The organism is Pseudomonas sp. MF6751 (genome assembly GCF_016613265.1).
Classification (GTDB): domain Bacteria; phylum Pseudomonadota; class Gammaproteobacteria; order Pseudomonadales; family Pseudomonadaceae; genus Aquipseudomonas; species Aquipseudomonas fluorescens_BV.
The window spans coordinates 114190-160454 of sequence record NZ_JAENSV010000010.1; the positions used below are offsets into that span (position 1 = coordinate 114190).

The 46265-nt window shown below is 59.1% G+C and carries 46 protein-coding genes and 1 pseudogene (1 of these 47 running past the window's edge); 29 read left to right on the plus strand and 18 right to left on the minus strand.

Annotation, left to right across the window (positions count from 1 at the left end; genetic code table 11):
* The 3 genes in view from JJD66_RS11530 to JJD66_RS11540 are tightly spaced (at most 5 nt apart) and all read left to right on the plus strand, a layout consistent with a single transcriptional unit that may run on beyond the window.
* A protein-coding gene (locus tag JJD66_RS11530) for a phage tail tape measure protein (protein ID WP_234452211.1) crosses the window boundary here: on the plus strand, positions 1 to 133 show its 3' portion. The gene continues 3548 nt to the left of window position 1, outside the view; only the last 133 of its 3681 coding nucleotides appear in the window; the start codon falls outside the window, past its left edge; the stop codon is at positions 131 to 133.
* A 5-nt stretch (positions 134 to 138) separates the two neighbouring features.
* Positions 139 to 579, plus strand: coding sequence for a phage tail protein (locus JJD66_RS11535; RefSeq protein ID WP_065932297.1), 441 nt, complete (start codon positions 139 to 141; stop codon positions 577 to 579).
* The gene (locus JJD66_RS11540) at positions 576 to 1835 is read left to right on the plus strand and encodes a phage late control D family protein (protein WP_200648184.1); all 1260 of its coding nucleotides are present in this window, start codon (positions 576 to 578) and stop codon (positions 1833 to 1835) included. The genes JJD66_RS11535 and JJD66_RS11540 overlap by 4 nt, the downstream gene beginning before the upstream one ends.
* A 15-nt stretch (positions 1836 to 1850) precedes the next feature.
* Here JJD66_RS11540 and JJD66_RS11545 read toward each other — a convergent pair whose 3' ends face one another.
* The 3 genes and pseudogenes from JJD66_RS11545 to JJD66_RS11555 all read right to left on the minus strand — a co-directional run bounded on the left by JJD66_RS11545 (position 1851) and on the right by JJD66_RS11555 (position 4818).
* On the minus strand, positions 1851 to 3098 hold the full coding sequence (locus JJD66_RS11545; RefSeq protein ID WP_200648185.1) for a hypothetical protein: 1248 nt from the start codon (positions 3096 to 3098) through the stop codon (positions 1851 to 1853).
* Positions 3076 to 4119: pseudogene (locus tag JJD66_RS11550) on the minus strand (nucleoid-associated protein). The gene JJD66_RS11545 and the pseudogene JJD66_RS11550 overlap by 23 nt, the downstream one beginning before the upstream one ends.
* Positions 4120 to 4347: 228 nt before the next feature.
* Positions 4348 to 4818, minus strand: coding sequence for a helix-turn-helix domain-containing protein (locus tag JJD66_RS11555; protein ID WP_014717545.1), 471 nt, complete (start codon positions 4816 to 4818; stop codon positions 4348 to 4350).
* A gap of 38 nt (positions 4819 to 4856) precedes the next feature.
* On the opposite strand from JJD66_RS11555, the gene JJD66_RS11560 reads away from it, so the two are divergent.
* From JJD66_RS11560 to JJD66_RS11610, 11 genes are all read left to right on the plus strand, one after another.
* On the plus strand, positions 4857 to 5105 hold the full coding sequence (locus tag JJD66_RS11560; protein WP_044483570.1) for a phage-associated protein, BcepMu gp16 family: 249 nt from the start codon (positions 4857 to 4859) through the stop codon (positions 5103 to 5105).
* A gap of 40 nt (positions 5106 to 5145) precedes the next feature.
* Positions 5146 to 5616 carry a YmfL family putative regulatory protein gene (locus JJD66_RS11565; RefSeq protein WP_200648186.1) on the plus strand — a complete coding sequence of 157 codons (471 nt, stop codon included), beginning with the start codon at positions 5146 to 5148 and terminating at the stop codon, positions 5614 to 5616.
* Positions 5616 to 5918 (plus strand): ogr/Delta-like zinc finger family protein, encoded by a 303-nt coding sequence (locus JJD66_RS11570; protein WP_200648187.1) that lies wholly within the window; start codon positions 5616 to 5618, stop codon positions 5916 to 5918. The genes JJD66_RS11565 and JJD66_RS11570 overlap by 1 nt, the downstream gene beginning before the upstream one ends.
* Complete coding sequence (locus tag JJD66_RS11575; protein WP_200648188.1) at positions 5915 to 6289, plus strand: hypothetical protein; 375 nt, start codon at positions 5915 to 5917, stop codon at positions 6287 to 6289. Before JJD66_RS11570 ends, JJD66_RS11575 begins: the two co-directional genes overlap by 4 nt.
* Before the next feature lie 70 nt (positions 6290 to 6359).
* On the plus strand, positions 6360 to 6605 hold the full coding sequence (locus tag JJD66_RS11580) for a hypothetical protein (protein WP_200648189.1): 246 nt from the start codon (positions 6360 to 6362) through the stop codon (positions 6603 to 6605).
* A gap of 11 nt (positions 6606 to 6616) precedes the next feature.
* On the plus strand, positions 6617 to 9415 hold the full coding sequence (locus tag JJD66_RS11585) for a toprim domain-containing protein (RefSeq protein ID WP_200648203.1): 2799 nt from the start codon (positions 6617 to 6619) through the stop codon (positions 9413 to 9415).
* Positions 9416 to 9476: 61 nt separating this feature from the next.
* Positions 9477 to 9788, plus strand: a complete 312-nt coding sequence (locus JJD66_RS11590; protein WP_200648190.1) for a hypothetical protein — start codon at positions 9477 to 9479, stop codon at positions 9786 to 9788.
* A gap of 58 nt (positions 9789 to 9846) precedes the next feature.
* Positions 9847 to 10110: a hypothetical protein gene (locus tag JJD66_RS11595; protein ID WP_200648191.1), complete on the plus strand. Its 264-nt coding sequence runs from the start codon at positions 9847 to 9849 to the stop codon at positions 10108 to 10110.
* 284 nt (positions 10111 to 10394) lie between these two features.
* On the plus strand, positions 10395 to 12389 hold the full coding sequence (locus JJD66_RS11600) for a DNA cytosine methyltransferase (protein WP_200648192.1): 1995 nt from the start codon (positions 10395 to 10397) through the stop codon (positions 12387 to 12389).
* Entirely contained in the window at positions 12382 to 13008 is a 627-nt protein-coding gene (locus tag JJD66_RS11605) for a hypothetical protein (RefSeq protein ID WP_200648193.1), read from the plus strand. Before JJD66_RS11600 ends, JJD66_RS11605 begins: the two co-directional genes overlap by 8 nt.
* Before the next feature lie 229 nt (positions 13009 to 13237).
* Positions 13238 to 13513, plus strand: a complete 276-nt coding sequence (locus tag JJD66_RS11610; protein ID WP_122484411.1) for a pyocin activator PrtN family protein — start codon at positions 13238 to 13240, stop codon at positions 13511 to 13513.
* Here JJD66_RS11610 and JJD66_RS11615 read toward each other — a convergent pair.
* Complete coding sequence (locus JJD66_RS11615; protein WP_200648194.1) at positions 13488 to 14639, minus strand: site-specific integrase; 1152 nt, start codon at positions 14637 to 14639, stop codon at positions 13488 to 13490. The genes JJD66_RS11610 and JJD66_RS11615 overlap by 26 nt on opposite strands.
* Positions 14640 to 14742: 103 nt before the next feature.
* On the opposite strand from JJD66_RS11615, the gene dusA reads away from it, so the two are divergent.
* Positions 14743 to 15753 carry a tRNA dihydrouridine(20/20a) synthase DusA gene (gene dusA / locus JJD66_RS11620; RefSeq protein WP_200648195.1) on the plus strand — a complete coding sequence of 337 codons (1011 nt, stop codon included), beginning with the start codon at positions 14743 to 14745 and terminating at the stop codon, positions 15751 to 15753.
* Between the two features lie 125 nt (positions 15754 to 15878).
* Here the strand turns inward: dusA and JJD66_RS11625 are convergent, their stop codons facing one another.
* On the minus strand, positions 15879 to 16625 hold the full coding sequence (locus JJD66_RS11625; RefSeq protein ID WP_200648196.1) for a hypothetical protein: 747 nt from the start codon (positions 16623 to 16625) through the stop codon (positions 15879 to 15881).
* A 414-nt stretch (positions 16626 to 17039) separates the two neighbouring features.
* On the opposite strand from JJD66_RS11625, the gene tal reads away from it, so the two are divergent.
* Positions 17040 to 17966: a transaldolase gene (gene tal / locus JJD66_RS11630; protein ID WP_003189693.1), complete on the plus strand. Its 927-nt coding sequence runs from the start codon at positions 17040 to 17042 to the stop codon at positions 17964 to 17966.
* 199 nt (positions 17967 to 18165) lie between these two features.
* Here tal and rssC read toward each other — a convergent pair whose 3' ends face one another.
* Together rssC and rssB are read right to left on the minus strand one after the other, a co-directional pair.
* Positions 18166 to 18648, minus strand: a complete 483-nt coding sequence (gene rssC / locus JJD66_RS11635) for an anti-sigma factor antagonist RssC (RefSeq protein WP_003172602.1) — start codon at positions 18646 to 18648, stop codon at positions 18166 to 18168.
* Positions 18648 to 19829, minus strand: coding sequence for a two-component system response regulator RssB (gene rssB, locus JJD66_RS11640; protein WP_054899086.1), 1182 nt, complete (start codon positions 19827 to 19829; stop codon positions 18648 to 18650). The genes rssC and rssB overlap by 1 nt, the downstream gene beginning before the upstream one ends.
* 276 nt (positions 19830 to 20105) lie before the next feature.
* Between rssB and JJD66_RS11645 the strand changes: the two genes are divergently transcribed.
* Entirely contained in the window at positions 20106 to 20402 is a 297-nt protein-coding gene (locus JJD66_RS11645) for a PilZ domain-containing protein (RefSeq protein ID WP_105226181.1), read from the plus strand.
* A 62-nt stretch (positions 20403 to 20464) separates the two neighbouring features.
* Here the strand turns inward: JJD66_RS11645 and JJD66_RS11650 are convergent, their stop codons facing one another.
* Positions 20465 to 21154: an MlaA family lipoprotein gene (locus tag JJD66_RS11650; RefSeq protein WP_003189688.1), complete on the minus strand. Its 690-nt coding sequence runs from the start codon at positions 21152 to 21154 to the stop codon at positions 20465 to 20467.
* 195 nt (positions 21155 to 21349) lie between these two features.
* Between JJD66_RS11650 and JJD66_RS11655 the strand changes: the two genes are divergently transcribed.
* A complete protein-coding gene (locus tag JJD66_RS11655) occupies positions 21350 to 21958 on the plus strand; it encodes an HAD family phosphatase (protein WP_200648197.1) in 609 nt (202 codons plus the stop codon).
* A gap of 111 nt (positions 21959 to 22069) precedes the next feature.
* Positions 22070 to 22336 (plus strand): DUF4404 family protein, encoded by a 267-nt coding sequence (locus tag JJD66_RS11660; RefSeq protein ID WP_057975699.1) that lies wholly within the window; start codon positions 22070 to 22072, stop codon positions 22334 to 22336.
* Positions 22337 to 22471: 135 nt separating this feature from the next.
* Here the strand turns inward: JJD66_RS11660 and queF are convergent, their stop codons facing one another.
* Both queF and copI read right to left on the minus strand, forming a co-directional pair.
* Entirely contained in the window at positions 22472 to 23302 is an 831-nt protein-coding gene (gene queF / locus JJD66_RS11665; protein WP_198714787.1) for an NADPH-dependent 7-cyano-7-deazaguanine reductase QueF, read from the minus strand.
* A 66-nt stretch (positions 23303 to 23368) separates the two neighbouring features.
* Positions 23369 to 23890 carry a copper-resistant cuproprotein CopI gene (gene copI, locus JJD66_RS11670; RefSeq protein WP_105226178.1) on the minus strand — a complete coding sequence of 174 codons (522 nt, stop codon included), beginning with the start codon at positions 23888 to 23890 and terminating at the stop codon, positions 23369 to 23371.
* 156 nt (positions 23891 to 24046) lie between these two features.
* Between copI and JJD66_RS11675 the strand changes: the two genes are divergently transcribed.
* Together JJD66_RS11675 and JJD66_RS11680 are read left to right on the plus strand one after the other, a co-directional pair.
* On the plus strand, positions 24047 to 24727 hold the full coding sequence (locus JJD66_RS11675) for a heavy metal response regulator transcription factor (protein WP_020302902.1): 681 nt from the start codon (positions 24047 to 24049) through the stop codon (positions 24725 to 24727).
* Positions 24724 to 26070 (plus strand): heavy metal sensor histidine kinase, encoded by a 1347-nt coding sequence (locus JJD66_RS11680; RefSeq protein ID WP_200648198.1) that lies wholly within the window; start codon positions 24724 to 24726, stop codon positions 26068 to 26070. The genes JJD66_RS11675 and JJD66_RS11680 overlap by 4 nt, the downstream gene beginning before the upstream one ends.
* Positions 26071 to 26697: 627 nt before the next feature.
* On the opposite strand, the gene JJD66_RS11685 is transcribed toward JJD66_RS11680, so the two are convergent.
* From JJD66_RS11685 to JJD66_RS11695, 3 genes are read right to left on the minus strand one after another with little or no spacing between them, the layout of a single operon-like run.
* On the minus strand, positions 26698 to 27942 hold the full coding sequence (locus JJD66_RS11685) for a lipoprotein-releasing ABC transporter permease subunit (protein WP_014717521.1): 1245 nt from the start codon (positions 27940 to 27942) through the stop codon (positions 26698 to 26700).
* A gap of 60 nt (positions 27943 to 28002) precedes the next feature.
* Positions 28003 to 28686, minus strand: a complete 684-nt coding sequence (lolD, locus tag JJD66_RS11690) for a lipoprotein-releasing ABC transporter ATP-binding protein LolD (protein WP_019818240.1) — start codon at positions 28684 to 28686, stop codon at positions 28003 to 28005.
* Positions 28687 to 28693: 7 nt separating this feature from the next.
* Positions 28694 to 29944, minus strand: coding sequence for a lipoprotein-releasing ABC transporter permease subunit (locus JJD66_RS11695; RefSeq protein ID WP_034126653.1), 1251 nt, complete (start codon positions 29942 to 29944; stop codon positions 28694 to 28696).
* Positions 29945 to 30038: 94 nt separating this feature from the next.
* On the opposite strand from JJD66_RS11695, the gene JJD66_RS11700 reads away from it, so the two are divergent.
* On the plus strand, positions 30039 to 30617 hold the full coding sequence (locus JJD66_RS11700) for a PilZ domain-containing protein (protein WP_054899069.1): 579 nt from the start codon (positions 30039 to 30041) through the stop codon (positions 30615 to 30617).
* 44 nt (positions 30618 to 30661) lie between these two features.
* Positions 30662 to 31384, plus strand: a complete 723-nt coding sequence (locus JJD66_RS11705) for a glycerophosphodiester phosphodiesterase (protein WP_014717518.1) — start codon at positions 30662 to 30664, stop codon at positions 31382 to 31384.
* Between the two features lie 42 nt (positions 31385 to 31426).
* Here the strand turns inward: JJD66_RS11705 and sthA are convergent, their stop codons facing one another.
* On the minus strand, positions 31427 to 32821 hold the full coding sequence (sthA, locus tag JJD66_RS11710; protein WP_003189670.1) for a Si-specific NAD(P)(+) transhydrogenase: 1395 nt from the start codon (positions 32819 to 32821) through the stop codon (positions 31427 to 31429).
* A gap of 214 nt (positions 32822 to 33035) precedes the next feature.
* Between sthA and JJD66_RS11715 the strand changes: the two genes are divergently transcribed.
* On the plus strand, positions 33036 to 33569 hold the full coding sequence (locus JJD66_RS11715; protein WP_200648199.1) for a chalcone isomerase family protein: 534 nt from the start codon (positions 33036 to 33038) through the stop codon (positions 33567 to 33569).
* A gap of 171 nt (positions 33570 to 33740) precedes the next feature.
* Here the strand turns inward: JJD66_RS11715 and JJD66_RS11720 are convergent, their stop codons facing one another.
* Positions 33741 to 35204, minus strand: a complete 1464-nt coding sequence (locus tag JJD66_RS11720; RefSeq protein ID WP_032873405.1) for a glyceraldehyde-3-phosphate dehydrogenase — start codon at positions 35202 to 35204, stop codon at positions 33741 to 33743.
* 340 nt (positions 35205 to 35544) lie between these two features.
* On the opposite strand from JJD66_RS11720, the gene mfd reads away from it, so the two are divergent.
* The 3 genes from mfd to JJD66_RS11735 are packed head-to-tail and all read left to right on the plus strand — an operon-like array spanning position 35545 to position 42271.
* Complete coding sequence (gene mfd / locus JJD66_RS11725) at positions 35545 to 38994, plus strand: transcription-repair coupling factor (RefSeq protein WP_057975694.1); 3450 nt, start codon at positions 35545 to 35547, stop codon at positions 38992 to 38994.
* A 10-nt stretch (positions 38995 to 39004) separates the two neighbouring features.
* On the plus strand, positions 39005 to 39571 hold the full coding sequence (locus tag JJD66_RS11730; RefSeq protein WP_200648200.1) for a CsiV family protein: 567 nt from the start codon (positions 39005 to 39007) through the stop codon (positions 39569 to 39571).
* A gap of 9 nt (positions 39572 to 39580) precedes the next feature.
* On the plus strand, positions 39581 to 42271 hold the full coding sequence (locus JJD66_RS11735; RefSeq protein WP_105226174.1) for a DEAD/DEAH box helicase: 2691 nt from the start codon (positions 39581 to 39583) through the stop codon (positions 42269 to 42271).
* Between the two features lie 101 nt (positions 42272 to 42372).
* Here the strand turns inward: JJD66_RS11735 and nagZ are convergent, their stop codons facing one another.
* Together nagZ and JJD66_RS11745 are read right to left on the minus strand one after the other, a co-directional pair.
* Positions 42373 to 43383: a beta-N-acetylhexosaminidase gene (gene nagZ, locus JJD66_RS11740; RefSeq protein ID WP_019818244.1), complete on the minus strand. Its 1011-nt coding sequence runs from the start codon at positions 43381 to 43383 to the stop codon at positions 42373 to 42375.
* A gap of 135 nt (positions 43384 to 43518) precedes the next feature.
* Positions 43519 to 44226 carry a TetR/AcrR family transcriptional regulator gene (locus tag JJD66_RS11745; RefSeq protein ID WP_034126647.1) on the minus strand — a complete coding sequence of 236 codons (708 nt, stop codon included), beginning with the start codon at positions 44224 to 44226 and terminating at the stop codon, positions 43519 to 43521.
* A gap of 263 nt (positions 44227 to 44489) precedes the next feature.
* On the opposite strand from JJD66_RS11745, the gene lexA reads away from it, so the two are divergent.
* Both lexA and sulA read left to right on the plus strand, forming a co-directional pair.
* Positions 44490 to 45098, plus strand: a complete 609-nt coding sequence (gene lexA, locus JJD66_RS11750) for a transcriptional repressor LexA (protein ID WP_003172575.1) — start codon at positions 44490 to 44492, stop codon at positions 45096 to 45098.
* Between the two features lie 10 nt (positions 45099 to 45108).
* Positions 45109 to 45582, plus strand: coding sequence for an SOS-induced cell division inhibitor SulA (gene sulA / locus JJD66_RS11755; RefSeq protein ID WP_005786162.1), 474 nt, complete (start codon positions 45109 to 45111; stop codon positions 45580 to 45582).
* Between the two features lie 37 nt (positions 45583 to 45619).
* On the opposite strand, the gene JJD66_RS11760 is transcribed toward sulA, so the two are convergent.
* Positions 45620 to 45853 carry a hypothetical protein gene (locus JJD66_RS11760; protein WP_003189656.1) on the minus strand — a complete coding sequence of 78 codons (234 nt, stop codon included), beginning with the start codon at positions 45851 to 45853 and terminating at the stop codon, positions 45620 to 45622.
* Positions 45854 to 46265: the final 412 nt, after the last annotated feature.

The window sequence follows — 46265 nt, forward strand, 5'->3', positions numbered from 1 at the left end:
CTACCAAATCACCATCGCAGCGGCCCCTGGCATGGACATGCAAGCCATGGAGAAAAGTCTGCGCGCCATGCTCAACAAGATTGAAAACGAGAAACGCGCCCGTCAACGCAGCAAGTTATCGGACCGGGATTAATCACCATGATGCTCAGCCTCGGCATGTTCGTGTTCAGCCTATCAACTCTCGCTTACCAGGAGCTGCAGCGCCAAACCAATTGGCGACATGCCAGCAACAGCCGCGTCGGGGCGTCACCCGCACTGCAGTTTGTCGGGCGTGGGGACGACACCATCACCCTCCCCGGCATCATCCTCCCGGAACTGGCTGGCAGCGTGCTCAGCTTGGACGCTCTGCGTTTGATGGCGAACACCGGCAAGGCCTGGCCGATGGTCGAAGGTACTGGCCGGATTTATGGGTTGTGGGTGATCGAAAGCCTGAGCGAGACCAAAACTGTATTTTTCAGAGACGGCACGCCACAGCGCATCGAGTTCACCCTTACGCTCAAGCGTACCGACGATGACCGTATCGACCTGCTCGGCGCCGCGACCAGTACCGGGCTCAGCATTCTGCGGGGGCTGTTGTGATAGAGGCCGCGCTGTCCAAAGTCACCGGTTACCTGGTGGACACGGCGGAACGCTTCGTTCGGGATGCCGCCTACCCTGTCCCTGCCTTCCGTCTCACGGTGGACGGCAACGATATCGCCATGAAGGTGAGCCCGCGGCTGATGAACCTCGAGCTCACAGACAACCGTGGCGTCGAGGCCGACCAGCTCACTATTACGCTGAGCGACCATGACGGTCTGCTGTCGATACCGCCCAAGGGCGCGGTGCTACGTTTATGGTTGGGGTGGAGCGACACTGGCCTGGTCGACAAAGGCACCTACACCGTCGACGAGACGGAACACACCGGCACGCCGGATGTGCTCAGCATTCGCGCTCGATCGGCAGATCTGCGTAAAGGGCTGAAGACCAAACGCGAGCGCAGCTGGAGCAATACCACGCTGGGCAAGGTCATCGGCGACATCGCCATGGGAAACAACCTCACGTCGACTGTGGCCGGTGCACTCGGTGCGCTGCCGATCTTGCAGCTTGACCAGGCCAACGAATCGGATGCCAACCTGATTACCCGCTTGGGCGAAGAATTCGACGCGGTGGCCAGCGTGAAGGCCGGGTGTCTGCTGTGCATCCCCGCCGGCGGCGGCAAGACGGCGAGCGGGCTTCCCCTGCCCCACATTACCCTCACCCGTGCCGACGGCGACCAGCACCGCTACTTGCAGGCAGATCGCGACAGCTACGACGGTGTGCGCGCATATTTTTACGACGTGCACAGCGCCAAGAAACAGGAGGCGATTGCCGGCGGGGGAGACAATCTCAAAGACCTTCGCCACACCTACAGCGACCAGCAGTCTGCGCTCAGGGCCGCGAGAGCTGAATTCCGGCGCCTGCAGCGCGGCAGCGCCACGCTCAGCTACACGCTCGCGATGGGCCGACCGGATCTGATCCCCGAACTGACCTATACGCTCCAGGGCGTTAAGGATGAGATCGACGAGATCATCTGGTACGGCGGCAATGTGCAGCACAGCCTAAGCCCGGATGGCGGCTATACCGTCAGCCTGGAGCTGGAGAGCAAGTTGCCGGAGGAAAACGTTGAAGATCTGGCGGAAGAGAGCAAGGGCGATTACACGGGGATCATCGCGTATTACCGCGACCAGAAAACCGGAAAGGAAAAGGCGATTACGGCAGGGGATCAGACGAAGCCGAGGAGGTTGCGGTGGTTGTACGCCAGTGAGCAGACGGCGAAACGCGCTGTCAATCGCGAACAAAGCAAGGTGGATAATTAAATGTTACTCACCAGCTTACTTGTCGCCACCTTCTCTTAAGGAAGGATCACAAAAAAGTGAAACAGCTCTCAACACGACATAAGATAAGATACCGATGGATGTCCAAGTAATCGCACCCCATGGTACAGCTCCCTTATCAGAAAAATAAAAGAACATAACGAGAGCCACACCAAAGGATATAAGAACTACAAGACCAACGACTTCCAACAACATCGATTGATACCTGTACCGAACACGCAGCAACTTATAAGGCGCATCAAATTTTAGTTTGACTGCATTATGCTTACCTTTGATCAAATCCCACTCTGCGGTCATTTCAAAAAAAACAGTAGCTAAGGTATTTTTTTGATTCAATATCAAAAACAACATAAAAACTGCAAAAACAAGCGACCCCACCAAAATAAAAAAATTCTTCAAAGAGAATCCGTCAACCACTTCCATCTGACCGCAAACAACTATCAACGCAACTGGAACCGCTAAAAGCTGGTTCTGTATATCGGAAAAAACTTTGTTGATTTTTGCCAGCGCCTCAAATTTACTCTTTTCAACTTCAGCCTTTATCTTCTGAAAAGAAAACTCCGAAACGTACAGTTGATAACTGGACGATACACGCCTCGCAAACTCTTCAAACCGAGACATAATCAACCCAACATGAAATCGTCCCTCACCAACCTCCTTTTTCATCTCCAAAAGTATAGACTTAACAATAGTACGCTTCTGCTCCACGTGCGTTTCTGTCTTTATATAATCTTTTGCAAAAGCTGAGACACCGCTCAAGCAAGACATCTCCTCAGGACTATACTCAAGAAACAACTCAATCTTTTCCCCATGGAAAAAAATCAATTTAGCAGCACCTTTAGGGACAACGTGATCAGCTAACGGGGGAGAAAATAATCCCACCAAGGTAACAGCATCTACATACGAACATACTTCTGGAGGGGCAGCCTCATAGTCACCTTCATATAAATAGTTGATATCAGCCAGATAAAATTTGGCAGGGATAGACTGACGGCGCTGGCTGGTAGAAAGCAAATCATCTAATGAAAAAGCAAAAAAAGCGTTTTGCTCCAAAGGAGGCATAAAGAGCACCTCTCTGTTCTCAGCAGACGAGCTTTGGAGCATCTCGAGCCTTTCCAACTTTGTAACGGCTTCTTCGAATACTTCGCAGGGAAGAGTCCCCCTCAAGCGACCGTTCTCAAGGGTGCGGTTCTCCAGTAGCTTGTAAACTTCGATAGCTAACTCAATCTTCGTCGTTGGCAGCATTTTGAGCACCGAGAGCCTTATCCATTTCAGCAAGCAGGTCTGCTGGTGGATTCATTATAACTAAACCCTGCAACTCCGGATCATAATAAACAGTTTCATTCCGAAGATCATTAACATCAAAGCTTACACTAACACTACCAAACCGCCTACTAACTCTCATTAGTTTTTTGTAAGTGGCTGGATTTGGCGAAAAAACTTCACTTACCTCATACTCGTTATCCCTTATGAAATTAATGAATGATTCTGGAGCTTGATCATTAATAATTGCAGACAACGCAACCAAATTTACTGGCTCATCATTCGCTTTCTTTTAAACACAATGAGCATATAACCGATCAGTAGCAACTTGTCTTTTGAGTGGCTCCCAGCCCTCGCTTTCGAAGTAATCATTGAGAGCCGTGACTGTTACTTCTGTATTATGTCGAGCATCAGTATATTCAGTACAAGCCAAGGCTACCCGGAAGTACTTGGTAACATCGGCGTCAGCAGCTCGCCTTTTTATAAATGAAAGATATGGCTGCTCATTATTCTGCCATTTTTGAATATCAATACGCGCTGCTTCATACAAATGACTAACGTCAAATGACAAGGAATCATTCAGATCTAGAGTCGCCTCATCAATGCCTACGCCCTCCTTAAGCTTCAACATTGCTATAAGAAGCCAATCTCTGCCCTGATTATGGTATCGAACAAAAAGCGGCCAGGTCGTAGTAGCCATCCACTGTTCTTGCATAGGAACAGAGATCAACGAACACACCCCACGACTAAACTTGACGAGATCTATCTCCTGATCGACATATCTTTTCATTAGAATAGGAAACTGATGAATTAAAGCATCATCACCAAATGTCCCATAGCCGTTACTGAGTCGAGTGTAAAGGGTTAGCACTTCCCCTCCCAAAGTATCGAGGCGCGCATCAATAGGCAGCACCACTTCACGGGGCTTTATTGTTACCGCACCTTCACCATTAGTTTCACGAGCCTTGAGAACCCCATGAATAATCGACTCAGTAATTTCCATAATTCTGCTGCGCCCTAGCTAATTAATTTTATGATGAATAAATCACCGATTTTTTTCGGACTTACCACAGACGGTATAAATGAGATGAAAACGTACAGAGTACGGGGGGGTGCTAGGCATAGATCACTTCCCTATGACGATTCGGCAGAATCGCAATCCCTGTAGATCGGGCTTGGCGAGTGGATCAGTGCTATTCCTTCACGCTGATCCGTTCTTAATGGGTACAGATTATGCTGGCCGTTTGGTATCGGCAAGGGCTTCAGTCAAATCCTTGAGGCGCTGCTCGACATCCATTAAGCGTTTCTTTTCCTCAGCAGCGCTCTGTATCTCCCGCTTACCTGCCTCCCCAAGCGAGCGAAACAGCTCAAGGATGGCCTCCTCCTGCTGATTAACGGTCCGCGCATCCGATGATTCGGCCGAAACACCCAGACACATAGAGCCTTCGCCTGTCAGCAACCAATCCAGGCTTATACCCAAATGAGTGCGAATGGCGGCCATGGCCTTCGCGTTAGGCTCCCGCTCACCCAGAAGGTAGTTCTGGAGCGTCCTGTATGGGATCCCCACTACCTCTGAGGCCTCCTTAATAGACATGCCTCTGTCGTCGATAACGCTGCGCAGGCGAGCGGCTATACTCATTTTTTCATGAATTCCAATTGACGCACCCGTTTTGGTGCGTATACTGCGAACAAACAGGTACATCTTAACCAACTAGGAACACTCGAACCATGAGCCAAGCCATGGAAAAACGCCAGATCCAAGCACGACTGATCGAGCGTGGCAGTAACTTCCGTCAGTTCGCCCTAAGCCATGGCTATGAAGTGCGCACAGTGACGCAAGTGGTTCAGCGTTGGGCGGGAAACAACAAGCTGCCCCGTGGCAGGTTGACGTTCCAAATCCTACGAGACCTGTCTCGGATGATCGGCAAAGAAATATTGCCGGGAATCCTCGCGGAAAGCGCCGAGCAAAACTCAGCACCGGCTGTATGAAACGACTGTAGGGGCGATGACTCCAGGGAGAAACCAGAAGATGAAACGCCCAGTTCTAGACAGCAGAAAGAGCGTCGTTATGGCCGTCATCGGCGCCTACCCTGGCGGTCGGATGTACGCCTCCGCCGACCTCGGTATGCCGCTTAAGAAGTTCGACAACCAGGCATACGAAAACGCGGGCAGTCGCCCACTGACGGACGAACACATTTACCGCCTCGAGCAAACCGCTGGCACTACCTACCTTGCCGACTACATCGCCTCAATGTACGGCGGCATGTTCGTGCCCCTGAGCCTCCCGGACACCCTGGACAACGTCGAGTTGTACAGCCGCTCGCTCAAAGCGTCGGCTCAGCGGGGCAAGGTCGATCAGATCATGGCTGCGGCGCTGGATGACGGGGTTATCGAAAAGCGTGAGGCCGACGCGATTGTCGCCGCCCTGATCACGTACATGTCAGCCCGGTACGCCGAAGTCTTTGCAACCATCCAGCTTTACAGCCAGGGAGCCGTTTAGTGAGTACATACAAGCTGGTGTGCCCTTGCTGCAACAGCTCCATGCGCATCCGTACCTCCGAGGGGCAGACGCCCTGCTTCCGCTCGATGTACTCGGAATGCACCAACTTGCTGTGTGGTGCCACCTTCTCCGGCTCGTTGGTTTGGGAGTATCAGCTCAGCCCTTCGGGCATTGAGCGGCCCCTGACGGTTTTGCCCACGGCTCCCACAAAGGTTCGACTACTTGCACGTCAGAACCTCAAGCCGAAAAACGATCAACCCGATCTGCTGGAACAACTGGAAATGGAGGCCGCACCTTTATGAACACCATCGCCCTGACTACAAACCCCGCCAGTGACTACCGAGCCGCAATGCAACAAGCGGCTGTGGCCTACCTCTACCGTCACCGTTGCGAACATCTCGCCGGCGACGGCCAGCTGTTAGAGAACTGCTCCCGGTATTTGACTCAGTCGCTTGAGGTGCCGACGCACCTGGTGCAGCGCATTGCTGAGCTGGCGGTGGCCGAGTTTGAAAGCATGACCTGCAAGCGTGTGGCTTGGCTTGGCATTCATCCCACAAGCGGCCCCTTCCGGCCGGCGATCTTGTTGCTCGACAACTGCACTCAACAGCGACATCGCGTTTCAGCACGCCTACTCCCCACAAGCCTGCTGCTGACTCGCAACCTCCCGCACTAAACCAAAACCCTCCCTACTAGATGCCCGCACCGCGTGGGTAGGGGAAATTTGCAACTTACTGGTGGCCGAAATGAGCAAAATCACCATAAAACTGGAGCTGGACGAACAACAGGCGCAGCACTACCTGTTGTGGTTGACCAGTCAGTACGAAGTCACCATGGCTGATATTTGGTACTCCGACCGGTACCGGAACGTGCCAAGTGGCCAGCGAGCGCCGAAGGTGCTCGAGGACTTGCCCTACCTGGCAGGCATCTGCAAGACGCGCAGCGAGCTGAAAAAACAGCTCGTTGTTACGGCTACGGAGCATGTGCAGTGATTCGCAAGCCGATGGAAGACAAGATCCGCGCTGATGTACTTCAGCGTCTGGAGTCTGATTACGGCCTTCAGCACATGAAAGGCACGCATTACATGCGTAAGGGCACCTGCCCGCAGTGCAATCAGAAACGTTTGTTTTCACGTCACGATGAACCCTGGTTCATCCGGTGTGGCCGTGAGAAAAACTGCCGGTATATAGCTCCGACCAAAGAGCTGTACCCGGACCTGTTCGACGACTGGAGTAAGCGTGCACCTGCCACCCGTGACGAGCCAGCCGCCAGTGCAAAAGCGTACCTGGCCTTTGCCCGAGGTTTCCGCGTTGAGCTGTTAGAGGGTTGGTACACCCAGGAGAGCTACTTTGATCGCGACCTGAATATTGGCTCTGCGACTGTGCGCTTTCCCCTCGAGCACGGCGGGTACTGGGAGCGCTTGATCGACCAACCGTCGCGGTTCGGTAAGAAGAAGGCCCGCTTCCAACCCCTCAAGAGCTATAGGGGCCATTGGTGGTGCCCACCATGCGTGGATCTGCTTGAAGTGCAAGAGCTGTGGATCGTTGAAGGAATCTTCGACGCGATCGCGCTCATTCAAAACGGAATCTCTGCGGTTGCAGCACTGTCCTCAAACGCCTTTCCAGAGGAATCACTAAAGGCGCTGATCACCGCTCGCGGCGGTAAACCCCCCAAGTTGGTTTGGGCTCTGGACAACGAGCCAGGCGCTCACAAGTACACCCGTATGTGGGTCAACCGTGCCCGCGAACTCGGTTTTACCTGCGAGGCTGCTCAGGTGTCACAGCCTGACGCCCGCAAGGTCGACTGGAACGATCTGCATCAACGCTGGGCGTTTATCGACGATGAAAAAGCCCGCGCTGATCGCATCGAAAAGGACTTGAAAGAAGCCCGTCACCAGGGCGCCCTGTTGATTGCAGAGAGTGCCAGCGACAAGGCATTGCTCATGTACCAGTGGCGTGAACGTGAGGAGTTCCACTTCTGTTTCGACTCGCGCCTGTACTGGTGGAAATTGGACTTGGCGAAATATAACAGCGCCAAGCAGGCCCTCGAAAAGAGCGACGGCCACGAAGCCCAGACACTCAATGAAAAGCAGCTTCGGGAAAAGGCGCTGAACGTCGCCGGCTGCGTCGTCGAGATCGCCAACTGCTACCCCAAAGCCCTCTATTTCCAGCGCAACGAGATTACCGACGAGTCCTGGTACTTCTTCCGCGTCGACTTCCCGCACGACGGCGGCTCAGTGAAAAACACCTTTACGGGTGGTCAGGTCGCCGCTGCCAGCGAATTCAAGAAAAGACTTCTCGGCATGGGTGCCGGAGCCGTGTTCACCGGCAGTGGACAGCAATTGGACAAACTCATGAAAGACCAGCTTTTCGGCATCAAGACCGTTCAGACCATCGACTATGTGGGCTACAGCAAGGAATACCACTGCTACGTGTTCAACGACGTCGCCATCCGCGAGGGCCAGGTAATTCACATCAATGAGGAAGAGTTTTTTGAGATGGGCAAGTTGAAGCTCAAGACTCTGCAAAAGGGTGTGAAGATCGATCTGGAAAAGGATGGCAAAAAATACGATGACCAGTGGCTTGGGCTTCTGTGGCAATGCTTTGGTGCCCAGGGCATCGTGGCATTGACCTTCTGGTTTGGCTCGCTGTTCGCCGAACAGATCCGAGGCCGGTACCAGTCGTTTCCTTTCCTTGAGGCCACTGGGGAGGCCGGTGCCGGCAAGACCACTTTGCTCACGCTGCTATGGAAACTCGCGGGCCGAGACGGATACGAAGGTTTCGACCCATCCAAATCCACCAAGGCCGGTCGCAGCCGCTTGATGGGCCAAGTATCCGGCATGCCCATTGTGCTGCTGGAATCAGATCGCAGCGGCGACGACAAGGCCCACGCCAAGACCTTCGAATGGGACGAACTCAAGGATTACTACGGCGGCGGCACCCTGGCGACCAAGGGTGTGAAAACCGCCGGTAACGAAACCTACGAACCACCGTTTCGCGGCACCATCGCCATCAGTCAGAACGCCCCTGTTGTGGCGTCAGAAGCGATCATGACCCGGATCGTCAAACTGCACTTTGTGCGTCCGAACGTCACCGCTGAAAGCCGTGCGGCGGCAGATCGGCTCAATGCGCTAGAAGGTTCGAGACTCAGCAACTTTGTGTTGCAGGCAGTACGTAAAGAGCTGGAGGTGATGGAGCTGTTTGGCCAGAGGATAGCGGGCTACGAGGCGAAGTTGCGCAATTTGCACTCCCACTGCTTTGCCTGCGACACCCCATTCAAAGACGAGCACAGCGAATGTAGCCATTGCGGCAACAAGTTGCGCGGCTACATCCGGGTGGAGCGAATCAACAAGAACCACGCCCAAATGCTCGCCCTGCTGGACTGCCTTTGCATGGTGGTGCCGCTCACCGACGCTCAGGTCGAGCACACCCGCTCGCAGATCATCCGCATGGCAATTGAGCGCCAGGCCTCGATCAGCTCCGACCATCCGGTAGTGGCTGAATTCTGGGAAGTTTACGAATACCTGGAAGGCCTGGACGCCGAAGGCCCGGTGGTCAACCACAGCAAGAAGGACCACATCATCGCCATCAACCTCAACGACTTCGTCAAGTGTGCGGCAGAAAACCGGCAAAAAATCGCTGACGTCAGCGAGCTGCGTGAACGCCTGAAGGACTCCCGCTCGCGGAAGCTGCTCGACGTCAATAAGGCGACTGACAGCGCGGTGCGGGCTCACCAGACAAGTAAGACCAACGCCGTCGTCACCAAGCAACCGATCGTGAAGTGCTGGCACTTCCAGGCTTGATTCATCAGCGGCAATACCTGTCAGGCGCTGCAACGTCTGACCCACCCAAAGGAGAAGCACCATGCACGTACAAGTCATCACCGGTGACGGCCCAGACGGCGTAAGCAATCGCCTGCGGCACATAAAAGAGCTGAAAGCCTGGTTCACCCGGCCCGCGAAAATCGTCCATGCCGAAGCGTACGACCCGGCCGGCCTGATCACCATTCTAGAGGTCCGTGCGAAGACTGAGAGAGAGTTACTGGTACTGGAGTGCAGCCGCGAGCAAATCCAGGCAGTGCTGGAATGGCAGTCGCAAACGGATGAATTTATTGAGTATGAAAACCTGCTGCTGCACCTGGTGCGCAAGCAAAACCCAACCGGCGAAAGCCAGTAAGAAGGTGGTGGCGAAGGGCTGCAACCCCTCGCCACCGACCACCCAAAGGAGAAGCACCATGCAAGTGAATCAACCCCAAGGCGGCACCGCAGAGGCTACCACAACACAGCTCGCTGTCGGCGACGAGGTCAGCTACGTCGCAATGAGCGGCGGTGGCCGAGAATATCGCCTTAGCGCACATACGGGCGTGATCGTAGGAATCGAAGGCAACGTTGCCACCCTGCGCGCGGCCAACGGCCGCAGCGTTACGCAGCCCCTCGATAAACTGACGCCCGAAGGTCAGCCCAATGCACTCACACGCATGGTTATGGGAGGGCTGTAAACAATGCCTAAGCACCTTGGCCCTGAACGCGAGCGTCCGACCATGGCAAGCCATCGGCTTGACCTGCCCAGCCGCTGCGATATCTGCGGCAAAGCACGCTCCACCCGCAAACACCAGGCATGTAGCCGTATTCGCCAACAGACCAAAACGGCGGAATGGGCGGCTTTCATGGCTGAGCGTGAAGCGGCCAGACAGAACAAACCGCGTCGATACGCGCACTGATACACAACACAGGCGGGTCTCGGGGAGCTGCAACTCCCCCACTGCTTGAAAGGAGAAGCACCATGCTTAAACGTACCCTCACCCACTTCCACCTCTGCTGCGGCCTCGGCAGCGGCGCCGCTGGCTTCAGCGACTCCAAGCCTGTCCTGGGCACTGTGCAAGCTGAATGGCGCTGCCTGGGCGGCGTCGACGTCGATCCGGCCGGCCTTCGAGACTTCCAGATGATGACCGGTGTACCTGGCACGTTGATGGATCTGTTCACCCGCGAGCAATACACAGCTTTCCACGGCCAGCAGCCACCAGCTGGCTGGATAGAAGCTACCGCCGAGGATCTGCGCCGCGCCGCCGGCAATGAAGATCCGGACGCAGTGTTCATCAGCAGCCCCTGCAAGGGCGCGTCCGGTCTGCTTTCCGAGACGATGAGCCAAACACCCAAGTACCGGGCGCTCAACGAGCTGACGTTGCGGTGTGTGTGGCTGATGTGCGAAGCCTGGAAGCACCAACCGGTGAAGCTGATCGTGTTCGAAAACGTGCCGCGCCTGGCGACCCGTGGCCGCTACCTGCTGGACCAGATCACCAAGCTGCTCCGCCATTACGGCTACGCGGTGGCGGAAACTACCCACGACTGTGGCGAAATCGGCGGGTTGGCACAGAGTCGGAAGCGTTTCTTGCTTGTGGCCAGGCACGTCGAGCAGGTTCCGGCATTCTTGTACGAACCTGAAAAGCGCAGCCTGCGCGCTGTCGGTGATGTGCTGAGCCGCATGCCCCTGGCCGGCGATATCGATCAGGCAGGGCCGATGCACCGGGTGCCGGCGTTGCAGTGGAAAACTTGGGTACGCCTTGCCCTGGTAGAGGCAGGGAAGGATTGGCGCAGTCTGAGCCGGTTTGCGATCGAGGATGGTTACCTGCGCGACTTCGTGATCGTGCCGGAATATCGCGCGGGTTATATGGGGGTGCACGACTGGCAGGACACCGCCGGCACTGTCGCCGGCCGGTCGAGCCCAACCAACGGCAAATTTTCCGTTGCGGACCCTCGGCCCACCACCAAGTTTGAATACACCCAATACGGCGTGCTGCCCTACAACCGCCACTGCGGTGTGGTCACAGGCCAACGCAGCCCTGGGCAAGGGACATTCAGCGTTGCAGACCCGCGCATGAGCGGCGAGCGGCACAATAACGTGTTCCGGGTAGTTCGCAACGACCAAAGTGCCGGCACTGTCACCGCAGGGCATGGCCCCAGCTCCGGCGGGCAGGCGGTGGCCGACCCTCGACAACCGTCCAAGGGCTTCGGCAAGTACCTGGTCACCGACTACAGCAAGCCGGCCGGCACCGTCATCGCCGGCAGCACCACCGGGCAAGGCGCTTTCGCCGTGGCAGATCCTGCTTATAAAAATTGGCACCCGAACGCCAGCACCCAAAAGCTGCGGATCACGCCCTGGTGCGAGAACGCTAAAACCGTGACTGGCTCGCAGCAGGTCGCAAGCGGTGCTTTATCGATCGCAGATCCGCGCCCGGGCATGTCGCGCTCCAAGGGCGATGCGTATCTGACCGGCGGGCACTATGGAGTGGTCGACTACAACACGCCGGCCGGCGCAGTGTCCGCCAGCGCCTGTCACGACAATGGCCGGTGGTCAGTTGCCGATCAGCGCATGCCGGCGCCCAACGACCGCCTGACCTGCATGATCACAAGCCTCGACGGCACCTGGCACCGGCCCTTCACGACCTTGGAGCTGGCGGCGCTGCAATCGCTATTTGACCCAGAGGACCATTGGTCAGCAGACCCGCAGACCGCCCATGAGATCGAACGGATGCAGCGCGTTCGCAAGATCGAACAGGCGGGGGTCTTCCGGCTGGACGGCCTCAACGACGGACACCATCGGGAGCGGATAGGCAACGCGGTGCCGCGCGCAGCAGCAAGGGCGATGGCGGATGTGTTCGGCACGACCCTTCTGCTTTCCGAAGCTGGTGAGACGTTCATGCTGAGCAATGTGTCGGTTTGGGTGCAGCCGGTAGCTATTGCTCTGAGCCTAGCGCAGCAGGAGGTTAGTCATGTCTGACCAATTCTTTTTGCAGGACAGCCGCAGCAATGTCGGCAGCAGGGCCATGTTCTGGCGCGAGGGTGGCGGCTATACGTCGAACCTCAACGAGGCTGAGCAGTTCAACCGCGAACCAGCGCTCAAGCAGTACGAATGCCGCGAAACCGACCTGCCCTGGCCAGTGGAGTACGTTCGCACCAGGGCAGAGGTCGGGGTTGACTGCCAGTACCTCACCAAATCAGAGGCTGAGGCCTACCGCAACGAAGACGGCCGCGTTTATGTGGCCTACACACGCGAGTGGGACGGCAATGATCTGGTGTGGCGCGGAGGCAGAGGTCCAACAGGCAATCTGGAAGACGCCATCCATCCAGGGGCTGCAGATGCCGCTGAGTACTTGGCCCAAGGCTTTGAGCTTTGGCCAGGCGGATACATCGTCGAGCGTTCACGGCCGGTGGTCCGGGCTGCGCTGCTCGACCACAAGCTGGCAATGCGCTCCGTCGCCCTCAAGCTGCCCAAGCTCAAGCGCCCGCGCAACCGCATCTGCAACGACCGACTCAACTGCGAAGGTTGCGGGCGTTTCCTCAGCGAGCGTCAGCGCTTCGATGACTGCCCGAACTGCGGCGCGGGGAATGCACCATGACCGTATTCCTTTTGCTTTACCTGTGCGCGGATGCGACCCGTACGGATTGCCAGGTGGTGAGGGCTGATAGCTGGAGCGGCTCTACCGCCTATGAGCAATGCGCCGACGCCTTATCTGGGCTAACAGAGGCGCTGACGGCCCCCAACCAAAAGCGGCATCGGTTTGTCTGCGAGGTCCAAGGCGACAGCGCAAAACCCGCAGAGCATAAGACTCTGCTTGGAGAGATCCGATGAATACAGCCTTCATTCTTATGGCCCAATACGACGGACAGGCGATTATCCCGCTGGAGCTGGTGTGCCGGGATTACTTCACGCATCTGACGCCTGACATGTTGCAGCGCAAGGTGATGAGTGGTCAGATCAAATTGCCCATCACACGCTTAGAGCGGAGCCAGAAATCGGCGAAGGGCATTCACCTTTCCGACCTGGCGGCCTATCTCGACCTGCAGCGCGCCGCCGCAGTTAAAGAGCACAACCAGCTCAACGGGTTAAAACACGCCTTTTGAGCCATTTCATTGATGCGGCGCCCAGTTGGACGGGCGCCCTCAATATCTTGTCGTGCCACTCCCATCCCAAATAACGATCCCCCTTGCCCCGCAGGTGGGTGTATCGCCGCATCGAATTCCAATCCCGATGGCCGGAAACACTCGCCACACGCGGAATATCCCAGCTCATTTCAAACAGGCGGCTGATGCCTTCATGTCGAAGGTCGTGGAAGTGCAGGTCCTGGATTTCCAGAAACTTGCAGGCTTTCGTCCAAGAAGTGGAAATCGACTCAGGACTGTATGGGAATATATCGTCGCCGGCCTTCGGCATTGTCTGGACGATCTGCCACGCCTCATCCGGCAGGTAACACCAAACATCGTTGCCGATCTTTTGCCCTGGGTTTTTCATGTCACGCACCAGCACTCGCTGGCCGGCCTCGTCGAGGTCTGCCCAGCGAATTCGGGTGATCTCATCGAGCCGGCGGGTGGAGAACAGGGCAAAGCCCACAACCTTCAGCATGCATATGACGGTCGGCCGCCTCGCCTGCATGGCCTGGTAGTGCGTCAGCACACGTCCCAGTTCATCGAGTGTCGGCCGGCGGTCACGCTCACGGCTTTTCAGGTTGTAGCCCAGCTTGCGTAACACACGCCGCGCACCGCCCATGGCGAGCGGATCGACCTCGTAGCCCCATGCGTCTTTGGCAATTGCCAGCACTGCGCCGAGGTGCGCCAGGTCATTGCCGGCGGTCTGTGGCTGAACACCGCCGCCGTCCGCGCTCATTCGCCAAAGTGCGTAATCGACCAGGCACTGGGTGTTGATATCCGTATCGGTCAACTTGCCCAGATAAGTCTCACCAATCGCATTGAGCGTGCCGCGCTTGGTTTTGCCCAGCGGCTTGGCTTTCTCAACTTCGACCAGGTATCGATCAGTCATTTCTTTGAGCGTGGCACCCTTGCGGTTTGCGCGCTCGATCGCACCAGGTTCATCCAGCTCCGCTCCGCGTTTACGCGCCCAAGCCTGCGCGGCCTGTTTTCGGGCGAAGGTCTGGCTCTCTTGGTAGACTTGCACTCCGTCGCGCTTGATGCGGATCTGAGCCGTGTAGCTCACAGTCCCATCCGCCAGTTTTCTTGCCCTGATAGTCGCCATATCGAAAGTGGTACGCGTCAGTTTTGAAGTGGTACATCGTACCACCGAGACCTGAAAAACGCCTGAAAACGCCCCAAAACACGCCTAGAACACGTTGAGTAAAATGCTAGATAAACAAAGCTTTAGCCCAGCAGAATCAAGCCCCGCACTGTCTCGGCGCTTCAGCGTTGCCCCCATGATGGACTGGACCGACCGCCACTGCCGGTTCTTCCTACGCCTGCTCTCCAAGCACGCCCTGCTCTACACCGAGATGGTCACCACCGGCGCTATCCTCCACGGCGACCACGAGCGCTTCCTACGCCACAACGAAGCCGAGCACCCGCTGGCCCTCCAGTTGGGCGGCAGTGTCCCTGCCGATCTGGCCGCCTGCGCCCGCATGGCCGAAGCCGCGGGTTACGACGAAGTGAATCTGAACGTCGGCTGCCCCAGCGACCGGGTGCAGAACAACATGATCGGCGCGATCCTGATGGCGCACCCTGCCCTGGTGGCGGACTGTGTAAAGGCGATGCGCGATGCGGTGTCGATTCCGGTGACGGTGAAGCATCGTATCGGGATCAACGGCCGGGACAGTTATGCCGAGCTGTGTGATTTCGTCGGGACGGTGAAGGATGCCGGTTGCACCAGCTTTACCGTGCATGCGCGGATTGCGATTCTGGAGGGGTTGTCGCCCAAGGAGAACCGGGACATTCCGCCGTTGCGTTATGACGTGGCGGCGCAGTTGAAGCGGGACTTTCCGGAGTTGGAGATTAATCTCAATGGTGGGATCAAGACGCTGGAGCAGTGTCAGGAGCATTTGCAGACGTTTGATGGGGTGATGCTGGGGCGGGAGGCTTATCACAATCCGTATCTGTTGGCGGAGGTGGACCAGCGGTTGTTTGGTAGTGAGGCCCCGGTGATCAGTCGGGCGCAGGCGTTGGCGCAGTTGCGACCTTATATTGCTGAGCATTTGGCCAGTGGTGGGACGATGCATCACATTACTCGGCATGTGTTGGGGTTGGGCACGGGGTTTCCAGGGGCGCGCAAGTTCAGGCAGTTGTTGTCGGTGGATATTCATAAGGCGGCGGATCCGTTGGCGTTGCTGGATCAGGCGGGGACGTTGTTGGAGGGGCGGTGATTGGTCGAGTGTCAGGCAAGTGCTCATTGGGTGTACCGGCGCTATCGCAGGCAAGCCAGCTCCCACATATTTAGCGGTGATTGCAAGGGCGCGGCAGGTGCTGCCGGCCCTTGCTGCACTGTTGCTTAGTTTTCCGGCACTGTTCCTTTGGGCACAGTTACCCATTGGTCGGTGTCGCGGTTATACCTTTTCCAATCTGTATCGGTCCTGACTTTTCGGTAAAGCGTGTTGAATGTGGTGCCGCCGAGTATTTGAAATTGAACTTCACCACCTGGCGTTTTGCAGTTAACCAACCCCAGAATGGGTGAGTTCGGGTTTACTTGCAGTGCATACACGGCGTCGCCAAAAGTTCCGGTGGTGGCGTAGTCCAGTGCAAAACTCACGAACTGACTTTTCGGGGTGTCGCTGGACTGTAAGGCGAGCAGTCGCATTGTCGTGTAGGTGGCACCGTTGAAACCCAGCGCGTGTAGGTCAGGCCCATCGATGGCCCAGTACTCTTGGGGTGTGCCGCCTCCTTTGACGTATTTGTCCAGGTCGTTCTGCGCCTTGGAGTAGATCACCCCGGCCTTGAGTTTCTGGACGTGCCAATTGTTGGTGTCCGCGCTCTCATACGCGCGGTACACCCAGGTGGCAGGCGCAGTCACTCGGGTATCGGTGATCTTGCCGCCGTAGGATGAGGTCAGTTCGTTTTCCTTTTCCAGGGTGCGGCTCCCCATGGGTTTACCAGCCTTGGCAGTGTCAATGATGCCACGCATTTCCTGGGTATCGTAACAACCGGCGCTGAGGGCCTGCTGTACCGTCACATCGGCAAATACCGTTGTTGAACAAATAAAACCGAGGGCGGCGAATAGTGTTGATATATTCCGTTTCATTACATCTCTCCTTTGCTTTCAAACTAACGAACAAGCAGATTTTAATAAACAGGCACACACGCACTTCACCGCAGACAGTTATGTCATCAGAGTTTTTATCGGCCCAAGTTAGCGCTTGCCAGTCAGGTATAGCACAAGTAAAAACAGCAACAACTAAAGAGCTGGAAAATAAACTTTTCACAACTTCAAAACACTGATATCACCTTTATCAACTGGCTTGAAACCGGTGGCGCAGGACGGGTGGAATCCGGTTGAACCTAGCTGCGATTTTGCCCTCCAATCGAGCACCACGGCCGGTAATTCAAACGGCCGTTTCCAGGTTATTGCCCTCGCAAACGACCTATCGCATTTGCGCCCTTGAGCGCCTGCCAGCGCTCGGGTAATGTCACTAGACCCACAGGACAGAGCACGCCCATGACTTCCAAGCTGGAACAACTCAAGCAATTCACCACCGTCGTAGCCGATACCGGCGATTTTTCCACCCTCGCCAAGCTCAAGCCGCAAGACGCGACCACCAACCCTTCCCTGCTGCTCAAGGCTGCGTCGATTCCTGGCTATGCCAAGCTGCTGGATGAGTGTGTGCAGGACTGCAACGGCGATGTGGGCCTGGCCAGTGACCGCTTTGCGGTGGCGGTGGGTCAAGAGATTCTCAAAGTAGTGCCGGGCCGTATTTCCACTGAGGTGGATGCGCGCCTGTCGTTCGACGAGGCCGCTATTCTCAAGCGTGCGCACCGTCTGATCGACCTGTACGACAAAGCCGGCGTCAGCCGCGACCGCGTGCTGATCAAGATCGCCTCCACCTGGGAAGGCATCCGCGCGGCCGAGAAGCTGGAAAAAGAAGGCATCCAGACCAACCTGACGCTGCTGTTCTCCTTCGCCCAGGCCGTCGCCTGTGCCGAAGCGGGTGTGTTCCTGATTTCGCCATTCGTAGGCCGTATCTACGACTGGTACAAGAAGGCCAACGGCAACGACTACACCGGTTCCGATGACCCGGGCGTGCAGTCGGTGACGCGCATCTATAACTACTACAAGGCTAACGGCTACAAAACAGTGGTGATGGGTGCGAGCTTCCGTAACCTCAGCCAGATCGAGGAACTGGCCGGTTGTGATCGCCTGACCATCAGCCCGGACCTGTTGGAGAAGCTGGCAGCCGATGAAGGCAAGCTGGAGCGCAAATTGGCGCCAGGCCATGCCGGTGAAGCCCGTGTGCATATGACTGAAGCGCAGTTCCGTTGGGAGTCCAACGAGGACGCGATGGCGACTGAGAAGCTGGCGGAGGGGATTCGTCAGTTTGCTCGGGACCAGGAGAAACTGGAGGCGTTGTTGTCGGCCAAGCTGTAAAGGCAGATAGCGGCAAAAAGGGCGGCACCTGTGAGGGTGTCGCCCTTTTTTTGCCTCGGTGTCACCGCCGTCCAGTGTGGGAGCTGGCTTGCCTGCGATAGCGGTGGGCCAGCCAACACTTCATCGACTGACACTGCGTAATCGCAGGCAAGCCAGCTCCCACATTGGACTGTGTGTGTATGTTTGGGCAGGGAGGCCGTCAGTGCCGCTCGAGGGCGTTGACGAGGTCGTGGAAGGCTTCGCGGTTGGACTCATTCAAGCCCATCAGGATCTTGTGCGCTTCCAGCACCTTGACCCGCACCACTTCCTCGGACTGGTCCTGGGACGGCAGGTCGGTGAGGCATTCCGGGCACGGGATGGGGCGGTCAACGATGTTGAACACCTGGTCAAAGCCCATGGATTGCAACAGACGGGTGATGTCTTCGTGGGTGGTGACCACGGTCGGCAATAGGCCGACCTTCTGCCGCGACAGAATGGACAATTTGGCCAACAGGCCCAGGGTGGTGCTATCGATGCTGCGCGTTTCGGTCAGGTCGATCACGATCGCCGAGAAGTTCAGCGCGGTGAAGATCCGCTCGATCGTCGCATCCAGGGCCGAACACAAGGTCAGGCGCACTTCACCGACAAACTTCAGGACGAAGGTCCCGTCTTGCTCGGCGAATTGGATTCTTCCGGTACTCATCAAAGATTCCTGCTCAACACCAATAGGGCGATATCATCCGGCATCTCCCCTAGTGTGGCCAATCCAAAAACCTGCCGCAGGCCATCCAGGCTGCCGCCCGCCGACTTGACCTTTTGGGGCAAGGCGGCTTCTTTCTCTTTGAGTGTAGGCTCTGGAAGAAGGTCCAGAATACCGTCGGACATCAGCGTCAGGCTGAAGGTCGGCGGCAGTTCCAGGATGTGGTCTTCGTAGGTGGCTTCGTTAAACAAGCCTACGGGCAGGCCACGCCCTTCCAGGTAGCGCACACTGTCAGGAGTGTACAAAACAGGCATCGGCAGGTGGCCGCCAATGCTGTAGGTCAAAAGACCGGTTTCTTCGTCGATCACGCCGCCGACCATCGTTACGTGCTTGCCCAGCTTGCAGCTGATCAGGCCCCGGTTGATGTGGCCCAGCACCTCGGAGGGAGTGAACTCCGGCAAGGTGCCATTGCGCTTGGACTCGAACAACAGCCGTGTGGTCATGAACTTCAACAACACGGTAACAAAGGCAGAAGACGCGCCGTGGCCGGAAACGTCGGCCAGGTAGAACGCCACGCGGCGCTCATCGACACGGAAATAGTCGACAAAATCACCCGACAGGTACAACGACGGGATGATCTGGTGGGCAAACGTGAATTCGTCAATCGTCCAGGGGCTCACCGGCAGCATATTCATCTGCACCTGGCGACCGGCGTTCTGGTCTTCCTGCAGCAGGTTCAGGCTGGCTTCGAGTTCGCGGTTGGCGGTCTCGAGCTTTTCGCGGTAGCGCTGGTTTTCCAGGAGCAGGCGTGCACGGTCCAGGGCGCGGCGCACCGAGTGCTCCAGCACGGCCAGGTCTTCCAGGGGCTTGATCAGGTAATCGGCGGCGCCCAGGCGCAAGGCTTCAACGGCATCGTTCATGACACCGGCACCGGACACGACAATCACCGGCGTTTGCGGGGCAAGGTCGGTCACCTGGCGAATCAGCTCCAGGCCGCCCATCTGGGGCATGCGCAGGTCGCAGATCACAAGGTCGGGCTTGTCGCGCTCGAATACCTGGAGACCCTGTTGGCCATTACTGGCCTGCAGGACGCTGAAGCCACTGTCTTCCAAGTAGGCCGCGAGGCTCGCGCGCACTACTTCGTCGTCATCGATAATCAGCAGCGTGGCACTGGTTTTTTGCATGTGGGCAAACGGCGCCAGAATTAGGTTGGCGTAGGCGGCTCGGCAATGGCCGGGCTCACGTACTGGATTCGCTTTCTAGCCTCTCTGTCCTACAAAGCATTGGGATTTGGCCCATGCACAACGGTAAAGCAGAGGTGCCCTTCTAAGGCGCAGACGGTACTCCCATCCGTGAGGGGTTTCAAGCTCATGCCGATGGTCGCCGGGCGTCTTTACACCGCAAATCACCGGGAGTTATAAGAACCCTCACAACCACAACGCAAAGTAAGGATGGATGCTGTGAGCGAGCACGAGCGCGACTACGCCGAAAAACGCGATTTCATCCGCATGCGAATAGATGCCGATGTGTCTTTGATCCATGCCGGGCAGGAGATTGCCGGTACCTGCGTGGACCTCTCCAGTTCCGGCATGCAGGTGCAGGCACCTCGCCAGTTCACTGTGGGCGACCTGCTGACCGTGCGCATTGATTCAGAGCACGCGGCCCTCAAAGGCCTTGAGGCCGATACAGAGGTGGTGTGGACCAAGGCGGCCGGAGACGAGCAGCAACTAGGCTTGAAGATTTTGAAAATGCGCTGAAAAGCGCGCACAAAAAAGGCGACCTTACAAAGGTCGCCTTTTTCATTTCAAAACGTCACAGCTTAAAAGTCGTCAACGACCTTGCCGTCCTTGACCTTGAACTCGCGGTTCTGCAGGTAAGCGTTACGAATGAAGGTGTACTTGTCGCCGCTGATCAGCTTTTCGCTGTCGAGCAGGCTGGCGCGCACGTCAACGACGTTGAGGCCGAAGGTGCTGTTACGCCAGCCGATGTCGTTCATGTAGCGGTACGGTTGGGTGTAGCTGTCGACGTATTTGGACGGCGCATCACGCAAGGTGCTTGGGCCCAGCAACGGGATCATCACGTACGGGCCACTGCCCACGCCCCAGTAGCCGAGGGTCTGGCCGAAGTCTTCGTCGCTGCGCTGCAGCCCCATTTTGGTGCCGACGTCGATAAAGCCCAGTACGCCAAATGTGGTGTTAACCAACAGGCGGGCGGTGTCGACGCCTGCGTTGTGCGGCTTGAGCTGCAGCACGTTGTTGGCCAGGTTGCCGACATCACCGATGTTGCGGAAGAAGTTGTGAACGCCGTCCTGCACAAATTGTGGGGTAACGAACTGATAGCCTTGGGCAATTGGCTTGAGGGCATAAGTGTCAACGGTATCGTTGAAGGTGAAGATGGGGCGGTTGACACTTTCCCACGGGTCATCTTCCGAGGCCGCTTGGGCAGCGAAAGGTGCCAACAGGATGGTGGCACACACCGATAGCTGAGCGAAGTACTGGCTCCAGCGCATAGCTTTTGCTCCTTGAATGGTCTGTCATGGGCGCTATGCCCTGAATAAGGCTGTCAGTATATGACGGAAGTGTCGATTTAGGCAGCTACCTAGAATCGTCTTAGGGAAAATGCACAAAATTCCTACAAATATCGACAGTGTCATCCCCTTGTCATGCCGCCCCGATAGCGTGGCAGCTATTTCAGGGACGTTCAGATGCCACACGCCGAGATTGCCGTCGCCGCCGCCCCCTCATTGACCGCCGTGTTATTTGGCCTGAGTGGCTGCCTGGTGGATTTTGGTTCCTTGGCCCGCACCGACTCACCTTGCGCCGACGCCGAGGCCACGCCAGGCGCGTTGAAAATCCTGCGCAGCCTCAAAGAACAAGGCGTGCCCTGCGCCTGGCTGGACGAACTGCCTCCCGCCGTGACCACGCCACTCTGCGCCGGCCTGCCTGGCTGGCTAAAGGCCGCCTCGCCCTCCTCCATTCGCTGGCCTGCGCCCCACGCCTGCTGGCAAGCGCTGATGGAGTTGAACATCGAACGTCTGGAAGGCTGCGTACTGGTCAGCGGCGAGCCGCGTCTGCTGCAATCGGGCCTGAATGCCGGTTTGTGGACCATCGGTCTGGCCTCCTGCGGTTCGCTCTGCGGCCTGTCGCCCCGGCAATGGCAGGCGCTGACCGAGCAGCAACGCGAACACAAGCGCGGCAAGGCCACAGTGGCGCTCTATGGCCTGGGCGTGCACTCGGTGATCGACCATCTCGGCGAACTCGGCACCTGCCTGGCCGACATCCGCCTGCGCCAGCTCAAGGGCGAGAAGCCCTGATCGAGATCATGCACAGTTGGCCCCAGTGGATTAATCTACAGGTCAGCCCGTAGACCTTTCGCGGTGCGCCGCGGTCTATGCCAGTGCCTATCGATAAAAGGAAAGAACGTCATGCCTGATCGCGAGAAGTTACAACAGCAGGCCGATATTGTGCGTGAGCAACTGGAGAATCATCCCGAGTTGCCCGCCGAGAAACGTCAAGCATTGGAAGAGTTGATCGCCAAATTCGAAGTCCAGCTGAAAATGGAACCGGCCACCCAGACGCCCAGCATCGCTGACGATGTGAACCGGGCAGTGGAAGGTTTTGAACTGGACCATCCAGGCATTGCCGGGACGTTGCGCAATATCGTGCTGACCCTTGGCAATATCGGCATCTAACACGAGCCCAAGCCAAACACAAAACCAAATGTGGGAGCTGGCTTGCCTGCGATAGCGGTGTATCAGTCACTTGATGAATGACTGAAAGATCGCAATCGCAGGCAAGCCAGCTCCCACACTTTTTTGTATGAAGGCTTACTGACGCGCTAGGCGCACGTTCAGGAACTGGGTATTTTCAGTGCTGCGGTAAGGATTGATATCCAACCCCCCCCGGCGTACATACCGTGCATACACCGTCAACTTCTCTGGCTTGAGCAAGCGCTGCAAGTCCAGGAAGATCCGCTCCACACACTGCTCATGAAAGTCCGAGTGCTGGCGAAAGCTGACGATATATTCCAGCAGGCTGGCGTGATCCAGCGCCGCACCGCGGTATTCCACCACCACGCTGCCCCAGTCAGGCTGGCTGGTCACCGGGCAATTGGATTTGAGCAGGTGGCTGTGCACGCTCTCCTCCACCACGCGCGAATCATCGCAACGCAGCAGTTCCGGGCGCGGGTGTTCGTAGCTGCTGACGTTGATATCCAGGCCGTCAATGCACACGCCCGGCAACGCCATCACGCCTTCTGCCTCGATGTCGGCCAGGCTGCGAATGCGCACGCTCACTGGCTTGCCGGCCGCAGCGCTGAGGTCGGTGCGCAAGGTGGCTTCAAGGCTTTGCGTATCGGCAAACGCGGTCTGGTTCAGCGAGTTGAGGTACAGCTTGAACGACTTGGACTCGATGATGTTCGGCGAGTCGGCCGGAATGCTGAACTCACCGATGGCCACCACCGGCTTGCCCGAGGGCAACAACCAGGACAGTTCGAAGCAGTTCCAGAAGTCCACGCCCTTGTACGGCAGGGTCTCGGCGCTCAGGCCCAGCTCGGCCCACTTGGCGGCGCGTGGAATCGGAAACAGCAACGAAGGCGTGTAGGTGCTGATGTATTCACTGGACTTGCCCAGCGGCGAATGTTCGGCTGCGGGATGCATGGCGGAAACCTGGCTAAATAAACCGCGCCAGTCTACCAGCCTTTGCTCGCGCCCTTAACAAACGCCTCACTCAACGGTCAGTTTGCCGACCATGCCCGCCTGGTAATGCCCGGGCAGGTTGCAGGCAAACTCAAGGCCTGTGGCCTGCTTGAACGTCCAGGTCAGCTCGGCCGTCTTGCCCGGCTCCACCAACACGCTGTTGGGATCGTCGTGCTTCATGCCGCCCATGTCGCCGTGGCCCATGGCGCTGTGATCCATCTTGCCCATGCCGGTGGCGGTGAGCATGCCACTGGCTTGCATCTGCAACATCTCTTTCTGGTGGGCGGCATGCATGGCCGCGTCGCCCAGGTTGAACTCATGCAGCAACTGGCCTTTGTTGACCAGCACGAAGCGCACGGTTTCACCGGCCTTGACGTCCAGGGACTTGGGCTCAAAGGCAATGTCCCGCAGCGTGACTTCAACGGTGCGCGTGGCTTTATGCGCCGGGGCCGGCTGGCCGAACGCGTAGGTGTGAGTCGCATCCGCCAGTGCATTGAAACTCAACGCCAACAGGCAGCCCGCCAATAACTGGGGTGTACGCAACGCCATCTTTCACTCTCCAAAATAGGTATCCAGCTTGGGCAACACTTTAAGATGGCCTCGCTGCCAGCCAGCTGACTGCTAGATTACAACTTTGTCAGCTTGCGCCCATACCCCGGAGCCCAGGGTATAAAGGCCGGCGTCCACCTTGACCAAGAGCCCTACATGAAACTGCTGATCGTCGAAGACCAACCCAAAACCGGTCATTACCTGCGCCAGGGCCTGGCCGAAGCGGGCTTTACCACCGAACTGGTGGCCGACGGCACCAGTGGCCAACACTTGGCACTGACGGGCGACTATGACTTGTTGATCCTCGATGTGATGCTGCCCGGCCGCGATGGCTGGCAAATCCTGCAGGCGGTGCGTAGTGCCGGCCTGGACATCCCGGTGCTGTTCCTCACCGCTCGCGATGCCGTAGAAGACCGAGTGCATGGCCTGGAGCTGGGCGCCGACGATTACCTGGTCAAACCCTTCGCGTTTTCAGAACTGCTGGCGCGGGTGCGCACCTTGTTGCGCCGTGGCAGCAGCACGCCGCAGGAGACCACGCTGCAACTGGCCGACCTGAGCCTGGACTTGATCCGCCGCCGCGTCGAGCGCAGCGGCCAGCGCATCGACCTCACCGCCAAGGAGTTCGCCCTGCTGGAGCTGCTGCTACGCCGCCAGGGCGAAGTGCTGCCCAAGACGCTGATTGCCTCCCAGGTGTGGGACATGAATTTCGACAGCGACACCAACATCATCGAAGTCGCCATTCGCCGCCTGCGCCTGAAAGTCGACGACAATTTCCCCAACAAACTGATCCACACCGTACGCGGCATGGGTTACGTGCTGGAGGAACGGTTCACGTGATCAAGCGCCTGTCCCTGACCAGCCGCCTGGCGCTGCTGTTTGCCGCCTGCACGGCGGTGGTCTCGTTGATCGCCGGGGTGTTGTTCAACCGGGCCAGCGAGGCGCACTTCATGGAGCTGGACCAGCAACAGCTCGAAAGCAAACTGGTGGCCCTGCGCAGCATCTTGCAGGGTGTCGCCTCACCGGAAGACCTCGCCCAACGAACCCCTCAACTGCGCGCCGAACTCGATCACCAGCCCGACCTCGCCTTGCGCATCACCGGAGCTGGGCAACGTTGGCTGGACGGCGCGCCACACCTTCCCTTGCCCCAAGCGCCCGGCCTGCACAGTCTGCAATACGCAGGCACCGACTACCGCGTATTCATTGCACCCTTGACGCCCAGCCAACTGGATTCGCCACAGCTGACACTGATCCTCGACATCACCCACCACCAGCACTTTCTGCAACGCATGCAGCGCTTGATCTGGCTGACCGTCGGCCTCTCGGCCCTGGCCACTGCCCTGCTCGGCGCCTGGGCTGCACGCAGTGGCTTGCGACCACTGCGGCGCATGGGCGAAGTGGCGGCCAGCGTCTCCGCCCACTCCCTGACGCAACGCTTACCCCAAGCGCAAATGCCGGTGGAGCTGGCGGAGCTCGCCCAGGCCGTCAACGCCATGCTGGCCCGCCTCGATGATGCGTTCCAGCGCCTGTCCGCCTTCAGCGCAGATATTGCCCACGAACTGCGCACGCCGCTGTCCAACCTGCTGACCCAGACCCAGGTCATCCTCACCCAGCCGCGCCCGCTGGAGGATTACCGCGAGGCGCTGCACAGCAACCTGGAAGAGCTGCAATGGATGGCGCAACTGGTCAACGACATGCTTTACCTGGCCAAAGCTGACCACGGCTTGCTGATGCCCACCCGTGAATCCCTGGACTTGGGCGATGAGGTCGACGCACTGTTGGAGTTCTTTACCCTGCTGGCGGAGGACGCACAGGTGAGGCTGGTGCGCGAAGGCAGCGCCCATAGCATGGGCGACCGCGGCATGTTGCGCCGGGCCCTGTCGAACTTGCTGGATAACGCGCTGCGCTTTACGCCACCAGGCGGTGAAGTGCGGGTGCGGATCGAGAGCGGCGTGACACTGACGGTTGAGAACAGCGGGGAAGGCATTCCTGCGCCGTTACTGCCGAGGCTGTTTGACCGTTTCTACCGAGCCGACCCGTCGAGGCGCGCAGGCAGCAGTGAACATGCGGGGCTGGGGTTGGCGATTACCCAGTCGATTGTGCGGGCGCATGGCGGGAGGATTTATTGTGAGTCGCAGGCGGGCTGGACAAGGTTTGTGATTGAGTTGCCCAAGGGAGATTGATGCAAGCTGGGCCGGCCCTATCGCAGCATAGGTATCTACACAACTTCGGCACGACGCTAAATCTGTGGCGAGGGAGCTTGCTCCCGTGACGGCCTGGCAGCCGACACAGATATAACTGATGCCCCGCGATCCAATGTGGGAGCTGGCTTGCCTGCGAAGACGGCCTGACAGTCAACACAGTTGGACCGTGTACATATCCATTCCTGCGGTAACGGCCACTTAGGGTTCCGCCCTGACGGCGGCTCACTTTGCAAAAGCGGCAAAGTAAGCAAAACGCTCTTGCCCCACCACTCGGCACCTCGCCTAGGCTCGGTGTGCCCGTAATCCGCCAGTGATTTGGGGGGCCGCCGCCACGCGCCATCCATGGCGCGGGGCGGCTAAACCGGCATCCCTGCCGGTTTACCCCCCAAATCCCTGTCGAATTCCGGCCAGCGTGGTTTAACGGGGCGCCTAAGATCAAAAGCAGATCAAGATCAAGAGCGGCTCGCTTCGCATCGTGGTTACCGTTGAGCTAACAGAGTTATGTAGATACCTATGCCTATCGCAGGCAAGCCAGCTCCCACAATTTGAGCTGTGAATACAGTCGCAATGTGGGAGCTGGCTTGCCTGCGATAGCGGTCCTAAAGGTTACGAATACCTGAGCGCATGCGCCGGCTCAATCTTCGCCGCCCGATACGCTGGGTAAATCGTCGCCAAGAAGCTCAACACAAACCCCGCCGAGCAAATCAGCAACACATCCCCACCTTGCAGCTCCGAAGGCAGGTTGCTGACAAAATACACATCCGAACTGAAGATATGCTGCCCGCTCACCCGCTCCAGCCAGCCCACCAGCTCACTCACGTTCAGCGCCGCAATCACCCCCAGCACGCCGCCGATCAAGGTGCCGACCACGCCAATCACGGTGCCCTGCACCATGAAGATCGCCATGATCTGCCGAGGTGTAGCGCCGATGGTACGCAGGATGGCGATGTCCGCGCCCTTGTCGTTCACCACCATGATCAAGGTGGCGATGATGTTGAACGCCGCCACGGCGACGATCATCAGCAACAGCAGGCCGATCATGGTCTTTTCCATTTTCATCGCGCTGAACAGGCTGCCCTGGGTGTGGGTCCAGTCATCCGGCTTATAAGCCGCGCCCAGGCTGGCGGCGATATCCGCCGAGACTTTCGGCGCTGCATACAAGTCCTTCACCGCCAGGCGCACGCTTTGCACCTGGTTGGGCTGCCAATGCTGGATTTCAGCGGCGTCGGCCATGTGGATCAGGGCCATGGAGCCATCCAGCTCGGCGCCGACCTTGAAGATGCCCACCACATTCAGGCGCTGCATGCGCGGGGTGATACCGCCCGGGGCGCTGCTGAGCTCCGGCACGATCAGGGTCAGCTTGTCGCCCACGTTCAGGCGAAAACGCCGCGCAGTGATATCACCGACCACCACCCCGAACTCGCCGGGTTTGAGGTCGTCGAGTTTGCCGCGCACGATGTGCTGGGCCACGATCGACACCTTGCCTTCCTGAGCCGGGTCGACGCCGCTGATCTCGATGGGCTGCATCGCGCCCTTATAGGAAAACATGCCATCCATCTGGGTGAAGGGCACAGCGGCGGTGACTTGCGGATTCTTCATCGCGGCGGCGGCCACCGGCTGCCAATCATCAATCGGCTTTACGCCGACGATGGTGGCGTGGGGCACCATGCCGAGGATGCGCGAGCTCATTTCACGCTGAAAGCCGTTCATTACCGAAAGCACCACGATCATCGCCAATACGCCCAGGGCGAGGCCGATCATCGAGGTCATCGAGATAAACGAGACAAAACGGTTGCGGCGCTTGGCGCGGGTATAGCGCGTGCCGATAAAAATCGATAACGGTCTGAACATTCGCGGGCACCGTTGGAAAAATGAAAAAGCCCGGCCTCAAAAAACCGGGCTTGCAACAGATCAGATAGCGACCAGATGACCTTCCTGCAAATGCAGTACGCGGTCCATCTGCCGGGCCATGCTCATGTCATGGGTCACCACCAGGAACGCGGTGCGCATCTGGGTGCTCAACTCCAGCATCAAGTCCTTGATTCCCTGCGCGGTGTGGGAGTCGAGGTTGCCGGTCGGCTCGTCGAGCATCACCAGGCCCGGGTTGTTCACCAGGGCACGAGCAATCGCCACGCGCTGGCGCTCACCACCGGACAACTCCGCTGGCTTGTGCTCCAGGCGGTGGCCGAGGCCGACGCGCTCGAGCAAGGCCGTGGCACGCTGACGCGCTTCAGGAATCGCGGTCTTGCCGATCAACAGCGGCATGCACACGTTTTCCAGGGCGGTGAATTCCGGCAGCAAGTGGTGGAACTGGTACACAAAGCCCAACGAGCGGTTGCGCAGTTGACCGCGGGCCTTTTCATTCAAGGCCGAGAGTTCTTCACCGGCCAGCCATACGCTGCCTTGGGACGGCGTATCGAGGCCGCCCAGCAGGTTGAGCAAGGTACTCTTGCCGGAACCGGAACTGCCGACGATCGCCACACGCTCGCCAGGGTGCAGTTCAAGCTGCAGGTTGGACAGCACCACCACCGACTCCGGGCCTTCCTCGTAGGATTTGCCCAGGTTGCGGCAGCTCAGGATTGCTTTTTCACTCATGCCCGATTCACTCATAACGTAATGCCTGTGCTGGCTGGGTACGTGCCGCGCGCCAGGCTGGATACAGGGTGGCAAGGAAGCTCAGGACCAACGCAGCGCCGCCCACCATCAGCACGTCCTGGGTTTGCACCTGGGACGGCAAGTAATCGATGAAGTAGACGTCGGCGTTGAGAAACTTGTGGCCGATCACCTTTTCAAGCAGGGCGATGGCGGCGCTGACGTTCAGCGCGGCCAGAATGCCCACCGCCGTGCCGATCAAGGTGCCAACCACGCCGATCACGGTGCCCTGCACCATGAAGATCGCCATGATCTGCCCCGGCGTGGCGCCCAACGTACGCAGGATGGCGATGTCGCCCTTCTTGTCGTTCACCACCATCACCAGCGTGGAGATGATGTTAAAGGCCGCCACGGCGACGATCAGCAACAACAACAGGCCGATCATGGCTTTTTCCATGCGGATAGCCTGGTATAGGTTGCCGTGGGTGCGGGTCCAGTCGCGAGCGTAATACTCGGTCTCACCCAGGTGCTGGGCAATTTCCCAGGCGCCGCGCGGCGCATCGAACAGGTCGTTGAATTTCAGGCGCAGACCCTGCACCTGGTCGGGCTGCCAGCGATGCAGGCGGGCCAGGTCGGTGAGGTTGGTCAGGCCGATGTAACCGTCGATCTCGCCAGCGCCGACGTGGAAGGTGCCCACCACGGTAAAGCGCTTCATGCGCGGGAACATGCCGGCCGGGGTCACGGTGACTTCCGGGGCGACGAAGGTCAGCTTGTCGCCAACCCCTACGCCCAGCTTGGCTGCGGCCTTGTCACCGATGACGATGCCAAAGCTGCCCGGCGACAGCTCGTCGAGCTTACCTTGCAACATGAACTTGTCGATGATCGAGACGTTGCGCTCCTGGGCCGGGTCGATGCCGTTGAGCAGGATTTTCTGCACTTTGCCGTCATTGGTCAGCAACCCCTGCATCTGGGTAAACGGCGCTACCGCCACCACCTTGGGGTTCTGCTGGACCTTGGCGGCCAGGCTTTGCCAGTCGTTGATGGGCGCATCGCCCTCGATGGTCGCGTGGGGCACCATGCCCAGCACGCGGGTGCGCATCTCATGATCGAAGCCATTCATCACCGACAGCACCACGATCATCACGACCACGCCCAGGGCGAGACCGATCATCGAGGTCAAGGAAATGAACGACACAAAATGATTGCGACGCTTTGCACGGGTATAACGCGTGCCGATAAATACGAAGAGAGGTCTGAACATGTCGGGGCTTGTTCGGAGGAAAAGAAGACGTCCCGGTGGCGGGGTCTGGTCAGCAGCTTTACACTCAGACCATTACCGTTACCTGGGGTTCGCCATGTCGACATTAGATGAAGAAGAGCGCCGCGAATACTACCGTATCGACGACATGATCGCACTTCAAATCAAACCCCTGTCGGGCCCCGACGCGGCGAGCAAGGAAGTGTTGCTGGATGATTCACCGCTGTTCAATCTGCTCAGCGAGCTGCACTTGAGCGAATTCGAAGCCCAGCACCTGCTGCGCCAGATCAGCGAGAAAGACCGCAGCCTGGCGGCCTTCCTCAAAGTGCAGAACAAACGCCTGGATCTGCTCAGCCAGGTCATGGCTCGCGGCTTGCTGAACGAGGTGGGGGCGCCGCAACCGGTGATCCTCTCCGAGGGCGGCATCGACTTCCAGCACCCGACACCGCTGGCCGCCGACACTCACCTGGCGGTCAAGCTGGTGCTGATGCCCCAGGCGCTCGGCCTGTTGCTGCGCGCGCGGGTGACCCATTGCGACCCCAAGGGCGACGGCTTTGATGTGGGCACGGAGTTCGAGTCCATGACCGACGCCCAACGCCAACTGCTGGCGCGCTATATCCTGCAGAAACAGGCCCAGGAACGCCGCCTGGCGCGAGAACAAAGCGAAGACCTCTGAATGCGTATTCACGACGCCAGCCATCCTGGCGCAAAGGAGCAACTGTGACCCTGATTTACGGCCACCGCGGTGCCAAAGGCGAAGCACCGGAAAATACCCTGACCAGTTTTCAGGAATGTCTCAAACACGGCGTACGTCGCTGCGAGCTGGACTTGCACCTGTCCATGGACGGCGAGTTGATGGTCATCCACGACCCGACCCTCAAGCGCACCACCGACCGGCGCGGCAAGGTCGTCGAGTACTCGGCGGCTGACCTGGTGAAGATGGACGCGCGCAAAGGCGGCCCAGGCTGGGTAAGCCCCTGCCCTATTCCACGCCTGGAGGAGTTGTTCGAACAGTGCGACTTCGATCACTGGCAACTGGAAGTCAAAAGCGCCTCGCGCACCCGTGCCGCCACCACTGTGCTGGCGATTCGCGAAATGGCTGTGCGCTTTGGCTTGATGGACAAGGTCACGGTCACGTCAAGCTCGCGGGAAGTGCTCAAGGCCGCCGTGGAACTCACCCCGGACCTGTCACGCGGGCTGGTCGCCGAATATGCCTGGCTCGACCCGCTGAAGGTCGCGCAGAACTACGGCTGTGAGTATTTGGCATTGAACTGGACGCTGTGCACCCCCGAGCGGCTGGAAAAAGCCCAGCGCCAGGGCTTGCATGTGTCCGTGTGGACAGTCAACGAACCTGCGCTGATGCGCAGGCTCGCCGACTTCGGCGTAGATAGCCTGATTACAGACTTTCCCGGTTTGGCCACTGCCACCCTCGAGAATTACTGAAATCGGTCTCCCCGGCCGGCTCAGGCCACCGGCCGGAGCCGCTCAAAAAAGCCGGTTGAGGCCGTCGTAGGCCGCTACCCGATAGGCTTCGGCCATGGTCGGGTAGTTGAAGGTGGTGTTGACGAAATACTTGAGGGTATTTTGCTCACCCGGCTGGTTCATGATCGCCTGGCCGATGTGCACGATCTCCGAGGCCTGGTAGCCGAAGCAATGCACGCCAAGTACTTCCAGGGTTTCGCGGTGGAACAGAATTTTCAGCATGCCTTGCGGCTCACCGGCAATCTGCGCACGCGCCATGCTCTTGAAGAACGCCTTGCCCACTTCGTAAGGCACCTTGGCCTTGGTCAGTTCGTGTTCGTTCTTGCCGATCGAGCTGATCTCTGGAATCGTGTAAATCCCGGTCGGCACGTCGTTCACGTAGCGCCAGCTGCCATTGTCGACAATGCTGCCAGCGGCCGAGCGGCCCTGGTCATGGGCGGCACTGGCCAGGCTTGGCCAGCCGATCACGTCACCGGCGCCGTAGATGTTCGGCACGCAGGTGCGGTAGTTCTCATCCACTTCGATCTGGCCACGGCTGTTGACCTTGACCCCGATGTTTTCCATGCCCAGCTTGTCGGTGTTACCGGTACGGCCGTTGCACCACAGCAAGGCGTCGGCCTTGATCTTCTTGCCGGACTTGAGGTGCAGGATCACCCCGTTGTCCAGGCCTTCGACCCGCTCGTACTCTTCGTTATGGCGCACGGTGATGTTGTTGTTGCTGAAGTGGTAGCTCAACGCCTGGGAGATTTCCGAGTCGAGGAAGCTGAGCAACTGGTCGCGGTTGTCCACCAGCTCGACCAGTACACCCAGGCCACTGAAGATCGAGGCGTATTCACAGCCGATCACGCCGGCGCCGTAGATAATCAGTTTGCGCGGGGTATGGCCCAGGCTCAGGATGGTGTCGCTATCGTAGATGCGCGGGTGGTGGAAATCGATATCCGCCGGGCGATACGGGCGCGAACCGGTGGCGATGATAATGTGCTTGGCCACCAGCTTCTCGACCACGCCGTTGGCGCAGACCACTTCGACGGTTTGCTCGTCGGCAAAACTGCCGGTGCCGAAGAACAGGTCGACGCGGTTACGGGCGTAGTAGCCGGTACGCGAGGCGACTTGCTTGGAGATGACTTTTTCAGCGCTTTTCAGTACGTCCGGGAACGAGAACCAGCGCGGCTCACCAATGGCCCGGAACATCGGATTGGTATTGAACTGCATGATCTGCCGTACCGAGTGACGCAACGCCTTGGACGGGATGGTACCCAGGTGGGTGCAGTTTCCGCCGACCTGGCGACGGCTATCGACCATCGCCACCTTGCGCCCTGCTTTGGCAGCGTTCATCGCCGCACCTTCTCCAGCTGGGCCGGAACCCAGTACCACCACGTCGTAGTTGTAGACAGCCATGCGTACTCCTCAGAACAGGCCAGGCGTACGGTTGGACGCCGGGCTAAATCATGCCGCGGCCAGCGAGCATGAAGGACAATTTGGCTCAAGTGTGTGAACCGGGGCACAGTCTATAGAAGGCCGAGCGCCGCGAACATTAACCCTTGGTCGCGTCGTAGGCCAGTGTTGCCATACTACAGGACGCACATCAGCGTCGAATTCAGGATGAGCCATTATGCGACAACTATTTTTCTGTTTGATGCTGATGGTGTCGCTCACGGCGTACGCCAACGATGCACAGCGGCTCAAGCAGGCAAGCTTCCCCGCACAGGTCGAGGGGCTGGCCCTGAAAAACCAGGCGGTGTTCAACTATCTCTGGGCGGATGTGTATGCCGCCGCGCTGTATGCACCCGCTGACCTGCCGGCAAAGCAGGCCTGGGACCAGCAGAAGGCTGTGCGCCTGGCGCTGTATTACTTTCGCGACATTGACCGCGATGATGTGATCAAGGCGGCCACCGTCACCTTGGAGCGCCAGCAAGCCAATGCCGGATTGAACCCGGAGATAGCCAAGCTGCACGCGCGCTTTCGGGATATTCGCAGCGGTGATCGCTATGCCCTGGATTTTCGTCCGGGGCGCGGGTTGAATCTGGAAATTAATGGGCAGGTGGTGTTCAGCAGCCCAGATGCTGAGTTAGCGAAGGCCTACCTGGGTATCTGGCTCGGGCCCAAAGGGCTGTCGGACAGTTTGCGCAATAGGCTATTCAAGTGATGGAGGTGTTGACCTTTCCATCGTCATCGCAGGCAAGCCCGCTCCCACAGGTAAATGCAGTTCAACTGTGGGAGCTGGCTTGCCTGCGATAAGGCCCTCCCAGACACCACAAAACCCACAGGCATAAAAAAGCCCCGAACCAGTCGGGGCTTTTTCATTCAGCGCAAAGGCTTAGCGCGGAAACGCAGGCGGGTTGACCCCAGCCATGTCTTCCATCACGCGAACCACCTGGCAGCTGTAGCCGAACTCGTTGTCGTACCACACGTACAGCACAACACGGTTGTCCTGGGTGATGGTCGCTTCGGCGTCCACCACACCAGCATGGCGCGAGCCAACGAAGTCGGTGGAGACCACTTCCTGGGAATTGACGAAGTCGATCTGCTTATGCAGGTCGGAGTGCAGCGCCATATAGCGCAGGTACTCGTTCATCTCTTCACGGGTGGCGGCTTTCTCAAGGTTGAGGTTGAGAATGGCCATCGACACGTTCGGCGTCGGTACGCGGATCGCGTTACCGGTCAGCTTGCCGGCCAGCTCAGGCAGGGCCTTGGCAGCAGCCGTGGCAGCACCGGTCTCGGTGATCACCATGTTCAACGCGGCGCTACGGCCACGGCGATCGCCCTTGTGGAAGTTGTCGATCAGGTTCTGGTCGTTGGTGTACGAGTGAACGGTTTCAACGTGGCCGTTAACGATGCCGAACTTGTCATTCACAGCCTTGAGCACCGGCACGATGGCGTTGGTGGTGCAGGAAGCGGCGGACACGATCTTGTCGTCAGCGGTGATTTCAGCGTGGTTGATGCCGTGCACGATGTTCTTGAGCTTGCCCTTGCCAGGCGCGGTCAGCACAACGCGGTCGACACCCGGGCAAGCCAGGTGCTGGCCCAGGCCCTCGGCATCACGCCATACGCCGGTGTTGTCCACCAGCAGGGCGTTCTGGATGCCGTACTGGGTGTAATCCACCTCAGTCGGGTTCTTCGCGTAGATCACCTGGATCAGGTTACCGTTGGCGGTGATGGTGTTGTTTTCTTCGTCAATGGTGATGGTGCCATTGAACGAGCCGTGTACCGAGTCGCGACGCAGCAGGCTGGCGCGCTTGGTCAGGTCGTTCTCGGCGCCTTTGCGCACCACGATGGCACGCAGGCGCAGGCCGTCGCCGCCACCGGTTTTCTCGATCAGGATGCGCGCCAGCAGGCGGCCGATACGGCCAAAGCCGTACAACACCACATCGGTGCCTTTGCGGGCGGCAGCGTTTTGCTGGCCAACCACATCGGCCATTTCTTCACGTACGAACTGCTCGGCAGTGCGGCCGGCACCTTCTTTACGGAATTTGTAGGCCAACTTGCCCAGGTCTACCGAAGCCGCGCCGAGCTTGAGCTCGCTCATGGCTTTGAGCAGTGGGAATGTTTCGTGGACGGAGAGTTCGCTGTCGTCGGCGGAGCGATGGCGCGCAAAGCGGTGCGCTTTGAGAATCGCGATGACAGACTGGTTGATCAGGCTGCGGCCATAGATCGAGCTCACCACATTGTTATTGCGGTACAGCTGACCGATAAGCGGAATCATCGCTTCAGCGAGTGCTTCACGGTCGATCCATTCACCAAGACACTGGTCGGGCTTCTGAGTCACGGGAACCTTCCACATGTAGGGGCAGAAAAAAGGGGCTACATTATGTCGCCCGACTGAGCGTTGAGCAATGCGCGAAGGGCAACAAAAAGCCCTTGCAAAAAAATACCACCGCGCTACAGCCCAGGAAACACGCGGGTTCCAGAAGGCCACTAGTTTGGCGAGCAGGCCGACTTGTCCGTAACCCTCCTAAACATTCGCGCATTTTGGCACTACATATTGAGTCAAAACCCGCCATTGTTTGTCTTAGCCACTACATTTCCTGCAAACCGTAATAGGCACAGTCAGCAACTGACAGGCGGCACCTGGGGCCGTTACAATTACCGACTTTGTCGCAACGCTTGGAGCTCAACCTTCCGTGCCCGTTCTGCGTCTACCGCTACTCCCTGCCGCGGCAGGTAAACAGCACTGGGGCAACCTGCCCGGTGCAGCCCTGAGCCTGGCCATTGCCGAGGCTGCCAGCGCAGCCAAGCGCTTTACCCTGCTGCTCACCGCCGACAGCCAAAGTGCCGAACGGTTGGAGCAGGAGCTGAGCTTCTTCGCCCCGGATTTGCCGGTGCTGCATTTTCCCGACTGGGAAACCCTGCCTTACGACCTGTTCTCGCCGCACCAGGACATCATCTCTCAGCGCATCGCCAGCCTGTACCGCTTGCCGGAACTGGCCCACGGCGTGCTGGTGGTGCCGATCACCACCGCCCTGCACCGGCTGGCACCGACCAAGTTCCTGCTCGGCAGCAGCCTGGTGCTGGACGTGGGCCAGAAGCTCGACGTCGAGCAGATGCGCACGCGCCTGGAAGCCAGCGGCTACCGCTGCGTCGACACGGTGTACGAGCACGGTGAGTTCGCGGTGCGCGGCGCCTTGATCGACCTGTTCCCGATGGGCAGCAAGTTGCCGTACCGCATCGACCTGTTCGATGACGAGATCGAGACGCTGCGTACCTTCGATCCGGAGAACCAGCGTTCCATCGACAAGGTCGACTCGATCAAGCTGCTGCCGGCGCGGGAGTTCCCGCTGCAAAAAGACGCGGTCACGCGCTTCAAGGCGCGCTTTCGCGAACGCTTCGACGTGGATTTCCGTCGCTGCCCGATCTTCCAGGACTTGAGCAGCGGGATTACACCTGCCGGTATCGAGTACTACCTGCCGTTGTTCTTCGACGAAACCTCCACCCTCTTCGACTACCTGCCCCAGGACACCCAGGTGTTCTCCCTGCCGGGTATCGAACAGGCGGCGGAAAACTTCTGGAACGATGTGCGCAACCGCTACGAAGAACGCCGCGTCGATCCATCACGGCCTTTACTGCCGCCCGCTGAACTGTTCCTGCCAGTTGAAGACTGCTTCGCGCGCCTGAAAAACTGGCCGCGTGTGGTCGCCAGCCAGCAGGACGTGGACGCCGGCAGCGGCCGCGAGCGTTTCCCGGCGAGCGCGTTGCCCGATCTGGCGATCCAGGCCAAAGCCACGCAACCGCTGGAGGCGCTGTCTAACTTCCTCGGTGACTTCCCGGGCCGCGTGCTGTTTACCGCCGAATCCGCCGGGCGTCGCGAAGTGCTGCTGGAGCTGTTGGAACGCCTGAAGCTGCGGCCAAAAACCGTCGACAGCTGGCCGGATTTTGTCGCCAGCAAAGAGCGCCTGGCAATCACCATCGCGCCGCTGGACGAAGGGCTGCAGCTGGATGACCCGGCGCTGGCCTTGATTGCCGAAAGCCCGCTGTTCGGCCAGCGCGTGATGCAGCGCAGGCGCCGGGAAAAACGCGCCGATGCCAACAACGACGCGGTGATCAAGAACCTCACCGAGCTGCGCGAAGGCGCGCCGGTGGTGCATATCGACCATGGCGTGGGCCGCTACCTGGGCCTGCAGACCCTGGAGATCGACAACCAGGCCGCCGAATTCCTCACCATGGAATACGCCGAGGGCGCCAAGCTCTACGTGCCGGTGGCCAACCTGCACCTGATCGCCCGCTACACCGGCAGCGACGACGCCTTGGCGCCGTTGCACCGACTGGGCTCCGAGACCTGGCAGAAAGCCAAGCGCAAGGCCGCCGAACAGGTGCGCGACGTGGCCGCCGAACTGCTCGACATCTATGCCCGCCGTGCTGCCCGCGAAGGTTATGCCTTCGCCGACCCGAAAGCCGACTACGCCACTTTCAGTGCCGGCTTCGCCTTCGAAGAAACCCCGGACCAGCAAACCACCATCGAAGCGGTGCGCGCCGACATGCTCGCGCCCAAGCCGATGGATCGCTTGGTGTGTGGCGACGTGGGCTTCGGCAAGACCGAAGTGGCCATGCGTGCAGCCTTTATTGCGGTGCACGGCGGTCGCCAGGTGGCGATCCTGGTGCCAACCACCCTGCTCGCCCAGCAGCACTACAACAGCTTCCGCGACCGCTTTGCCGACTGGCCGGTGACCGTGGAGGTGATGAGCCGCTTCAAGTCCGCCAAGGAAGTGAATGCCGCCGTCGCCGATCTGGCCGAGGGCAAGATCGACATCGTCATCGGTACTCACAAGCTGCTGTCGGACGATGTGAAGATCAAAAACCTGGGCCTGGTGATCATCGACGAAGAACACCGCTTTGGTGTGCGCCAGAAAGAACAGCTCAAGGCCCTGCGCAGTGAAGTCGACATTCTCACCCTCACCGCCACGCCGATTCCGCGCACGCTGAACATGGCGGTGTCGGGTATGCGCGACCTGTCGATCATCGCCACGCCACCGGCGCGTCGCCTGTCGGTGCGCACCTTCGTGATGGAGCAGAACAAGAGCACGGTCAAGGAAGCCCTGCTGCGCGAACTGCTGCGCGGCGGCCAGGTGTATTACCTGCACAACGATGTGAAAACCATCGAGAAATGCGCCGCCGACCTCGCCGAACTGGTACCTGAGGCCCGTATCGCCATCGGCCACGGACAGATGCGCGAGCGCGAACTCGAACAGGTGATGAGCGACTTCTACCACAAGCGCTTCAACGTGCTGATCGCCTCGACCATCATCGAGACCGGCATCGACGTGCCGAGCGCCAACACCATCATCATCGAGCGTGCCGACAAGTTCGGCCTGGCGCAGCTGCACCAATTGCGCGGGCGCGTCGGGCGCAGTCACCACCAGGCCTATGCCTATCTGCTCACACCGCCGCGCCAGCAGATCACTTCTGATGCGGAAAAACGCCTGGAAGCGATCGCCAATACCCAGGACCTCGGCGCCGGCTTTGTATTGGCCACCAATGACCTGGAAATCCGGGGTGCCGGTGAATTGCTCGGCGACGGCCAGAGCGGGCAGATCCAGGCGGTGGGTTTCACGCTGTATATGGAGATGCTTGAACGCGCGGTAAAAGCCATCCGCAAAGGCGAACAACCGAACCTCGACCAACCCTTGGGCGGCGGCCCGGAGATCAACCTGCGCTTGCCGGCGTTGATTCCCGAAGACTACCTGCCGGATGTGCATGCACGGTTGATCCTGTACAAGCGCATTGCCTCGGCGGCCGACGAAGAAGGCCTCAAGGACTTGCAGGTAGAGATGATCGACCGTTTCGGCCTGCTGCCGGAACCGACCAAGAACCTGGTGCGCCTGACCCTGCTCAAGTTGCAGGCCGAGCAGTTGGGCATCAAGAAAGTCGACGCCGGGCCCCAAGGCGGGCGTATCGAATTCGAAGCGCAGACGCCGGTCGACCCGTTGGTGCTGATCAAGCTGATCCAGGGCCAGCCCAACCGCTACAAGTTCGAAGGGGCTACGCTGTTCAAGTTCATGGTGCCGATGGAACGTGCCGAAGAACGCTTCAACACCTTGGAGGCGCTGTTTGAACGCCTCATTCCGAAATCCGTTTAAGGACGCCCCCATGCGCGTGTTCCGCATTTTGAGCCTGTTGTTGGTGGTACTCGCACCTTCGGCCTTTGCCGACAGCCTGTATCAGGTGGAAATGATCCTGGTGCGCCAGAATGCAGAACCGGTGATCAACAGCCGCGCCGCGCCGGAAAACTGGGATGCCGGAGCGCCGCGCCTGGGTGAGCGGATGAGCCCGCCGCGCCTGGGCAATATCGTCGACAAGCTGCGCGCCGACGCCAACTACACGGTGCTCGCCCACAAGGCCTGGGAACAGAACCTGGGCGAGCAACCGGTGAAGGTGGCGATCACCGACGGCCAGGAGCAATTCGGCCAGTTCCCTATCGAAGGGGTGTTGAGCCTGCAACTGGGGCGCTTTACCGATATCGACGCGGATTTCTGGATCAACCAGTTCGACAGCAACGGCAGCGTAATCGCCAGCGAACACTTGAGCCAGAAAGACGTGCGCACCAAGAACAACCAGCTCAACTACCTGGACGGCGGCCACCTGGCGCTGCTGATCAAGATCACCTCGCTGACCGCCAAGCCACCCAGTGCACCACCGCCCGACCTTCAGGACTGATTGCGCGCCATGCCCCTGACGTCGTCGTTGACCAAACCCCTGGCCCCTTCGTGGGCCAATCGCTTCAAAGAGCAAAGCCTCGAGCGCGGGCGACGCTACGCCCTGGAGAACCGCGTGCGCATCGTCGAGTGCGGCGACAGCACCATCACCGCCAGTTGCGAAGGCTCGGGCGGTAATGTATACCGCCAGACCATCTCACTGCGCGAATCGGCCAAGGGCCTGCTGATCCTGGTGGACAGCCGCTGCACGTGCCCGGTGCACACCAACTGCAAACACATCGCGGCGGTGCTGCTCAAGGTTCAGGAAACCCTGGCCTACCCGGCAGCGGCCCAGGATGCGCAACTGCTGGAAAAACTCCAGGCCGTGCTCGATAACCGCGTGGTCCTGCCGCAGGTGGTGATGGACGACGTGCAGCCGGTGCCACGCCTGTGGCTGGCCAGCGTGGAATTCAGCGCGTTCGAGCCGCGCAACGGCAAGATGCAGCGCTATATCCAGCACCGTGCGGCGCTGTCGTTCAACTACCTGGGCAACTATGTCAGCGGGCAAAAAAATGCCGACATCATTGTGCGCCAGGAGACGCAGAGCCTGCGGATCAAGCGCCAACCCGAGCAAGAGCAGGCCTATCGCGAACACCTGCGCCTGCTTGGCTTCAAGATCGCCACGCGCCAGAGCAAGGCCCTGCCGGAAAGCGCCGGCGAGCTGTTCGAGATGGTCAATGACAGTGCCTGGCTGAACTTCACCCTCAATGTGTCGCCCACTTTGCGTGCCGAGGGTTGGGAACTGCAGATCGATGAAGACTTCGGCTTTGACCTCAGCCCCGTTGATGACTGGTATGCCACGGTCGATGAAGGGCCGGAACGCGATTGGTTCGACCTGGAGCTGGGCATCATCGTCAACGGCGAACGCTTGAGCCTGCTGCCGATCCTGCTAAACCTGATGCGCTCTCACACCGAGATCCTCAACCCGGAGAAACTGGCGCGGCGCCGCGATGAAGAGCTGATCCTGGTGAACATCCCCGGCCTGCCCAACGGCCACGGCCCGCTGCAAGTGGCGCTGCCCTACGGCCGCTTGAAGCCGGTACTGGCGACCCTCGGCGAGTTCTACCTGCAGGAAGCCGGCACCACCGCGCTGCGCTTGGCCAAGGCCGACGCCATACGCCTCAACCCGCTGGAAGACCTGCCTCTGCAATGGGAAGGCGGCGAGAAGATCCGCAACTTCGCCCAGCGTCTGCGCGATATCAAGGATTTCACCTGCGTGGCGCCCGAAGGTCTGAATGCGACCTTGCGCCCCTACCAGCTGGAAGGTCTGAGCTGGATGCAGTCGCTGCGCCAACTCGAGGTGGGCGGGATACTCGCGGATGACATGGGGCTGGGCAAAACCTTGCAGACCCTGGCGCACATCCTTACCGAAAAAAACGCAGGGCGCCTTGATCGGCCCTGCATGGTCGTGATGCCCACCAGCCTGATCCCGAACTGGCTGGATGAAGCCGCGCACTTCACCCCGCAACTGAGAGTGCAGGCACTTTATGGCGCAGGACGTAAGAAACACTTCGCCAACCTGCAGGACTACGACCTGCTGCTGACCACCTACGCCCTGCTGCCCAAGGACATTGAACAGCTCGCCGCCCTACCCTTGCACGTCTTGATCCTGGATGAAGCGCAGTACATCAAGAACCCGTCCAGCAAGGCGGCCCAGGCCGCACGAGAGCTGAATGCCCGCCAGCGCCTGTGCCTGAGCGGCACGCCTTTGGAAAACCACTTGGGCGAACTGTGGTCGCTGTTTCACTTCCTGCTGCCGGGCTGGCTGGGCGACGTGAAGAGCTTCAACCGTGATTACCGCGTGCCGATTGAAAAACGTGCCAGCGAGGTGCGATTGCAGCACCTCAACGGTCGGATCAAACCCTTCCTGCTACGCCGCACCAAGGAACAAGTGGCAACCGAACTGCCACCCAAGACCGAAATCATCCACTGGGTCGACCTCAACGAGGCCCAGCGCGACGTGTACGAAACCATGCGCCTGGCCATGGATAAAAAGGTCCGCGACGAGATCACCCGCAAGGGCGTGGCCCGCAGCCAGATCATCATCCTCGAAGCCCTGCTCAAACTGCGCCAGGTGTGCTGCGACTTGCGCCTGGTCAACGACGCCACCCTACCCGCCCGCGGCAGCAGCTCGGGCAAGCTCGACAGCCTGATGGACATGCTCGACGAGCTGTTTGCCGAAGGTCGCCGGATCCTGCTGTTCTCGCAGTTCACCTCGATGCTGAGCCTGATCGAGGCCGAACTGAAAAAGCGCGGCATCGCCTACGCCCTGCTGACTGGCCAGACCCGGGATCGACGTACACCGGTGAAGGATTTCCAGAGCGGTAAGTTGCAGATCTTTTTGATCAGCCTGAAGGCCGGCGGCGTGGGCCTGAACCTGACCGAAGCCGACACGGTTATCCACTATGACCCCTGGTGGAACCCGGCCACGGAAAACCAGGCCACCGACCGTGCGTACCGCATCGGGCAGGAAAAGCCGGTGTTCGTGTACAAGATGATTGCCCGGGGCACGGTGGAGGAGAAAATTCAGCACTTGCAAAAGGAGAAGTCCGATCTGGCTGCGGGCGTGCTGGATGGGCGAACCACGGGGGATTGGCAGTTGGGCAATGACGAGATTGAAGCGTTGTTTGCGCCGTTGCCCAACAAGCAAGAGAAGCGCTGACTGTTAGGCCGCCTTCGCGAGCAAGCCAACTCCCACACCTGAATGTATTCACAAATCAAAATGTGGGAGCTGGCTTGCCTGCGATGGCCGCGCTTCGGTTTTCAGTCGATCAACTGCGCATCACGCAACGCAGTAAGCGCTGTCAGCCAACGCGGGTCCTGCTTATAGTCCGTCGAGGCAACCGCCTGCCCACGCATACGCGCAATCCGCGCCGACGGCGTGACCTTCATCCGCTGCGCCGCACTCAGCGCCAGCTCGGCCGCCGCACGGTCATTGCACACCAAGCCCATGTCACAACCGGCGGTCAGCGCCGCTTCGATACGGCTGGCCGCATCGCCGACCACATGGGCGCCAGCCATGGACAGGTCATCGCTGAAGATCACCCCGTCGAACTGCAATTCACCGCGCAGGATGTCCTGCAACCAGCGACGCGAAAAACCAGCAGGCTGGGCATCGACCTGCGGGTAGATGACGTGCGCCGGCATCACGGCGGCCAATTGCTTGCTCAGGCGTGCGAAAGGCACCAGGTCGTTGGCGCGAATCTGTTCCAGGCTGCGCTCGTCATTGGGAATGGCGACGTGGGAATCAGCCTCGGCCCAACCATGGCCAGGGAAGTGCTTGCCGGTGGCGGCCATGCCGGCGCTGTTCATGCCACGGATAAATGCACCCGCGAGCACGGCAGCACGCTCGGGGTCGCCTTCGAAAGCACGGGTACCGACCACGGCGCTGCGTTGGTAGTCGAGGTCCAGCACGGGGGCAAAACTCAGGTCCAGGCCCACCGCCAGCACCTCGGTGGCCATGATCCAGCCGCACTGCTCAGCCAGGTATTCAGCGTTGGGGTTATCCGCCAGCGCACGCATGGCCGGCAGGCGTACGAAGCCTTGGCGCAGACGCTGTACGCGACCGCCTTCCTGGTCCACAGCCAGCAGCAGGTCCGGGCGCACTGCGCGAATGGCTGCGCTCAATTCGCGAACCTGGCGTGGGTGCTCGATATTGCGCGCAAATATGATCAGGCCGCCCACTTCCGGTTGGCGCAACAGATGACGATCCTCGGCCGTGAGCCAGGTACCGGCGACGTCGACCATCAAAGAACCTTGCAGGGCAGCGGTCATAAACCTTCCTTAAATAACGCACACAACCCGTGGTCCCTGCCAGGCACGGCAAGGACGACGGGTTGCGAATAGATAGCTGAAATCGGCATGGCGGCTAGCTTAGCGGATGCAAGCGGCCGCGCCCACCCGCAACGATCAAACCTTGGCGGCGACCGGTACGGTTTTGCTGCGTGGGCGCAACTGAGCGGTGGCCATGGCCGGGTCGGTGACGCCGGTTTCGGCGCGCATGCCAGCGGCGAGGAACGGCACCATCAGGCGCATGACTTGCTCGATGGACGTGTTCACACCGAAATCGGTCTCGGCAATTGCCCGCAGCGCCTTGATACCCGACATGCTGAAAGCTGCGGCACCGAGCATGAAATGCACACGCCAGAACAGTTCGATAGGCGGAATACGCGGGGCCGCTTCGTTGACCAGCAGCATATAGCGGCGGAACACCTTGCCGTACATGTCTTCCAGGTAACGGCGCAGGTGGCCCTGGCTCTGGCTGAACGCCAGGCCAAGCAGGCGCATGAAGATCGATAAGTCGTTGCCGCTGCGGGGCTGCACGACCAACGCTTGTTCCACGAGGATTTCCAGCAGCTCTTCCAGGCTGGGCTTGTGATCGGCCTTGGCCTGGCGGCGTTCCAGCTCACGGTCGAGGCTTGCGCAGAACGGGCCCAGAAAGCGTGAGAACACCGCCTGGATCAGGGCCTTTTTCGAGCCGAAGTGGTAATTCACGGCGGCCAGGTTGACCCCAGCCTTGCTGGTGATCAGACGCAATGAAGTTTCAGCAAATCCTTTTTCCGCGAACAATTGCTCGGCAGCATCGAGAATGCGTTCAACGGTTTCCGACTGGGCCATGGCTACTCCGCCTGACAAACACTTGTTTGAAACATACGTTTCAGAGTGTGTCTTGTCAAGCCTGCGGGTCCGCTTTGCGGCTGGTCGGTCATCTGTTTCACCGCTATTTAATCATATCCTCGCAGCTCTGTAGGCAGCGCCGCTTTTGCTCTGTAGGACGGCTGACGGATGACCGTCCAGCGGAGCCGCCAAAAAGGATGATTGCCAAGCGCAGTTCACTGTATATAATCCCAGTCACTGTATAAAAAGACAGAGCGATCAACATGCTAAAACTGACGCCACGCCAAGCTGAGATTCTGGCTTTTATCAAGCGCTGCCTTGATGACAATGGTTACCCCCCTACCCGTGCGGAGATTGCCCTGGAATTGGGGTTCAAGTCCCCGAACGCCGCCGAGGAACACCTCAAGGCCCTCGCTCGCAAAGGTGCGATCGAGATGACCCCGGGTGCTTCGCGGGGTATTCGCATCCCCGGCTTCGAAGCCAAGGCAGACGAGTCGACACTACCGATCATCGGTCGCGTCGCCGCAGGTGCGCCGATCCTGGCGCAGCAGCACGTCGAGGAATCCTGCAACATCAACCCGACCTTCTTCCATCCGCGTGCCGACTACCTGTTGCGTGTGCACGGCATGAGCATGAAGGACGTGGGCATCTTCGACGGCGACCTGCTGGCCGTGCATACCACCCGCGAAGCCCGCAATGGCCAGATCGTCGTTGCCCGTATCGGCGACGAGGTCACGGTCAAACGCTTCAAGCGCGAAGGCAGCAAGGTCTGGCTCCTGGCCGAAAACCCTGAGTTTGCCCCGATCGAAGTCAACCTGAAAGACCAGGACCTGGTGATCGAAGGCTTGAGTGTCGGCGTCATTCGCCGTTAAAGGAGGCATCATGCAGCTCGTGCACACCCCACAACACACACAACTGTCGCTGTTCGAGGCCTTCATGGCCCAGCCCCTCGCGCCAATCCTCAAGGAAACGGTCGAAGCCCCCTGGGGCGGCGAACCTGAGGCGTTCAGTGAATTGTCGTTGCGCGGTGCGGCTGAGAGCTGCCTGAACCTGCTGGCACCTATCCTGCGCGAATTGAGCGAAGATCAGGACGCCCGCTGGCTGACATTGATCGCCCCGCCCGCCAGCCTCACCCAGGCCTGGCTGCGGGACGCCGGGCTCAACCGCGAGCGTATCCTGTTGCTGCAACCACGCGGTGCACAAAGTGCCCAGCAACTAACCTGCGAAGCCTTGCGCCTGGGCCGTAGCCATACGGTGGTGAGCTGGTTGAACCCGCTGAATGCCAGCGCCAAGCAGCAACTGATCAGCGCTGCGCGTACGGGTGATGCACAGAGTTTGAATATTCGATTGGGGTAATGATGGGCGCGCCACAGAAGCAGCCTTCACGAAGGACTCAGTGAAGAACGCGCGGCCCTTCTTCTTTCTCTGGCTCGCCTTCGGCAAGGCGACCTGCCATCTGCACGCCCACGCTCAACATGGCTTTAGCCACTTCGACGTGCTGGCCTTGTAGGAAGACCTTGGCGTCTTCGGAGAAATCCAGAATAACCAGAGAACCCTCGTCCTCCGCCCGGCGCAGTTCGATTCGGCCGTCAGGCAGTTCAACAATTTCCAGAAAGGACGTTGGCATAAAAGTCTGTTCTCCACGAAAGGCCTGGGATTATATCAGTCATCCACCCAGCCTCGCAGGGGATATGGACAGGTTTGTTGACGGCTTGATGAATGGTGCCCTGTCAAAACGCTAATCAATGTGGGAGCTGGCTTGCCTGCGATGGCGGTGGGTCAGTTATCTCAGGGCTTTTCTGACTCGCCTCTATCGCAGCATGGGCATTCGCAAGCTGTAGCAGCCAACGGTAACCACGATGCGAAGCGAGCCGCTCTTGATCTTGATCTACTTGTGATCTTGATCTGGCTTTTGATCTCAGGCGCCCCGTTAAACCACGCTGGCCGAACGCAGGCTTGAATTCGTGGGTAACCCGGCAGGACGCCGGGTTAGCCGCCCCGCGCCATGGATGGCGCGTGGCGGCGGCCCACGGATTCAA

Coding starts and splice junctions, on each gene's coding strand:
- JJD66_RS11535 (WP_065932297.1), top strand. CDS start 139: ATGATGCTCAGCCTCGGCATGTTCGTGTTCAGCCTATCAACTCTCGCT.
- JJD66_RS11545 (WP_200648185.1), bottom strand. CDS start 3,098: ATGCTGCCAACGACGAAGATTGAGTTAGCTATCGAAGTTTACAAGCTA.
- JJD66_RS11555 (WP_014717545.1), bottom strand. CDS start 4,818: ATGTACCTGTTTGTTCGCAGTATACGCACCAAAACGGGTGCGTCAATT.
- JJD66_RS11560 (WP_044483570.1), top strand. CDS start 4,857: ATGGAAAAACGCCAGATCCAAGCACGACTGATCGAGCGTGGCAGTAAC.
- JJD66_RS11565 (WP_200648186.1), top strand. CDS start 5,146: ATGAAACGCCCAGTTCTAGACAGCAGAAAGAGCGTCGTTATGGCCGTC.
- JJD66_RS11575 (WP_200648188.1), top strand. CDS start 5,915: ATGAACACCATCGCCCTGACTACAAACCCCGCCAGTGACTACCGAGCC.
- JJD66_RS11580 (WP_200648189.1), top strand. CDS start 6,360: ATGAGCAAAATCACCATAAAACTGGAGCTGGACGAACAACAGGCGCAG.
- JJD66_RS11585 (WP_200648203.1), top strand. CDS start 6,617: ATGGAAGACAAGATCCGCGCTGATGTACTTCAGCGTCTGGAGTCTGAT.
- JJD66_RS11590 (WP_200648190.1), top strand. CDS start 9,477: ATGCACGTACAAGTCATCACCGGTGACGGCCCAGACGGCGTAAGCAAT.
- JJD66_RS11595 (WP_200648191.1), top strand. CDS start 9,847: ATGCAAGTGAATCAACCCCAAGGCGGCACCGCAGAGGCTACCACAACA.
- JJD66_RS11600 (WP_200648192.1), top strand. CDS start 10,395: ATGCTTAAACGTACCCTCACCCACTTCCACCTCTGCTGCGGCCTCGGC.
- JJD66_RS11605 (WP_200648193.1), top strand. CDS start 12,382: ATGTCTGACCAATTCTTTTTGCAGGACAGCCGCAGCAATGTCGGCAGC.
- JJD66_RS11610 (WP_122484411.1), top strand. CDS start 13,238: ATGAATACAGCCTTCATTCTTATGGCCCAATACGACGGACAGGCGATT.
- JJD66_RS11615 (WP_200648194.1), bottom strand. CDS start 14,639: ATGGCGACTATCAGGGCAAGAAAACTGGCGGATGGGACTGTGAGCTAC.
- dusA (WP_200648195.1), top strand. CDS start 14,743: ATGCTAGATAAACAAAGCTTTAGCCCAGCAGAATCAAGCCCCGCACTG.
- JJD66_RS11625 (WP_200648196.1), bottom strand. CDS start 16,625: ATGAAACGGAATATATCAACACTATTCGCCGCCCTCGGTTTTATTTGT.
- tal (WP_003189693.1), top strand. CDS start 17,040: ATGACTTCCAAGCTGGAACAACTCAAGCAATTCACCACCGTCGTAGCC.
- rssC (WP_003172602.1), bottom strand. CDS start 18,648: ATGAGTACCGGAAGAATCCAATTCGCCGAGCAAGACGGGACCTTCGTC.
- rssB (WP_054899086.1), bottom strand. CDS start 19,829: ATGCAAAAAACCAGTGCCACGCTGCTGATTATCGATGACGACGAAGTA.
- JJD66_RS11650 (WP_003189688.1), bottom strand. CDS start 21,154: ATGCGCTGGAGCCAGTACTTCGCTCAGCTATCGGTGTGTGCCACCATC.
- JJD66_RS11655 (WP_200648197.1), top strand. CDS start 21,350: ATGCCACACGCCGAGATTGCCGTCGCCGCCGCCCCCTCATTGACCGCC.
- JJD66_RS11660 (WP_057975699.1), top strand. CDS start 22,070: ATGCCTGATCGCGAGAAGTTACAACAGCAGGCCGATATTGTGCGTGAG.
- queF (WP_198714787.1), bottom strand. CDS start 23,302: ATGCATCCCGCAGCCGAACATTCGCCGCTGGGCAAGTCCAGTGAATAC.
- copI (WP_105226178.1), bottom strand. CDS start 23,890: ATGGCGTTGCGTACACCCCAGTTATTGGCGGGCTGCCTGTTGGCGTTG.
- JJD66_RS11675 (WP_020302902.1), top strand. CDS start 24,047: ATGAAACTGCTGATCGTCGAAGACCAACCCAAAACCGGTCATTACCTG.
- JJD66_RS11685 (WP_014717521.1), bottom strand. CDS start 27,942: ATGTTCAGACCGTTATCGATTTTTATCGGCACGCGCTATACCCGCGCC.
- lolD (WP_019818240.1), bottom strand. CDS start 28,686: ATGAGTGAAAAAGCAATCCTGAGCTGCCGCAACCTGGGCAAATCCTAC.
- JJD66_RS11695 (WP_034126653.1), bottom strand. CDS start 29,944: ATGTTCAGACCTCTCTTCGTATTTATCGGCACGCGTTATACCCGTGCA.
- JJD66_RS11700 (WP_054899069.1), top strand. CDS start 30,039: ATGTCGACATTAGATGAAGAAGAGCGCCGCGAATACTACCGTATCGAC.
- sthA (WP_003189670.1), bottom strand. CDS start 32,821: ATGGCTGTCTACAACTACGACGTGGTGGTACTGGGTTCCGGCCCAGCT.
- JJD66_RS11715 (WP_200648199.1), top strand. CDS start 33,036: ATGCGACAACTATTTTTCTGTTTGATGCTGATGGTGTCGCTCACGGCG.
- JJD66_RS11720 (WP_032873405.1), bottom strand. CDS start 35,204: ATGTGGAAGGTTCCCGTGACTCAGAAGCCCGACCAGTGTCTTGGTGAA.
- JJD66_RS11730 (WP_200648200.1), top strand. CDS start 39,005: ATGCGCGTGTTCCGCATTTTGAGCCTGTTGTTGGTGGTACTCGCACCT.
- JJD66_RS11735 (WP_105226174.1), top strand. CDS start 39,581: ATGCCCCTGACGTCGTCGTTGACCAAACCCCTGGCCCCTTCGTGGGCC.
- nagZ (WP_019818244.1), bottom strand. CDS start 43,383: ATGACCGCTGCCCTGCAAGGTTCTTTGATGGTCGACGTCGCCGGTACC.
- JJD66_RS11745 (WP_034126647.1), bottom strand. CDS start 44,226: ATGGCCCAGTCGGAAACCGTTGAACGCATTCTCGATGCTGCCGAGCAA.
- lexA (WP_003172575.1), top strand. CDS start 44,490: ATGCTAAAACTGACGCCACGCCAAGCTGAGATTCTGGCTTTTATCAAG.
- sulA (WP_005786162.1), top strand. CDS start 45,109: ATGCAGCTCGTGCACACCCCACAACACACACAACTGTCGCTGTTCGAG.
- JJD66_RS11760 (WP_003189656.1), bottom strand. CDS start 45,853: ATGCCAACGTCCTTTCTGGAAATTGTTGAACTGCCTGACGGCCGAATC.